Source organism: Castellaniella sp. S9 (assembly GCF_027257175.1).
Lineage (GTDB): Bacteria > Pseudomonadota > Gammaproteobacteria > Burkholderiales > Burkholderiaceae_B > Castellaniella.
In genome coordinates, this window is record NZ_JAPFGD010000010.1 from 1 (window position 1) to 57,671 (window position 57,671).

Annotated in this window: 45 protein-coding genes, 1 pseudogene and 1 riboswitch (1 of these 47 running past the window's edge); of the genes and pseudogenes, 19 read left to right on the top strand and 27 right to left on the bottom strand. The window is 60.1% G+C overall.

Annotated elements, in window-relative coordinates:
- Window positions 1–125: 125 nt before the first annotated feature.
- The 3 genes and pseudogenes from OOZ48_RS15555 to OOZ48_RS15565 all read right to left on the bottom strand — a co-directional run.
- Window positions 126–3,200, bottom strand: a pseudogene (locus tag OOZ48_RS15555) (efflux RND transporter permease subunit); the annotation flags it as partial.
- A complete protein-coding gene (locus tag OOZ48_RS15560; protein ID WP_269499736.1) occupies window positions 3,197–4,729 on the bottom strand; it encodes an efflux RND transporter periplasmic adaptor subunit in 1,533 nt (510 codons plus the stop codon). The pseudogene OOZ48_RS15555 and the gene OOZ48_RS15560, both read right to left, overlap by 4 nt.
- A gap of 2 nt (window positions 4,730–4,731) precedes the next feature.
- On the bottom strand, window positions 4,732–6,033 hold the full coding sequence (locus OOZ48_RS15565) for a TolC family protein (protein WP_269499737.1): 1,302 nt from the start codon (window positions 6,031–6,033) through the stop codon (window positions 4,732–4,734).
- Between the two features lie 1,328 nt (window positions 6,034–7,361).
- Here OOZ48_RS15565 and OOZ48_RS15570 point away from each other — a divergent pair.
- From OOZ48_RS15570 to OOZ48_RS15580, 3 genes are all read left to right on the top strand, one after another.
- The gene (locus tag OOZ48_RS15570) at window positions 7,362–7,574 is read left to right on the top strand and encodes a DUF2933 domain-containing protein (RefSeq protein WP_269499738.1); all 213 of its coding nucleotides are present in this window, start codon (window positions 7,362–7,364) and stop codon (window positions 7,572–7,574) included.
- A 74-nt stretch (window positions 7,575–7,648) separates the two neighbouring features.
- Entirely contained in the window at window positions 7,649–8,032 is a 384-nt protein-coding gene (locus OOZ48_RS15575; protein ID WP_269499739.1) for a DUF4148 domain-containing protein, read from the top strand.
- 93 nt (window positions 8,033–8,125) lie between these two features.
- Window positions 8,126–9,094 carry a F510_1955 family glycosylhydrolase gene (locus tag OOZ48_RS15580; protein ID WP_269499740.1) on the top strand — a complete coding sequence of 323 codons (969 nt, stop codon included), beginning with the start codon at window positions 8,126–8,128 and terminating at the stop codon, window positions 9,092–9,094.
- Between the two features lie 268 nt (window positions 9,095–9,362).
- On the opposite strand, the gene OOZ48_RS15585 is transcribed toward OOZ48_RS15580, so the two are convergent.
- The 3 genes from OOZ48_RS15585 to merT are packed head-to-tail and all read right to left on the bottom strand — an operon-like array spanning window position 9,363 to window position 10,255.
- Window positions 9,363–9,584 carry a GDCCVxC domain-containing (seleno)protein gene (locus tag OOZ48_RS15585; RefSeq protein WP_269499741.1) on the bottom strand — a complete coding sequence of 74 codons (222 nt, stop codon included), beginning with the start codon at window positions 9,582–9,584 and terminating at the stop codon, window positions 9,363–9,365.
- Window positions 9,581–9,865 carry a mercury resistance system periplasmic binding protein MerP gene (gene merP / locus OOZ48_RS15590; protein ID WP_269499742.1) on the bottom strand — a complete coding sequence of 95 codons (285 nt, stop codon included), beginning with the start codon at window positions 9,863–9,865 and terminating at the stop codon, window positions 9,581–9,583. The genes OOZ48_RS15585 and merP overlap by 4 nt, the downstream gene beginning before the upstream one ends.
- Window positions 9,866–9,877: 12 nt before the next feature.
- The gene (merT, locus tag OOZ48_RS15595) at window positions 9,878–10,255 is read right to left on the bottom strand and encodes a mercuric ion transporter MerT (RefSeq protein WP_269499743.1); all 378 of its coding nucleotides are present in this window, start codon (window positions 10,253–10,255) and stop codon (window positions 9,878–9,880) included.
- 40 nt (window positions 10,256–10,295) lie between these two features.
- Here merT and merR point away from each other — a divergent pair, with 40 nt between their 5' ends.
- Both merR and OOZ48_RS15605 read left to right on the top strand, forming a co-directional pair.
- The gene (gene merR, locus OOZ48_RS15600; RefSeq protein WP_269499744.1) at window positions 10,296–10,727 is read left to right on the top strand and encodes an Hg(II)-responsive transcriptional regulator; all 432 of its coding nucleotides are present in this window, start codon (window positions 10,296–10,298) and stop codon (window positions 10,725–10,727) included.
- Between the two features lie 7 nt (window positions 10,728–10,734).
- Window positions 10,735–11,793: a DMT family transporter gene (locus tag OOZ48_RS15605; RefSeq protein WP_269499745.1), complete on the top strand. Its 1,059-nt coding sequence runs from the start codon at window positions 10,735–10,737 to the stop codon at window positions 11,791–11,793.
- A gap of 169 nt (window positions 11,794–11,962) precedes the next feature.
- On the opposite strand, the gene OOZ48_RS15610 is transcribed toward OOZ48_RS15605, so the two are convergent.
- Window positions 11,963–12,379: a MerR family transcriptional regulator gene (locus tag OOZ48_RS15610; RefSeq protein WP_269499746.1), complete on the bottom strand. Its 417-nt coding sequence runs from the start codon at window positions 12,377–12,379 to the stop codon at window positions 11,963–11,965.
- Window positions 12,380–12,446: 67 nt separating this feature from the next.
- Here OOZ48_RS15610 and OOZ48_RS15615 point away from each other — a divergent pair, with 67 nt between their 5' ends.
- Window positions 12,447–14,573, top strand: coding sequence for a heavy metal translocating P-type ATPase (locus OOZ48_RS15615; protein WP_269499747.1), 2,127 nt, complete (start codon window positions 12,447–12,449; stop codon window positions 14,571–14,573).
- 83 nt (window positions 14,574–14,656) lie between these two features.
- Window positions 14,657–15,118 (top strand): copper chaperone PCu(A)C, encoded by a 462-nt coding sequence (locus OOZ48_RS15620; RefSeq protein ID WP_269499748.1) that lies wholly within the window; start codon window positions 14,657–14,659, stop codon window positions 15,116–15,118.
- Window positions 15,119–15,219: 101 nt separating this feature from the next.
- Here the strand turns inward: OOZ48_RS15620 and chrA are convergent, their stop codons facing one another.
- Window positions 15,220–16,440 (bottom strand): chromate efflux transporter, encoded by a 1,221-nt coding sequence (gene chrA, locus OOZ48_RS15625; protein ID WP_269499870.1) that lies wholly within the window; start codon window positions 16,438–16,440, stop codon window positions 15,220–15,222.
- 274 nt (window positions 16,441–16,714) lie between these two features.
- Between chrA and OOZ48_RS15630 the strand changes: the two genes are divergently transcribed.
- Complete coding sequence (locus OOZ48_RS15630; RefSeq protein ID WP_269499749.1) at window positions 16,715–17,329, top strand: class I SAM-dependent methyltransferase; 615 nt, start codon at window positions 16,715–16,717, stop codon at window positions 17,327–17,329.
- Window positions 17,330–17,331: 2 nt separating this feature from the next.
- Here the strand turns inward: OOZ48_RS15630 and mntP are convergent, their stop codons facing one another.
- The 7 genes from mntP to OOZ48_RS18590 form a co-directional block, all read right to left on the bottom strand.
- On the bottom strand, window positions 17,332–17,913 hold the full coding sequence (mntP, locus tag OOZ48_RS15635) for a manganese efflux pump MntP (protein ID WP_269499750.1): 582 nt from the start codon (window positions 17,911–17,913) through the stop codon (window positions 17,332–17,334).
- A gap of 5 nt (window positions 17,914–17,918) precedes the next feature.
- Window positions 17,919–18,084, bottom strand: a riboswitch (yybP-ykoY riboswitch).
- Window positions 18,085–18,455: 371 nt separating this feature from the next.
- Window positions 18,456–19,454: a TniQ family protein gene (locus tag OOZ48_RS18585; protein ID WP_442867599.1), complete on the bottom strand. Its 999-nt coding sequence runs from the start codon at window positions 19,452–19,454 to the stop codon at window positions 18,456–18,458.
- Window positions 19,455–19,456: 2 nt separating this feature from the next.
- Window positions 19,457–21,220: a TnsD family Tn7-like transposition protein gene (locus OOZ48_RS15640; protein WP_269499751.1), complete on the bottom strand. Its 1,764-nt coding sequence runs from the start codon at window positions 21,218–21,220 to the stop codon at window positions 19,457–19,459.
- An 18-nt stretch (window positions 21,221–21,238) separates the two neighbouring features.
- Window positions 21,239–22,555, bottom strand: a complete 1,317-nt coding sequence (locus tag OOZ48_RS15645; RefSeq protein WP_269499752.1) for an ATP-binding protein — start codon at window positions 22,553–22,555, stop codon at window positions 21,239–21,241.
- Window positions 22,545–24,587 (bottom strand): hypothetical protein, encoded by a 2,043-nt coding sequence (locus OOZ48_RS15650; protein WP_269499753.1) that lies wholly within the window; start codon window positions 24,585–24,587, stop codon window positions 22,545–22,547. Before OOZ48_RS15650 ends, OOZ48_RS15645 begins: the two co-directional genes overlap by 11 nt.
- A gap of 3 nt (window positions 24,588–24,590) precedes the next feature.
- Window positions 24,591–25,571, bottom strand: coding sequence for a hypothetical protein (locus tag OOZ48_RS15655; protein ID WP_269499754.1), 981 nt, complete (start codon window positions 25,569–25,571; stop codon window positions 24,591–24,593).
- A gap of 479 nt (window positions 25,572–26,050) precedes the next feature.
- Complete coding sequence (locus OOZ48_RS18590; RefSeq protein ID WP_442867600.1) at window positions 26,051–26,560, bottom strand: transposase; 510 nt, start codon at window positions 26,558–26,560, stop codon at window positions 26,051–26,053.
- Window positions 26,561–27,125: 565 nt separating this feature from the next.
- Between OOZ48_RS18590 and OOZ48_RS15660 the strand changes: the two genes are divergently transcribed.
- Complete coding sequence (locus OOZ48_RS15660; protein ID WP_269499755.1) at window positions 27,126–29,741, top strand: AAA family ATPase; 2,616 nt, start codon at window positions 27,126–27,128, stop codon at window positions 29,739–29,741.
- Between the two features lie 485 nt (window positions 29,742–30,226).
- On the opposite strand, the gene OOZ48_RS15665 is transcribed toward OOZ48_RS15660, so the two are convergent.
- The 6 genes from OOZ48_RS15665 to OOZ48_RS15690 all read right to left on the bottom strand — a co-directional run bounded on the left by OOZ48_RS15665 (window position 30,227) and on the right by OOZ48_RS15690 (window position 39,115).
- On the bottom strand, window positions 30,227–32,146 hold the full coding sequence (locus tag OOZ48_RS15665; RefSeq protein ID WP_269499756.1) for a CHASE2 and HATPase_c domain-containing protein: 1,920 nt from the start codon (window positions 32,144–32,146) through the stop codon (window positions 30,227–30,229).
- 10 nt (window positions 32,147–32,156) lie between these two features.
- Entirely contained in the window at window positions 32,157–33,281 is a 1,125-nt protein-coding gene (locus OOZ48_RS15670) for a FecR domain-containing protein (protein ID WP_269499757.1), read from the bottom strand.
- Window positions 33,278–34,054, bottom strand: a complete 777-nt coding sequence (locus OOZ48_RS15675) for a response regulator transcription factor (RefSeq protein ID WP_269499758.1) — start codon at window positions 34,052–34,054, stop codon at window positions 33,278–33,280. The genes OOZ48_RS15670 and OOZ48_RS15675 overlap by 4 nt, the downstream gene beginning before the upstream one ends.
- The gene (locus OOZ48_RS15680; RefSeq protein WP_269499759.1) at window positions 34,051–35,562 is read right to left on the bottom strand and encodes a GGDEF domain-containing protein; all 1,512 of its coding nucleotides are present in this window, start codon (window positions 35,560–35,562) and stop codon (window positions 34,051–34,053) included. Before OOZ48_RS15680 ends, OOZ48_RS15675 begins: the two co-directional genes overlap by 4 nt.
- 414 nt (window positions 35,563–35,976) lie before the next feature.
- Window positions 35,977–38,043, bottom strand: a complete 2,067-nt coding sequence (locus OOZ48_RS15685) for a TRAP transporter permease (protein WP_269499760.1) — start codon at window positions 38,041–38,043, stop codon at window positions 35,977–35,979.
- 115 nt (window positions 38,044–38,158) lie between these two features.
- The gene (locus OOZ48_RS15690; RefSeq protein WP_269499761.1) at window positions 38,159–39,115 is read right to left on the bottom strand and encodes a TAXI family TRAP transporter solute-binding subunit; all 957 of its coding nucleotides are present in this window, start codon (window positions 39,113–39,115) and stop codon (window positions 38,159–38,161) included.
- 199 nt (window positions 39,116–39,314) lie between these two features.
- Here OOZ48_RS15690 and OOZ48_RS15695 point away from each other — a divergent pair, with 199 nt between their 5' ends.
- Entirely contained in the window at window positions 39,315–40,535 is a 1,221-nt protein-coding gene (locus OOZ48_RS15695; protein WP_269499762.1) for a YbfB/YjiJ family MFS transporter, read from the top strand.
- On the opposite strand, the gene OOZ48_RS15700 is transcribed toward OOZ48_RS15695, so the two are convergent.
- A complete protein-coding gene (locus OOZ48_RS15700; RefSeq protein ID WP_269499763.1) occupies window positions 40,529–41,416 on the bottom strand; it encodes a pirin family protein in 888 nt (295 codons plus the stop codon). The two genes, OOZ48_RS15695 and OOZ48_RS15700, sit on opposite strands and share 7 nt — an antisense overlap.
- 190 nt (window positions 41,417–41,606) lie before the next feature.
- Between OOZ48_RS15700 and OOZ48_RS15705 the strand changes: the two genes are divergently transcribed.
- Genes OOZ48_RS15705 through OOZ48_RS15715 form a run of 3 tightly spaced genes read left to right on the top strand, consistent with a single transcriptional unit; the run spans window position 41,607 to window position 45,126 of the window.
- A complete protein-coding gene (locus OOZ48_RS15705; RefSeq protein ID WP_269499764.1) occupies window positions 41,607–42,713 on the top strand; it encodes an S-(hydroxymethyl)glutathione dehydrogenase/class III alcohol dehydrogenase in 1,107 nt (368 codons plus the stop codon).
- An 8-nt stretch (window positions 42,714–42,721) separates the two neighbouring features.
- The gene (fghA, locus tag OOZ48_RS15710) at window positions 42,722–43,579 is read left to right on the top strand and encodes an S-formylglutathione hydrolase (protein WP_269499765.1); all 858 of its coding nucleotides are present in this window, start codon (window positions 42,722–42,724) and stop codon (window positions 43,577–43,579) included.
- Between the two features lie 47 nt (window positions 43,580–43,626).
- Window positions 43,627–45,126 (top strand): sensor domain-containing diguanylate cyclase, encoded by a 1,500-nt coding sequence (locus tag OOZ48_RS15715; protein ID WP_269499766.1) that lies wholly within the window; start codon window positions 43,627–43,629, stop codon window positions 45,124–45,126.
- 26 nt (window positions 45,127–45,152) lie between these two features.
- On the opposite strand, the gene OOZ48_RS15720 is transcribed toward OOZ48_RS15715, so the two are convergent.
- Window positions 45,153–45,758 (bottom strand): hypothetical protein, encoded by a 606-nt coding sequence (locus OOZ48_RS15720; RefSeq protein ID WP_269499767.1) that lies wholly within the window; start codon window positions 45,756–45,758, stop codon window positions 45,153–45,155.
- A gap of 199 nt (window positions 45,759–45,957) precedes the next feature.
- Between OOZ48_RS15720 and acnA the strand changes: the two genes are divergently transcribed.
- Complete coding sequence (gene acnA, locus OOZ48_RS15725) at window positions 45,958–48,630, top strand: aconitate hydratase AcnA (protein ID WP_269499768.1); 2,673 nt, start codon at window positions 45,958–45,960, stop codon at window positions 48,628–48,630.
- 49 nt (window positions 48,631–48,679) lie between these two features.
- On the top strand, window positions 48,680–50,110 hold the full coding sequence (locus OOZ48_RS15730) for an MFS transporter (RefSeq protein ID WP_269499769.1): 1,431 nt from the start codon (window positions 48,680–48,682) through the stop codon (window positions 50,108–50,110).
- Here the strand turns inward: OOZ48_RS15730 and OOZ48_RS15735 are convergent.
- Window positions 50,097–50,939, bottom strand: coding sequence for an aldo/keto reductase (locus OOZ48_RS15735; protein WP_269499770.1), 843 nt, complete (start codon window positions 50,937–50,939; stop codon window positions 50,097–50,099). The two genes, OOZ48_RS15730 and OOZ48_RS15735, sit on opposite strands and share 14 nt — an antisense overlap.
- A gap of 76 nt (window positions 50,940–51,015) precedes the next feature.
- On the opposite strand from OOZ48_RS15735, the gene panB reads away from it, so the two are divergent.
- From panB to OOZ48_RS15755, 4 genes are all read left to right on the top strand, one after another.
- Window positions 51,016–51,840: a 3-methyl-2-oxobutanoate hydroxymethyltransferase gene (gene panB / locus OOZ48_RS15740; protein WP_269499771.1), complete on the top strand. Its 825-nt coding sequence runs from the start codon at window positions 51,016–51,018 to the stop codon at window positions 51,838–51,840.
- Between the two features lie 96 nt (window positions 51,841–51,936).
- A complete protein-coding gene (locus tag OOZ48_RS15745) occupies window positions 51,937–52,899 on the top strand; it encodes a LysR family transcriptional regulator (protein WP_269499772.1) in 963 nt (320 codons plus the stop codon).
- A 17-nt stretch (window positions 52,900–52,916) separates the two neighbouring features.
- The gene (rmuC, locus tag OOZ48_RS15750) at window positions 52,917–54,338 is read left to right on the top strand and encodes a DNA recombination protein RmuC (protein ID WP_269499773.1); all 1,422 of its coding nucleotides are present in this window, start codon (window positions 52,917–52,919) and stop codon (window positions 54,336–54,338) included.
- Between the two features lie 36 nt (window positions 54,339–54,374).
- Entirely contained in the window at window positions 54,375–55,301 is a 927-nt protein-coding gene (locus OOZ48_RS15755) for a 5'-methylthioadenosine/S-adenosylhomocysteine nucleosidase (protein ID WP_269499774.1), read from the top strand.
- On the opposite strand, the gene ttcA is transcribed toward OOZ48_RS15755, so the two are convergent.
- The 3 genes in view from ttcA to OOZ48_RS15770 are tightly spaced (at most 25 nt apart) and all read right to left on the bottom strand, a layout consistent with a single transcriptional unit that may run on beyond the window.
- Window positions 55,298–56,317, bottom strand: a complete 1,020-nt coding sequence (gene ttcA / locus OOZ48_RS15760; protein ID WP_269499775.1) for a tRNA 2-thiocytidine(32) synthetase TtcA — start codon at window positions 56,315–56,317, stop codon at window positions 55,298–55,300. The genes OOZ48_RS15755 and ttcA overlap by 4 nt on opposite strands.
- A gap of 25 nt (window positions 56,318–56,342) precedes the next feature.
- On the bottom strand, window positions 56,343–56,711 hold the full coding sequence (locus tag OOZ48_RS15765; RefSeq protein WP_269499776.1) for a dihydroneopterin aldolase: 369 nt from the start codon (window positions 56,709–56,711) through the stop codon (window positions 56,343–56,345).
- Between the two features lie 6 nt (window positions 56,712–56,717).
- Window positions 56,718–57,671: the 3' portion of a M61 family metallopeptidase gene (locus OOZ48_RS15770; RefSeq protein WP_442867602.1), read on the bottom strand. It continues 825 nt past the right edge of the window; 954 of the gene's 1,779 nt are visible here — the last part of the coding sequence; its start codon lies beyond the right edge, outside the window — the gene reads right to left on this strand; it ends in the stop codon at window positions 56,718–56,720.

A 57,671-nucleotide genomic window follows, 5' to 3' on the forward strand; every position in this document is an offset into this window, starting at 1 on the left:
TCAAATCCGCGCTTGATCCGGCCAACCGCCGCCGGCGTGGTCACGATCATCGGAATCAGTGGTCACGATACCGGACTGCCTGGTCACGATGCCGGAATCAGTGGTCACGATCAACCGGAATACCCAGACAAGAGGGGCGCCGTCACCATCCCGCCGATCATGGGTGCGGCGATCCGCTGCATGACTTCCGAGCCGGTTCCTTCACCCAGCATGATGGGAAATAGCCCGCCCAAGATGACGGCTACCGTCATGGATTTGGGCCGAACGCGCAGGACCGCTCCTTCTTGAATCGCCTCCAGCAGCAAGGACTCGGTCAGCGCCATGCCGACCTGCAGTCGACTGTTTAGTGCGGTTTTCAGATACAGCAGCATGACCACGCCGAACTCAGCCGCGACGCCGACGAGGGCGATGAATCCGACTGCCGTGGCGACCGAGATCGCGTGACCGAGCAACCAGATCAGCCAGAAGCCACCGACCAGAGCAAACGGCACGGTGAGCATTAGTAGCAGGGCATCGGCCGCCGAATTGAAGGTCATGAACAGGAGGACGAAGATCAGGGCAAGGGTCATGGGGATGACCATTTGTAGCGTCGCCTCAGCCCGTTCCAGGTACTCGAATTGACCAGACCACGCAATTGAATACCCCGCTGGCAGCGTGACATTCTTGGCCACGGCCTGCTGCATGGCTTTGACCGCAGAGGAGAGATCCGCGTTTTGAATATCCACATAGACGTATCCCGTCAATCGGGCGTTTTCACTGCGTATCATGGGTGGGCCATCGGAGATCTTCAGGTTTGCGACGTCGCTAAGGCGGATCTGGGCCCTCTTGTCGGTGACGATAGTGATCTGGCGCAGCTTTTCCAATGAGTCTCGTATTTCACGCGGATATCGAACGTTGATAGGGAAGCGCTGACGACCATCGATCACTTCGCCTACGTTTTCGCCACCCACCGCCGAGGACACGACCGATTGGATATCCGTAATCGCCAGGCCGTAGCGAGCCGCCGAGAGACGGTTGATATCCACGTCGATGTAGTGGCCGCCGTTCAAGCGTTCCGCCAACGCAGAGGTCACACCCGGTACATTTTTGACTGCTGCTTCGACCTGTGTCGCGATTTTGTCGATTTGCGCCAGATCGCCGCCCGAGATCTTGACCCCGACGGGTGTTTTAATCCCTGTCGAGAGCATGTCCAACCGATTTCGGATGGGTGGCACCCAGACGTTAGTCAGGCCGGGTACCTTAACGGTTTGATCCAGCTCAGCGATCAGCTTTTTGGGCGTCATGCCAGGGCGCCACTGATCGCGGGGTTTGAACTGGATAGTGGTCTCAAACATTTCGAGCGGAGCCGGGTCAGTAGCGGTGTCCGCTCGACCAGACTTGCCAAAGACCGTGGCCACCTCGGGAACTGTCTTAATCATGCGGTCGGTCTGCTGCAGCAGTTCAGCGGCCTTTTGGGCAGAAATTCCAGGCAGAGCCGTAGGCATGTATAAGAGATCCCCTTCGTCCAGTGCCGGCATGAATTCACTGCCCAGGCGTGATACAGGAACCAAGGTGACCGCCAATGCAATAACGGCGAGCCCAATGACGACCCAAGGTCGCCTGAGCGTGGCATTGAGCAGGGGGTGGTATAGCCAAATCAATAGGCGATTGATGGGGTTGGACATTTCATGGGGGATGCGGCCGCGAATGAAGTAGCCCATGAGCACGGGCACGAGCGTGACCGAGATCCCCGCTGCGGCCGCAATCGAGTAGGTCTTCGTGAAGGCCAGGGGCGCGAACATTTTCCCCTCTTGCCCTTCGAGCGAAAACACAGGGATAAACGACAGCGCAATAATAAGGAGAGAGAAGAAGAGCGCAGGCCCGACCTCCGCAGTGGAGGTTGCAATCAGCTCCCAGCGTTGGGTCGCTGTAATCGGCACACTGGGGTGCCGTTCCTCGTACGCCTCCAGGTGTTTATGTGCGTTTTCTATCATCACGATGGCCGCATCGATCATTGCGCCGATAGCAATCGCGATTCCGCTGAGCGACATGATGTTTGCGTTAATGCCTTGGTAGCGCATCACAATGAACGCGGCTAATATTCCCAGCGGCAACGATAAAATAGCCACCAAGGCGCTGCGTAGGTGAAATAGAAATAAGGCGCAGACCAGTCCGACGATGATGAATTCCTCGATGAGCTTATGCGTCAGATTGTTCACCGCTCGTTTGATCAGTTGCGATCGGTCATACGTCGTGACTACCTCGACACCAGCGGGCAAGGATTTTTTTAGATCGGCAAGCTTGGTTTTGACTGCATTGATGGTGGTGAGGGCATTTTTCCCAGAGCGCATCACAATGACGCCGCCAGCAACCTCGCCTTCGCCATTGAGTTCAGCGATGCCACGACGCATTTCCGGTCCAATCTGAATGCGCGCCACGTCGCCCAACAAGACTGGTGTCCCGGTATCGTTCGTGCGGAGTACTACATTCCTGAAGTCCTCCAGAGAGCGTAGATACCCGGAGGAGCGCACCATATATTCGGACTCTGCCAGCTCGACCACCGAGCCGCCCGATTCCTGGTTAGCCTTGCCCAGCGCCTCACCGACTGTCGCCAGAGTGATTCCGTAGGCACGCAGCTTATCGGGATCCACAACCACCTGATATTGACGCACCATGCCGCCGATCGAGGCGACTTCGGAGACGTCTGGCACTGCCTTGAGCTCGAACTTGAGGAACCAGTCGTTAAGTGCTCTGAGCTGCCCCAGATCGTGCGTCCCAGTGCGATCCACCAGTGCGTATTCGTAGATCCAACCTACACCTGTGGCATCAGGTCCGAGCGAAACGGTGGCTCCTTGAGGAAGCCGGCTTTGTACTTGATTCAGGTACTCCAGTACCCGGGATCGAGCCCAATACTGATCAGTGTTGTCATCGAACAGCACATACACGAAGGCATCGCCAAACGATGAATATGCTCGGATGGTTTTGGCGCCTGGCACGCCGAGCAAGGTGGTGGTGAGCGGATAGGTCACCTGGTCCTCGACCACCTGCGGGGCTCTGCCCGGGTAGGATGCCTTGATGATGACTTGGGTGTCGGAGAGATCCGGCAATGCATCGACCGGTGTGTTCAGGAGGGAAAAAGCACCCCACGCGGCGATCACGAGCGTTGCCAAGAGCACCAGAAAGCGGTTATGGATCGACCAATGAATGAGGCGCGCAATCATTGTGTGCCTCCCGCGATTGGTTCAACCTGGGTCAGTTGGTATCCATCGCTTGATTGCTTAAAGACGAAGCGAACCGTTTGGCCGGCCTCGATATCGGGGAATGCGGCCGCAGAAGGCTTACCGAACGTCATGGTCATTGCAGGCCAGCTCAGGGCAGGAACCGGCTGGTGTGAAAACGTGATGCCAGAGGCTGTGACGTGCTCGACTTTGCCGGTCGTCTCGTAGACTGGTGCAGGCGTAGCGGACGCCGAGGCGGCGGAACTGCCCGCGCTGCTCATGGTGGGGTTATCCGTCAGCTTGGGGAGGACGGACTTCAGGTTCGCTTCCGAATCGATCAGAAACTGGCCGGATGCCACGACCTGTTGACCTTCACTCAGTCCGCTTAGTATCTCGGTGTTGTTGCCCAGATCCTCGCCAATCTTGACTTCGACAGGTTGTAGACGACCGTCGGTGTTCTTAACGATCACGATGGACCGCTTCCCGGTTGTAATCACGGCTTCGGAGGGGACGATCAGGCGCGGAGTGGCGATCGCCGCACTGATGTGAGCGCGCATCAGCATGCCCGGCGTCATCCCGAAGTCGTCATTGTCGATTTCGAGGCGGGCCTGGAGCGTGCGACTGGTGCTGCTGATTCCTGGCAGGATCTCGCGGATGTGTCCTGTGAAATGCTGTGTAGAGTCTCCCGCGAATACGGCGTTCACGCTCATACCCTGGTGCACCTCAAGAGCCATTGACTCCGGTATTTCGACCACGAGCCAAAGTTTGCTCAAGCCAGCGACCTTGGCCAGCGTTTGTCCCGGTGACACCATCGCACCGTTACGCACGTTGAGCTCGGCGATGACGCCTGCCTGCGGCGCGCGTAAGGTCATGTGGCTTTGCGCTTTGCCGGTTCGATCAATCGCATTGAGGATGTCCTCCGGGATGGACATTGCCCGCATACGTGCACGCGAGGCTGAGAGCATGCCTCGATCAGCATGGCTTTGCTTTAACGCTAGGTATTCTTCCTGCGGTGCGAGCCAGTCTGGTACGAACAAGGAAGCAATCGGGGCGCCTTTGGCGACTTGCTGCATCGGTGCATTCGCGTACAGCTCATCGATATAGCCCGTCACACGGGACTGGATCACGACTGCGCGGGACTCATCGAACTGTGTTGTGCCCACCGCATCGAAACCGTTCTTGGTTTGGCGCTGCTGGGCGGTCGCATAACGAATGCCCAAGTTCTGCTGGAGCGTTGGATCGACCTTAATGCCGGTGGCACCGCCTTCGTCCGCATAGACGGGTTGCAGCGCCATATCCATGAAGGGCGATTTTCCCGGCCTATCGAAATGCTGGCTCGGGACCATCGGATCGTGCCAGTACAGGACTTTTCGATCCGACTTGCTGTCTGCCTGATCACTCGCAGTAAAGGCCATAGCAGAATCGGGTGGCGTGCTCAGGATATGGCGAGACCCGAAAACATAGCCGACGCCAAGCAGTGCAGCGATGACAACGAGCGCAAATAAGGAGCGTGCCAAGTTAGCTTGTCGCATGTTCATTCCTTTTGGCCGATCAGATTGTTGGTGGAGACAACCTGGTATTCAAGCTGGGCCCAGACCTGGGCCACGTCGCGTTCGAGATCCACAACCTGGAGTTGGGCATCCAATTGCGCGCGTTTGGCGTTGAATACGCTGGCTAGCGATCCCGAGCCCGCTTTGTAGGCGGCTGCCGCGAGTCGGACTTGCTGGGAGACTGCGGGCAATAGCGTGTTGTTCAGGCTGGCGATTCGTTCGCGCCCATTGGCGAGCGAGGTAGACAGGCTTTGAATGTTGGCGTGAACCTGACGCTGGGTTTCTCGCAGCATCAAACGTGCCTTGTTGCCAAGGGCCGCTTTTTCAGCGACATCCTGATCCTGTCTATTCGCCCGAGAAATGGGCAGTGGGATGCTAACTCCGACGGAGACCATGTTTGAGTATTGGCTTCCCCGCTGTTGGTAGGTCACGCCCCAAGTCCAGTTCGGCGTTCGATTGCTGCTGGCTACCGATGTGTCGGCGTCCGCTACGTAAATATCACGCTCAGCCGCAAGGAGCTCGGGTTGAACCTGGTTCAGTTCCTCCTGTGTAAGATCGGCCACGTGGGATTCCAATGGCGGTATGTCGCCTGCGATCGCAGTCACCGGGGCGGCCACCCATCGGCTCAACGCAATCAGCGCCGAGCGGGAAGTCTGCTGCGCCTTAAGCAACTGGTCTTTGACCTGAGAGCGCATGATTTGCGCTTGTGTCACATCGTCTGCGCTCGCGCTGAGCCCGCGATAGGAGGCGCGAATCGCTGCGAGCTCATGGGTCATGTGCTCAACCAAGGCATTGGAGAGCGCAAGGGCCCGCTGCGCATACGCCGCGTCAAGCCACGCGATTGCCGTCTGTTGGCGCGTGTTTGCGAGCTGCACCAGCGTGGCTGCCTGCTCTCTATCGACAATGCGATTTGCAAGGCTTGAACGGCGCTCACGTTTGCCAGAAGAGACCCATTCCTGCTCGATGCCGACGTAGCGCATGGTCATGAAATCTTGCGTGAGCGAGTAGCGATCTGGTCCGTTGATCGGCAGGTTATCGACCCCGGCCTTGAGCATAGGGTCGGGCAATTGATCAGCTTTGACGGCGGCGTGAGTGCTGGCGAGTACGGATGATTGGCTGGCCTGTATGGCCGCCGAGCGCTGAGAGGCTTGGTAGAGGGCGGTGTCGAGCGTCAGGCCGCCGTTCTGGCCGTAGGCGCTTGCGCTGGCGAGCGCCAGTAGCGCGCACAGAATACGAGTGCGCATCACGGCGCGCTGCGATACGAGCGCGCGTAGTGGTTCGAGCATAATTAACTCCGAATAGGCGAACGAAAACAAGGCACGGCGTTCACCGTGGCCTTGGCAACGAAAATCGGAGTCAGGTCAAATGCGCAGCCGGAGCGTCAGGAGGAAGAGTGGGTCATCACCACTGTCTGAAGCTGACGCAGGGTCATAAGCGGCTGGCTGCCAAACTTGTGGTGCAAGGGGTAGAGGGAGGGGGTAAGCGACGAAAAGAACAGGCTCGGACGCCAAGGGTTGCGCTATGGCATTCGTGGCCTGTTGTTCATCCGAGAAGTGCTGCGCGCACAGCAAAGGCTGTGCTTCGTCGATCATCTTGGAGTGATCAGCCGGCTGAGTGCAGTCGGCGCCATTCATCTGAGATGCTGAGGCCTCAGCCTGTAGCTGAGGCAGAGGGCAAGCGTAGCCTGCCAGCACCACACGCGAGAATAGGAGCGTTGTGATTAGCAACACTAGAATTAACGATCGATGGGTACTGGAGTGTGGGGAATGCATGACGAATGAGGAGCTGCAATTGGACGAATTATGAACCTTAGGAGCATCTACAGTCAACGCTTACCACGCAAGGTTAAATACTCTGGCTAGTGTTGCAGTATTTTTTCAAAATGTGCTTGACCTTCCTCCGGTGGTAAGGTTTAAGCTAAAAGCATATTAACGTTAGCTCTGATACGAGTTCCACAAAATATTAGTCACATTATGAGAAATATCTCGCGCAACTTACTGATCAGCATCGCGTATATCGTGGTGCTGATGTTTGGTTTGTTGACGCAGTCCGCGCAAGCCTACGCGGAATCCAACAATGTGAAGACCACTCAGATGGCAACAGGCCAGATGCCTTGTCACCAGAGTATTGATGGCTATTCCGTGAAGGGTTCAAAATGCCTGTTTGCCGGCCAGGCGAGCTCGGAGATATGCATTACCCAAGCATGGATGCTCCGGTCTGAAGCACCGTATCCGTCATCAAATCCAGAACTCGTAATTATGGTCTGGAGACCGGAGATTGTGTCGGTCTTTCAAGTCATCTCGACAGCCAGTCCTGCCTCCCCGGCAGTTCGTCATTCTCGACGTAACGGCTCCCTCGCTATTCTGTACTGTAGCTTCCAAATTTGATCCGCAAGTGCTAGCTCCCATACGTTGCCAATGCGGCACGTATTGGGGGGTACGTGTGTCTGCGTATTTGCCACAGACACGGTATTGACCTGATACCCCTTATTTAATAGCACAAAGCAGTGCTCATTAGACGCTGCTTGGGCGTAATCGCTGTGCCGACGCATTGTGCGTTCGATATTAGCCGCGTTACGTAGCAGGATCAAAGGAATTCAAATATGAAGTGCGATATGAAAACCATGGTTAAGGTAGGCCTCACTGTGGGCTCGCTGCTCGCCATTGCCTATTTCACGCTGCCCGCTGCGCGGGTGCTTATTTCAGCATCCGCCCCATTTTTTCTTTTTCTCATTTGCCCGTTGACGATGCTTTTCATGATGAAAAGCATGAACTCATGCCATAGGGAAAACGAGGTAAAGACAGAAAAAATTCAGCTTGATAAATGAAAACGCCTAGCGTTGATGCGAGGATGGCGCACTACGCCAAATCGATATTTTTCTAATAATAATTGGAGTATTTTATGAAAACCAAAATGAGTGTCTTGATGATTTCCTTGTTGTTAGTCGCAGGAATCGCGCAGGCCGCTAATTCTGATGCCGCTACGTCAGTCTCTAAAACTAGAGCTCAGGTAATCGCTGAGTTACAGGAGGCCAAGGCTCTCGGCCTCTTAACTCAGGGTGAGCGGGCGTACCCGCCTGAGCAACAAGCTGTCAGCTCCAAAACCCGCCAACAGGTGCTGGCTGAGTTGGCTACGGCTCGCGCCGCAGGCACGTTGAGCCATGGCGAACCACTCGTTTACCCACCTCGCGTTCCCGACCTTAATCCCAAGACGCGAGTCGAGGTACTGGCCGAGCTTGATGCGGCTAGGCAGTCAGGTGAATTGTTTAAAAATGCCGGACGCTAAAGGTCTATTGATTAAAAAGACTAATGGTTGATTGTCCAGGCCCCCAATCTATTGGATGAGTTGGAGGCCTGGGCATACCTTATCGGAACAAAAATGACTGATTTAAAGAAAATAGCCACTCCGGCGCTCGCCGCAGCAGGGATCGTGGCCTTATCCGCACTAGGCTGGCAACCGCTCGCCATCGCGGCGCCAACAGCGATAAATAACGCAGGCGCGTCAACCAAGCTAGAGGCTGGAGCGCAAATCGAACTCATGCACATCCATGGCCTTTCTTACAGCGCCGATGGCAAACAGATTCTCATCCCGAGTCATCACGGTATAGCCGTTTACGCGCAGGATCACTGGTCAGTAATGACAGGTCCAAAACATGACTATATGGGTTTCTCTGCAACACACGATACGCTCTACAGCAGTGGGCATCCGGCGCCTGGATCGGGTCTGATCAATCCCTTTGGTCTGATCAAGAGTACTGACGGTGGCCAGAGTTGGCAAAAGCTGGGACTGGAGGGTGAGTCAGATTTCCATACATTGGCCACGAGTTATGGAACTAACACCATCTATGTGCTTAATCATCAGGCAAATAGCGGAATGAAAGCGGCCGGAATTTACGTCACACGATCCGAAGGGGCAAAGTGGAGTCGGGCCACTGCCAATGGGCTAAAAGCTAAAATTAATAGTCTGGCTGTCCATCCTAATAACGATAAAATTCTCGCCGTTGGCGCTGGGGATGGACTGTATTTATCACGCGATGCAGGTGATCATTTTGAGCAAATAATCGGCGCAAAACAAGTGCTTGCACAATGGTTTGACCTGGATGGCAAACGTCTTTGGTTTAGTAACTATGCTGGTGGGCCAGCGCTTAGCTGGATTGCCCTAGCTGGTGATGCGAAGGTCAATACAGTTCAAATCCAGGTAGCTAGCGACGACGCTATCGCCTATATCGCGCAAAATCCCCTTAAACATGACGAATTCGCGATCGCAACCTTCAAGCGGAGCGTTTATGTGAGCCACAATCAAGGCATGACCTGGACTCAGATTGCCAAGGAAGGGGCGACATTATGAATGAGCAAACACGTGTCAATCTAGCTAATTTCAGCCGCTCTTAATGAGAAAAGCATGGAAAACAAACTGGTGAAAATACTTCTTATTGTGCTGGCAGCAATCGGCCTGTTTGCTGTCATTGGATTTGTCGGTATGGCAATTATGATGGGCGGGATGATGGGGCGATGAGTAGAAAGGACGGGGTGTGGCACTGGCGCATCTTAGTACACCTCGTCCTAGAAGCAATAACAGAATTAACGTTAGCGATGTTGAACTCTTATCGACTGGCTTAGTTGCAACAACTGCTCTGTTTCCCTTGACCCTGAACTGGTGGACACGGCACCGAGCCGTAGGAGCAGTAAACACAACAGTCTCCAGGCTTAGGCTTTAGTACGGTATGGCACTGTTCGCACTCGTAGAACCACTGGCAGGCGTCGGTCGGCATGGTTTCCGTTTTGGTATACCCACATTCCGGGCAAGTCAGCGTCGATTCCAGGATAACGGCACTCATTTTGCATGCTCCATCAATATCGAAGGATAGCCTGCGTTCGTCGTAGCTTGCACAAGGGCATCCACGGAGGTCTTAGTACTCTCGTACGTCACGGTAGCCAGCCGTTTTTCAAAGCTTATTTCTGCCTGACTGACACCCGGCACCTTGGTGAGTGCTTTCTTCACCGTAATAGGGCATACCGGACAGTCCATCGTCGGTATAGATAAAGTAACAGTCGTGGGAACGGCCCAAGCTGGAGCGGTCAGTATGCTCAATGCGGCGGCTACAAGCATTTTTTTCATGACTTCTTCCTTCTAGTAGAACCATGGGGCGACGTAGGGGAACGCAAGTGCGCTCAGCGTTAGCCCGGATACGGTGCCGAATAACAATTTATAGATACGCTTGACTTGCGGTGTGGCACAAACATTCCCAGATGAGCAGACCAGGACAGGTCGCCAGATGCCTCGCCAAGCAAAGAACAACGCTACTAAAGCCACGCTCACGAAGACAGGCCGATATGGTTCGAGCACTGTCAGATTGCCAATCCATGCCCCTGAAAAGCCCAGTGTGATCAGTACCAGTGGTCCCAGGCAGCAGGTCGACGCCAGGAGGGCAGCGATACCGCCCGCAAGCAATGCGGGATGCTTGGCCTGTGTCGTCGTCGTATTTTTGCTCGTGGAATTTATTTGCATGGTGTAAGCTTACTTCTGTACTTAAGTACAGAGTCAATCAATGAAAAAAACCTCAAAAACGCTGACGGTAGGTCTGATGGCGCAGGCGGCCGGAATTAATGTCGAGGCTATTCGCTTCTACCAGCGCAAGGGTCTGATGCCTCTACCAGAGCGCGCCTATGGCCGTATTCGCCGCTATACCGACGCTGATCTTGATCGGGTGCGTTTTATCAAAGCATCGCAGCGGCTGGGTTTTAGCCTGGCCGAAGTAGCCGAACTGCTGAAGCTTGACGATGGCATGCATTGCGAGGAAGCGCGTGAGATCGCCGAGCATAAACTTCTAGACGTACGCGAAAAACTCGCTGATCTGCAGCGCATCGAAAGGGCACTGGATCAACTCGTGGCCCAATGCGGTTCAGCGCACAATGCAGTCAAATGTCCGCTGATTTCAGCATTGCACGAGTCAAGCGAATATCTCACCAAATCTCTATAGAGTTCGCATGTCTACACCTCACTGGAAGCAGAATCTACGTCAACCGGGCGTGATATCCGCTTTACTGGCGGCGCTGCTTTTCGGAGCAGGGACACCTCTGGCTAAATTATTGCTTGAGAGTGTCAGCCCCTGGCTGCTGGCTGGCCTGCTGTATTTAGGCTCGGGCATTGGGCTTACGCTTTATCGCCGCTTGACGCGCGCGCCAGCAGTGCGGCTACCGCGCTGCGAAGTGCCTTGGTTGCTCGGAGCCATTGGCGCTGGAGGTGTGGTCGGTCCCGTTTTGCTCATGCTGGGTTTGACAGGGATGCCGGCCTCAGGTGCCTCCTTGCTGCTCAATGCAGAAGGCGTGTTCACGGCACTTTTGGCGTGGTTTGTCTTTAAAGAGAATTTTGATCGCCGTATCGCGTTCGGCATGGTAGCGATTGTGGCAGGGGCGCTGGTGTTGAGCTGGCCGGGCGAAGCGCACTTTGCCGGAGTTTGGCCCGCATTGGCGGTGCTCGGGGCCTGTCTGGGGTGGGGAATCGATAATAATCTGACGCGTAAGGTCGCGCTCACCGATGCCACGTGGATCGCCTCGATAAAGGGGCTAGTGGCTGGCATCGTGAATTTGATCCTGGCGTTTATTTTGGGCGCCTCGCTGCCTGCGTGGCCAAGCCTGGCTGGCGCCATGGTGGTGGGCCTTTTGGCGTATGGCGTAAGCCTCGCGTTGTTCGTGGTCAGCCTACGTCATCTGGGCACAGCGCGTACCGGAGCGTATTTTTCAGTCGCACCGTTCTTTGGTGCTGTATTGGCAATTGCTCTGGGCGAATCGGTCACCGTGCCCTTGCTGGTCGCAGGGGCCTTGATGGCCGTCGGGATTTGGCTGCACTTGACTGAGCGCCATAGCCATAGCCATACCCATGAAGCGTTGGAGCATGAGCACCGACATACCCATGACGAGCATCACCAGCATTCGCACGATGTGCCTGTCGCGCCGGGTACAGCGCATAACCATTGGCATCGTCATGAGCCGTTAACTCATGCCCACGAGCATTTTCCAGATGCCCATCATCGACATAAGCATTGACTGCGCTTCGCGCATATCTGCATGGTTGATGCTGATTGCCATCGTGGCCGCCGCAGCCTTATTTGTCTATAAAAACGTCAGTGCTGGAGCACTTATCGGAGTAGTCTTTGAATCGTTGTGGTTGCACTAAATTTGTTCAATGTAGGTAAGGATTGGACTCTTGGGTCAATCATGCCAAGCCGGCTGAAGGTGAAAGTGACTCGATGATGCGGCATTCCGCCACCGTGCCGCAACTACACTGATCGATCAAATTGTCGAGTTCGGCTTTCAGGGCGTGTAGATCCTGTATCTTTTGTTCGACGGCCTTTCGATGCTCCATGGCGATCTCGTCAATCGCAAAACAAGATCGCGATTTATCGTCGGAGAGCGATAGCAGCGTGCGTACCTGGGATAAAGAGAATCCTAGATCTCGTGCCTTCCTGATAAATCCCAGTCGCTGCAGGTGGTCAGCTTCATAAGCGCGATAGTTGCTCTTGGTGCGCTCAGGCTTTGGAAGCAATCCCTCGCGCTCGTAGTAGCGGATGGTTTCGATATTGGTACCAGTTGCCCGAGCCAGAACACCGATGGTCAGTGTGCGTGCGTTCATAGGTTTGACCCTGTAGTTACTACGGGGTTTATCATACTGTCGTTATCAATTTCTTGTCGAGTCCGCCATGTCCAGCGCCAAAGCCCTAAAGCTACGCATCGAGGGGATGGATTGCGGCGCCTGCGCAGTCAAGATTGAAAACGCCATGAAGCGGTTGCCTGGCGTTACCGATATCAATGTCAGCTATGGTCGGGAAAGTTTGGCCTTGTCATTTGATGAAGACCGCAGTAGCCAGCACAATATCGAAGCACAAATCCGTGCGCTTGGATTTACTCCGGTTGGCGAGGGGGCTGTTGGCACTCGAGCGTCAGCCGCTGAACGGGAGTCGCTGCCTTTCTGGGCCGGGAAAAAAGCCAAGTTGGTGTGGATGACGGGGCTGGCTTTCGCCGTAGCCGTTGGCGTAGCGCAATTTTTCCCGCAGTGGGAGCGTTGGGCGTACTCCGCAGCCGCATTTGTTGGCATTATTCCGGTCGCTCGACGAGCTTACGCCAGTGCCATCACGGGAACCCCGTTCAGTATCGAAACGCTCATGTCCGTGGCGGCCCTCGGGGCCCTTGCGATTGACGCCGCCGAAGAGGCGGCGGTAGTGATATTTCTATTTGCGGTGGGCGAGCTGCTCGAAACGGTGGCGGCCGGGCGGGCACGTTCCGCGATCAAAGCACTCATGGATCTGGCGCCAAGACAGGCAATCCGCGAACGAGAGGGAAAACTTGAAACGGTGCCCGTAGAGCAACTGGGGGTTGGCGATATCGCGATCGTCAGGCCGGGCGATCGTGTGCCATCCGACGGTGCTGTGCTTGAAGGCATATCCGAGGTGAACGAGGCTCCCATCACCGGTGAGTCAGTGCCCGTGGCGAAGGAGCCCGGTGCAAATCTCTACGCCGGTAGCATCAACGGTAATGCCGAGCTGCGCATGTCGATCTCGCGCACAGCAAGCGACAACACTATTGCGCGAATCATTCATATGGTCGAAGAGGCCCAGGAGTCCAAGGCCCCGCTGGCGCGCTTCATTGACCGGTTCAGCAGCGTTTACACGCCCGTTGCGATGCTGGTTTCCTGGCTGATCGCTATCGTGCCGCCCTTGTTGTTTGGCGCGGATTGGATGACATGGATCTATCGCGGCTTGGCTACTTTGCTTATTGCCTGCCCGTGCGCGTTGGTCATTTCTACTCCTGCGGCAATCGCCTCTGGCTTGGCTGTTGGGGCGAGGCGTGGATTGCTGGTCAAGGGCGGGGCGGCGCTTGAAATACTGGGCAAGGTCAAAACAGTTGCATTCGATAAGACCGGCACACTGACAGAAGGACACCCCCGCATTGTTGACATCGTAGTCCTCAACGGCACTGAGGATGAGGTACTAGCTCGAGCCGCAGCGGTGGAGCTCAAGACCAGCCATCCCTTAGGCGCGGCTATCGTGGCGGCGGCCGAAGCACGGAACTTGGAGTTGCCTCAGAGTTTTGGTGGGGCATTGGCAATTCCCGGCAAGGCGGTCACTGCTCGTTTGAAGACGGGGTTTGTCTCGGTTGGTTCGCCGCGCTATGCCGAAGAGCTCGCTCCCATCGAAGAGTCTGTTCGGCGTACTATTTCCGCGCTTGAACAAGAAGGCAAGACGGTGGTCGTAGTACTGGCGGGTAAACAGGTTGATGGTCTCATCGCTCTTCGTGATGAACCGCGCCAGGACGCTGCGCAGGCATTAAAGCGCTTAGCGGGCATGGGCGTCAAAACTGTCATGCTAACGGGCGACAACCGTCGCACTGGTGACGCGATTGGGCGACTGCTCGGGGTTGGCGTACAGGCCGAACTACTACCTGAAGCTAAGCTGGCTGCCATTGAAGCGCTCAAGCAGGATGGGCATGTGGCGATGGTGGGAGATGGGATTAACGACGCCCCCGCATTGGCTACTGCTTCAGTGGGTGTGGCGATGGGAGGCGGGACAGACGTGGCGCTCGAGACAGCTGATGCCGCACTACTTCAGAACCGGGTCGCGGGCATAGCAGATCTAATCGACTTATCGCGTGCTACGTTGGGCAACATCTGGCAAAACATTAGTCTGGCATTAGGCTTGAAGGCGATCTTCCTCGTGACGACGGTGCTGGGTGTGACTACGCTTTGGATGGCCATCCTGGCGGATACGGGCGCCACCGTCCTCGTTACAGCGAATGCACTACGCTTGCTGCGTTATCGAAGCCGAGACTGATCACGTGTGGCCAAACTACATTTCAATCCATATTTTTTTAACTTAAAGGTGCTCCATTGATCAGAACACGATTCAGACATTGCGTGATTGTCGCTCTGTTGGCAGCAATCATTCCGATGGTTCAAGCGGCGGAGCCCTCCACCATTACGGTGCACGATGCATGGGTTCGCGCGACACCCCCAGGCATCCAGGTAGGGGGTGGGTATGTGACGGTGACGAATACCGGCAAGCAGGCCGACCGTCTGGTAGGCGCGAGCTCCCCGCTGGCTGAAAAGGCTGAGATCCATGTTTCGGAAACCATTGACAGCATGGCACGAATGCGCTGGTTGAAGGACGGGGTAGAAATCCCCGCAGGCAAGGAAGTGATGCTGGCACCAGGAGGCATACACCTCATGTTCATGGGGTTGAAGCAAGCCATCATTAAGGGTGAGGAGGTTCCCGTCACACTGCAGTTCGAGCAGGCAGGAGAGATTGACGTGCTGCTGCGTGCGGCGAAGATCGGTTCGCTCAAAGCTCCAGCCGAGGATGTCACCCATGCGCATTGAGAGACAGAATATAGGCGGCTCATTGGCCTTCACTTGAAAGCGTGTCATGATTGACACCAAGGTATGCATACGCCAGTGGGAGTTTTTTAACTATACCTTTCTTACACGAGAATACTGAGTAACCAGCCGCCTAGTCCACATCCCAACACAGTGAGCCAGGGCGGAAGGCGCCAGAACATCAAGGCAACAAGAGCCATTAACGCCAGTCCAAAGTCGGTGGGTCTATGGATCGCACTGGTCCATACAGGATCATAAAGGGCAGCCAACAACAGCCCAACTACTGCGGCATTCACGCCAATCAGCGCAGCTCGCATACGCAGGTTGGTGCGTAACTGTTCCCAAAACGGCAGCGCGCCCAACACAATCAGAAACGAGGGCACAAAGATGGCGACCAGGCAAAGCAGGCCGCCCAGCCAGCCATTTGGTGATGCCGTCATTGACGCGCCCAAAAAGGCGGCAAACGTGAAGAGAGGGCCTGGCACGGCCTGGGCGGCACCATAGCCCGCCAGAAATGTATCGTTGGCCACCCAGCCGTTAGGCACAACCTCGGCTTGCAATAAAGGCAAGATGACATGCCCGCCACCAAAAACCAAGGATCCGGCCCGGTAAAACACATCGAACATGGATAAGGCCTGGCTCGGCCAGGTCTGAACAAGCAGAGGCAGGCCAATCAACAGAGCAATGCATAGCGCCAGGAAAATGGCACCAGTACGACGGCTCACTGTAATATCGAGCGGCTCATGCGCCAATCCTTCGGTTGCTTTGAACAAAAACAAACCGGCGAGTCCTGCTGCGACAATCACGCTCACTTGGCTCCAAACGCCTGGCCATGCCAGGACTACGCAAGCCACGATAGCCATCATGGTCACTCGCAGGGCGCCCGTGCAGAGGTTACGCGCCATCCCCCATACCGCTTGGGCCACGACGGCTACCGCCGCAATTTTTAAGCCCTGCAGTATGCCGCCTGGGATAGCTTCGCCCCACGTTGAAATACCGAGTGCGAAAAGTATGAGCATGACCGCCGACGGGAGGGTGAATCCCATCCAAGCTGCGAGCGCACCGCCATATCCTGCACGAGATAGCCCAAGCGCCAAACCTACCTGGCTACTGGCAGGGCCAGGCAAAAACTGGCAAAGCGCGACAAGATCCGTATAGCTGTCGTCGCTGAGCCAGCATCGGCGGTTAACGAACTCCTCTCGAAAGTAGCCAAGATGGGCAACGGGTCCGCCAAACGAGGTAAGCCCGAGCCGAAGGAAAATGAGAAACACCTCCCAGGCATTAACCGCTTTAACAGATGAGCCGTGAGTCGTTAATGATGTCATTTTCACGCTTATTTTTCGTTCGGTTCTAACAATAATCACCACACAATACTTGAAGTTCTATGTTGTGTGGTTGCCTAGGTTGGCCCCAAGGATGTGGTAATTCTATCTGAGTCGATTCCCATGCCACGAGTTGGTAAGTTTGTTGAGAGGCCGTGCGTCATTGGTGCCGCAGATATTGGCGAAATGAGGATAAACTAAGGAGGTGAACTGGAAGAAGCCTTGTGGAGGCATCAAGCGTATCGCGCAGAGTAGATGTGCGATGAGAGGATCAGCCATGCAGTCAAAGGAACATTGGGATACCGTTTACGCCTCCAAGTCGAGTGATCACGTGAGCTGGTTTCAACCACACGCCAAGTTGTCGCTGAGGCTAATCAAGGAAGCTGGAGTACCTGCCGACGCATCTATTATCGATGTGGGAGGTGGAGCTTCCACGTTGGTTGATGATCTTCTAGATAGCAGTTTTTCCAATATTACGGTTCTCGACCTGTCTGCGACAGCCATGGCAGCAGCTCAGCAGCGACTCGGTAGCCGCGCGCGTGCTGTCCAGTGGAAGGAAGCAAACATTACCGAAGTACAACTTCCCAAAAATGCCTACGACGTCTGGCATGATCGTGCAGTCTTCCACTTCCTTATCTCGGAGCAGGAGCGCCATGCCTATGTTGATCAGGTTCTGCGTTCAGTCCGGCCGGGCGGACACGTGATTGTCGCCACCTTTGCCGAGGATGGCCCGACGCGGTGCAGTGGGCTGCCAGTCGCGCGGTACAGTTTTGAGGAGCTTCACGGCGAGTTTGGCGCCTCGTTCACGCTCATGCAGCATGTAAAGGAAGATCACCATACGCCATCAGGAGCCTTGCAAAGGTTTGTTTACTGCTATTGCCGCAAGAGCTGATTTCAATTGACCAGCGCGGTCGATAAATGCTCGTAGAGAATCATAGTACCGACCCCAATTAGTACGAGTCCACCGAGCATTTCGGCTTTTTTCCCGATGACGTTCCCTAGGAATCGTCCAACCATGATGCCGATAGTCACCATGACCGTTGTCGCCAGCCCGATAAGAAGCGCTGCTTCAACAATGCTGACATCGATGAAGGCAAGACCCACGCCGACGGCCATCGCGTCGATGCTGGTTGCGACAGCTGTCAGGGTAAGCGTTACGAAGGATTGATCTTTGGGCTCCTCTATACAGGCAGCCTCATCCTCTGTTTTGGTTCCCTCCCAGGTCATTCGCCCGCCCAACGCCAGCAGCAGAACAAAAGCAATCCAGTGGTCCCATTCCTCTATCCACGCAGCAGCTACCGAGCCGATGGCCCAGCCAATGACGGGTGTGATCGCTTCAATGATGCCAAACAGCAGGCCGATGCGCAGTGCCTGGAAAAAGCGGGGTCTTTGCATGGCTGCGCCTTTGCCAATCGCTGCGGCAAACGCGTCAGTGGACATAGCAAGGGCCAAGAGAACGAGAGAGGTAAAGCTCATGATGGGATCCTGGTCAGGCGGCCATGGCATATCTGCGCGCCCGACCAGATACGCAGAAATGTCAATGGTCTTGCCTACCTTTCGGCTATTCGTGCCACGACGGAAGTCGAGGATGTTGACACGAACTCTTCTGAATCGCTCAGAAGTTGGCTACTCCCCAAAGAGTGGCAGCCATTGTACTGTATTAGATGCGGTGATCAAGCGCGGATGGTACAGTATTGCGTGCTTCTGGACCGCAATATGATTCGACCCTAATGTCTGGCTTAGGTTGCTAATTAGATCGCCAAGGTGGCAAAGCTCAAGCTTCGATCGGTGATCAGTCGATACACACGGGATGACAAAAATGTAATCAAGCTGATGGCAAATTGTCAGTTTTGAGCGTAGCAAAGTATGGCATGATCAATCAGCTTAATCATCTGCTTCAATCTCAGATCCTGCGCTGTTTCTAGATGGTGATATCAGTCGGCGTAGATGTCTAGCATCACCTTCGTGGTTGTGGTCTAACACAATAATTGCCATATCGGAATCGCGCTCAGTATGCTTTATGCGAGCTTAGTGGCATGGTCTCCGTTTGGTGGATTTGATGTAAACAGTAATTTGTAGATATCTTCCGTAGAATCAAATATAGCTGCTAGCATCAGAAGTAAAAGCGGTGGTTTTATATTGCCGAGAAATTCGATTTGATTTAGCTCCATATGGTAGTTAAATTTGTCTACCTGCGCAGTCGGTGTTGTCAGTTCTCTGTAATCGGGTGAGAAATGGCGGTCGAGCCATATGCTAGGGGTGTGAGTATAAATATACTTGGGAAGATCGTTTTTTAGGTAGGTATATATGCAATGGTGCGATGGGTTTTTTTTATACAATCCCAATTTTACTAGACGTTCCAGAAGGTGCTTGTGGGCATTACCATACTGTATATGTGTCGCCTCATTTGTGGCTCGCAGAACGAGGGCTCGATATCGGGACAAGATGGGATGCATATTAGCCTGCATAAGGGCTTCATCCAATTGCTCGCCTTCTAAAGTAGCTGGATTAGGAGTTGTATATGCCTGCCTCCAAGACACTTGGCAGAGCGCCACTTCGTGGATGGGACATATATCGACCCCAGGAAGGTGGTGCTCTCTGTGCCAATAGGACATTCCGTACGCGAGTAAGTCTTGCTCTCGACAGTATTGACAGAATTTAAATGGATATGAGGCCGACGTGCTTTCAGAGTAAAAATTCGCAAAGGAGTAGACGGGAACTTTTGTCTCTTTTACTGGTGTTTGATCTGATATGCTGCGCCAATGCTTTGTCAGCGCAAGTAAAGTATGTCGCGTACGATACTCTGTTTCACTGAGCCCAGAGAAATACGCTAAGATTGCATGAGTATGTTTGGCAGTCCATGGATGGGCACAGCCTGCAGGGCGTAGCATCTTGGTTGCCCTGGAAAAAACTAGCGACTGATTATAGTGATCAGAACCTCCATACTCGTTTAGTACCCAGATACGGTATAGATGTCCGACGGCAAGCTCGTTTGGCAGTGGTTTGGAAAAGAGCATGGCTATGCTTTATAACGGTGATTCGAGTGCATTATGTGATTTTGGCGAATTTGTTCGATCACATTTCTCGTTTGTGGCAAACGATCTAGCTTCCCTAGATAGGGCTTAAGCTTCGGGATAACTTGGTATAGTTGCTGTAGCCGGACTGGTTTGATAGGGCTTTGCTGGCTAATAATTTCTTGCCCAATTTTTTCAATTAAGCACGCTAATTGCTCATCGCGTTTGCCCCAGTCAACACGAGCTTGGCTTGTAGGCAGATATTTGGGTATAGATGTCAGACTTTGAATGAGCCACTGTTTGTCATGTCGATACAGCCAAGAATAGTACGCAGGCTGTAAGGTGCGCAACTCTGTAAGTATAGCGTCTGGGTGCCTGGCTATAGTTTCCATCCAGGTGCGCTTAGCTATCATGCGCTGGCCTTCGATCCGTGCATCTCTCCAATCTTGATGTAGGCCCGATTCAGTCCGAAGAAGCCTCGTGATAGTTTGGATGGAAACCTGATGCCTAGCTGCCAGGATCGCTTTGTCTGCACCTGTGCGCAGCTCACAGACGATACTTTGTATGGTTGGCTTTGGCAGTTTTGATCGTCTATCTACTTGTACCCCTTGGCTACTGGCCCATGCTTGTGCGGTCGATACCGACACCCCGACTTGAGCGGCTGCTTTTGAAATTGTTAGCCCCATTTTGTTAACCAAATTTAGGAGTTCCTCGACGCGTAGGCTTTTGGTCGATGATGGGATTGTGCTCGCTGCTTTTGATAAGCCATAGTTAACGCGTTTGTAGGGAGGATGTGTGTATGCAAACCAGAACGTATCCCACTGCCCATAGAGCCAAAGAATGATCAAAAGATGTCTGAGCGGATGAGTAGACCGTTGAGGATGGCTTAGTAATCGCGATAGTTGCAGTTTTGCTCTGTCGGGGCTTAACGGTAAAGGGAGGTCAAGGCTAGATTCTTGCAGCGGAAGCAAGAATCGGAAATAGCTATCTGCGGCTTCTTTCAGTGCGATCTGAGTGTTGCCTCGCAATAGGCCATGTGAGTACAGAGCATCTCTATAGATAGCGCACAGTTTGATCGAATCAATATATGTGTCCCAAGAGAGGCTGTTGGCGCCAACAACAATATTCGCCAGTCGTTGTAATAGCGATTTTGCACAGAACGCGAGCGGATTGCTTGGGGTTTCGTAGAATGATCCCTTATGCGGTAGGTACCATAAAAATTGCCCGATACCAGTGGATTTTTTAGTGCTTTCTAGGAGCATGCATCCGTGAGTTGGACAAACCCATACGCCAGGTAGCTGATGCGTTAGATGCCAGTATGACGTACCAAACAGTAGTTGATCGTTGCTCATGCACGATGGGCATGCTTTAAGCGGATGATGCGCTCGCAATCCGCTAGACGGCAGCCCGAGGCGACTTTTTATAGCACTGGCGTGACCCTGGCTCAAGGTGTGTACAAGATCTTGCGCTTCTTGTGCAGATTTCCAACGAAGGAAAAATGGAAGAATCGTGTGCTTGTATATGATTTCTTCTGAGGTCACACCAAAATGGCCTTGTGTTCGTTCGACGAAGACGTTGATTCTGGATGCAAAGTCGTGTTGGCTCCCATGGCGAGGATGACCGAATAATTGTGAATTGCTGATGCTTGCCAATGTGTTGCCCGTTACGTAGTGATAGCGGCAACAGAGGCTATATAGCGTCTCGTCCTCGAACCAACATGTGATTGGTAGTCGTAGATTTAATTCAAGCAATTTCTCAAAGCTATCCATGCTGTAGCCTCTTGCACGCTAATTGATTGGGCGGCGACTTTGACGTCTATAAGCAGCCTGACGTAGCTCGTCGGCAGTGACCTTTCTTTTCCTTGATGCCTTTGGAGCTTTGGGCTGCTTGACGACACCCAGAGCTTCACGTTCTGCCGAAGGGAGTGCATCTGTTTGAACTTTCTTGGCCAATAATTGCTGCTGCAATAATTTCTGATGATCGGCAAGAACGGCAGCGGTCACTTTGGGCAATGGAAATGGACATTCGTATTGTTTATTGGCTTGAGTGTAAGGAGACAGCATGTCGGAAGCTTGTTCGCGAGCTGTCGCGTATTCAGTATGATCAAAAGCATTGCGCAGATCGGCTTCTGTGACTTGTCGCAGTCCCTTTTCCCATACCAAGTGGTAGGCCAGCGTTATTAACTGCACAGTTAAGCGTTTTAGCCCGGCGGTAAATTGATAAATTACGTAACGCTCGCGCACCAAGTCAATATGAAGACTGTCACCTAAAACTGCTTGGATCGCAGAAAGATATTCAGACCAGTCGGGCGAATCAGGTGTTGCTGGGAGCAAGATTTGCGGCCTAGAGAGTAAGCGTTGTCTGTCTTGCTCTGGACGCCTTTGAAGTAATCGACAAAGGCTATAGTTCGCGGCAAAAATAAACGGTAGACCAATGTATGCCATTTGGTATAAACATTTTGTCACCGAGGTGTTGGCGGTGCTGCTTTGTGTTAGAAACTGGAGTTCATCTAAGACTAAAAGTGAAACTCCGGATTTGTAGGCGATTTTGGCGCATAGAGGTACTATTTGACGAGGCCTCCCGTTGTTATCCCCTAACTGGGTGTGAACGAAAGGACTCAGTAGAGCAGTAGAAGTCGAGAGACTTTGAACCTGTATGTGCCAGTACGATTGCGTTGGTATGTTGTCATGGCCTCGCCCGATTTCGATCTCCGAAGCCACCGGTAGTAAACGCTTTAACGCTCGCAGCATAGAGGTTTTTCCAACACCTGCTGGCCCGGTTAGGCAAATAGGTGCGTGCCAATTAACTAGGAAATCATCGAGTGGTGTATAGATGTGACTTAAAAACTGTTGCTCAGTTTGATATACGCTTTTGCAATGAGCCCTCATGTCTCCAATGAGCTGGTGCAGAATTTTTAGATCTGCTGTCGTAGGGATATACAGCTCATTGAGCAAGTGGGTGATTTGATTCCTGATCATGTCACTTTGTGTGTTCATGAGGGAATTTGGTGATGGCGGTATTTTGGTTACACGCTGTTTTATTACGCTTAAATCGTTCAGTTCGTCGAATCTGCTGTTCAACACCTTTGCAAAATTAGGATTCATAGGATTTACCTGTCAGAAGGGCTTTGGTACCTTTGACGCTGGTACGTCGCTGCTGAGCGTGAGCAGAAGGAAGGCGTCGCGTAGTTTGCCGCGAATGCCATTGCTTCCCATTGTCTGTTTCGAATTTTCCCAATTGTTCGATAATTGCCGCATGAGTATGGGTACGCTGCTCCGCTTTCCTTTTCTTCAGGATGCCATCTTCATTCTGTAACTCTGCGTAGCTACGGAATAGCATTTGTGGGTCATCGCGAAGGTTTAGCTGCGCGTCCACCTCAATTAGTCGAGAGTCCACGCTGATCCAGATATGGCGCACACAAAGAGGAAGGAGGAAGGCCTCAAGGCGTCGTATTCCTGATCTGCCTGTGCGTTGCAGAATGCCAGTCTTTAGCAAAGCGTCTGAGTTGTATCTCTGCGATAGTAGTGTGACACCGTCGCGCCCTACAGATACGGTGACTTTTGTTAAAAATCGACGAGCAGCTTCATCGAAGGTGATCGTCAGGCCATCGTTGCGTGCTCGATCGTTCAGAAAGTTATAAATACCGGTAGGGTTGGGCGCAACCCCATGTCGCTTCATTTCCGGAGTCATGTGACCAATAGCGTTGGCGCTTTGATTTTCCGCGAGGAGCCTTCTGATCTCACGAACAGCCATTGTGTAAGGTGTCAAATTGCTGGTTTTATATCGAGGCAAGCCTTCTTGCTTCGTGACGCGCCTTTGCGAAGACTCAACGATGCCTTTACTTTGCCCCTGCCCGGACGGTGTGAATTCGCGAATAATGAGCACCCCTGCCTCATTGAGGTTTTGTGTGCCTGGTTCGCGTTTGATGCCTGGCCCCCGGTCAGTGATTAAATACGGTGATAGCCCGCTTGATGGCCATTGATGTTCTTCGATATTGATATTGAATAGGGCACAGAATTTTTTCTTCGATATTGCTGCACAAAATTGTGCAGCGTTATACGCCTCATTTGTTTCAGATCCGAAAGAAAATCCGATGCCGAGGCGCAATGCAGAGGCGGTGTCTACTACGCGAGCAACACATAGTGGTGGTAGAGGCTGGTCATCGATATAACTCTTGGGCCGATCTTCGCAAAAGTACGCGTCAGCCTCTACGCGCTCTAGTAGATTGCTGACAGAGCTTGAGAATTTTCCCCGGTGTTGCGCGTTACGCCGTCGATGTTTAGTTTCGCCCCAGCGCGCACGTTGAACTTCGGTAAGTCCAAAAGCCTTTTTAATCTGATACCTGTATTGATCTATGGTCGGAATCACGATGGTGCCACTGGATACAATTCGCTTGATACCATACTCGTCAGTAACGCTATGCGCGTTGAAGTCCCTAGCCATGGCTTCTTGATAGATGGAGGTCAGTGTTCTCCCGTCTGCACGACGTTTTTTGTAAGAGGTTTTAATTCTTTCTATATCCTCGGCAGTTAAGCGAAGGCCTGCAAGAGCGCCGCGTGCGATCGATGGGCGCCCAAGTTTTGCACGGCCAGGATGCTTGAGGCGATCCCAATGACCACAGTTGAAATAGCGTGGAGTTAGTGTCCATAAGCTTTGGCCAAAACATAGATATGAAAAAAACCATAATCGTATACGTTGTGCATTTAGTTTATTTGCAGTGGCGTAGCTATTGATCTCTTTTTCCGGATTGGGAGAACTCATGATCTGTTGTCTGCGCTCAAGCAATGGAGCGATTAGGAATAGGCGTTCTTCTGCTCGCTCTAGATCACTTTTCTTTTTTTTCCTATTTTTACACTGTAGATCAATCATGCTTAGGTCTTGGCCTTGCCTTTTTTTGAGAAACGGTGGCACGCCAATGCGGGCTGAAGAGTTCGTGATGATGCCGTCCGTGAGGCCAGTTTCAAATAAGTCACGCGGTAATGAATATAGATATGCCAGCGGCCGCCCATCGGCGGCTGTAAACAGAACAAGATGAACAATTTTCGTTGCTCGGTCGCTGCACAGCAGATAGTATGTGAGGCCAGCTTCAAGGAGCTGAAAGCCTTTGGGAGCAGTAAGAGGAGTACCAACTTGCATCGTTCACCTCACAAATAAGTAGGAATAGTCCAGCAAGACGTCGGAGCGTTCTGGATTCAGCGGCTTATCCGGCAAAATCGGCCTGTGCAGATCAATCCGCAATTGTCGAAACCAGATCGCTTGGTAAAACGCCGTCAGACAACCTTCTCTACTGCATTGCAGTTCTTTGGTTAGGCTGGGTAGTAGTGAGAGGAGTGTCTCTGGTGTATCAATAATTTTTTGAACACGGCTAATGACTCGTTCTCTTACTATTGAAGATAAGGCGGTGGGACGTTGTGCCCGTAGGTATAACGTTTGTAGATTGGAGATCACTTGTGTGTCCAGACTCTCGGACGCTACAAAGTGAGTGGTAATCTCTGCATCAGAAAAATACAGTTTTTCGAGGTGATGTCGTAAGGCTAAGGGTTGCCCATTGGTATGGAATGCACCAGTCACGGCGGTTCGGGTTGGAGGCACTTTACGGTCAATAAAGCTTTCATGCGTGGGCTTTACGCTCCAATTCACACAGTATGGACCTCGGTCGTCGTTTAGGAACAACAATAGGTCGCCCAGATAGGGAAATGGCAATCGAACTGAGTCGCCCTCATCAGTTTTAAGCCAAATCACAGGGTGCTTAGATAAGATGTTCAGTCGCTCGGCGACGTCGATAGTGCCTTTAAAAGGCCGCAAGGCCATCAGTTTTGTATCACCGCGACCCGCCAGTGGATGTGGAGCTTCGAGCGTATGAAGCATATGCTGTTCATGGATATCGAAGACATTAGGGTTATAGAGTCCAAGTAAGCATACATGTCGTTCAGGCTGTGACATGAAGTGCAGATCCCGGCCAAGCTTCTTTGAGTACATCGTCGATGGACGGCTTTTGGTGGGCGCCTCGTCACGCGTAGCAAGCATTGCAGGCCGGTACTCAGAGCCCCAGCGCAATTCCAGCTGTCTTGATTCAATCGTTTGAAGCCGCTTTTCGCTAATTAACGCATTGCGCGCCATATCACTCTCCCTGCTCACATATGTTGTGTAGCTTTTCTTAAAAATGGAAACGGGGAATTATTAGGGATGAATTTTTGAAAAAAACCATCCCTCCGATGCTTGACAACACCGTCTGACTCTAGCATCATGTAAATAGGTTCCCGCCTACATACGTCTACTAGAGGTCAGCTCTCTTCGGAAGAAGAGGCTGGCTTTTGTGCAATTCCCGTGAGTTTATTAACTCTATTGCATGTGTGCTCTCCTCATATATCAATCAAAAATAAGCATGGTTACGCGCGTTGCTAGGCGAAGCTCCGCAGCAAATCGAGGCAGTGTCGTACAACAAGCTCAAAAATAGCGCGTTATGTGCAGTAGGCTGGTAGAGCTTGAGTTGGTGAAGCGAATGAATCCCCGACTGCTTACACTTTTTATATTAATCAGACAGGCAGATTAGAAAACAGAGATATGTCCAGTTGACTTGCAATAAGTTTACGCTGGATCTATAGCGTAGGGAAGATGTGCTGTCTAGTCATCTGGGCCATCATCCTCAACAGAAATTCGTTTTTATCTTCATCTAGGACGTGGCCGTATCGCAGTTGGTCAATCTGTTCAAGCAGAGATGACGCAGTTTTTCGATTTACATTGATGCGATTTGCCAGATCAGTCGCCGAAATAAGTGGCCCTCGTGCGCCGGAGGGCTGGGATAGAAGCTGGAAACAATAGAGCCATTTGTCCAGAGGCACGTGTGAGCGAGCTAAGATCGTACGAGTCCTTACCGTGAACACTAAGGGCTTACCTGGATCGGTTCCATTTTCAGGGCTATGCAAGTTTGGGCATCGGTAATAACCAACTGCGCCATCCCTTGTTTGTCGATATATTGGACGCCTGGAGTTACATTCTGGGCAGCAGGGCTGTCCATCCGGCCAACGATACGTTTCTAAAATCTGACGTGCCCGCTCTTCGGCATTGTCTTGGCGGCTATAGAACATAGGTAGAAGCACATCACTCATGGGGTTTCTTGAGGCCTGAACTCATTCCTGTGCGGCTGCATGGCATTGCCTGTACAGAAGTAGGTTAATGCGCGACCGAGTTCAGGTACATATTATTAATATGACATTGACATATCGATGTCAAAATTAATCTACCTTTTTATTCGCCTAGAAATTTCTTTATCGCAGGGTTAAGTTGATATATATATTGACAGTGTGCTGGGAGTTTAAGTGGATATAAAGATAGCACAAGTGGTGCTCTGAAGTGTCCAAAGCAGTAGGCTCATGGTATTCCGCACATAAATTTGTTGTGGGCTGAAGTGGAATTTCCTCATCACAAACCAGCGCCGCCTCATTGCCTAATCATGCGGCCCTAAAGCTCGCGGTGTTGTGGGCCACAGCGTCGCAGATGTCATCAGTACGCCGGAATCGGAACGCTGGTGGCTTGGTACAAAGACGCGGGAACTTTACCGATACAGAGGCCGGGCAGCCGCTTTTTTCGGTCCTCCAGTGGTCGACCGCGACAGTTCCCTAGGCGTGGCACTAGCCTGTATGCTTAGTTCATCTGGGAATTCGGGGGCGAGGCATGGCAATTTATGAGGAAGTGTTGGCCTGGGCAGATAGGCTCCCGCTGTGGCGTCAGGACGCACTGCGGCGCTTGTGTGTTCAAGGAGAATGGGACGAAGCAGATCTTGGTGAAATTCTCGACCTTGCCAAGCAACATCACGGAATTAGCAGCAAACTAGACCCTGCGCCGCAACCGATCCCGTTCGCCAGGGATCATTTTCCCGCTGAGGCGAACCAGGGCGCAACCGTGGTGCTTACGTCCCTGCATACGCTGGTCAACGTTGGGAAAATTCCGAGTGATCAGAACTTGCAGTTCCAATCGCATGGCCTCAACATAGCGTACGGAGGCAACGGCACCGGCAAGTCAGGCTATGCACGCGTGTTGAAGCAGGCCTGCCGCGCCAGGAGCCCTGGCACAGTCTATGCCAATGCCTATGACCCGAACTTTCCGCAGCTCACATCGAGCGCCACCATTGTTTTCGAACTGGATGGTGCCCCGGATCATGCGCTCTGGAGCGCTCAACGCGGCCAGGTCTCTCGGCCCGAACTCAGGGGTATTTCTGTCTTTGATGGCGACTGCGCCCGCCACTACCTGCAGGAGCGGGAAGCTGCCACCTTCCAGCCACTCGCCTTGACCTATCTTCAGCAGTTGGCCAACGGCCTCAGTCAGGCACTGCGTCCGCAGCTTCAGGCGGAGATCGATGGGCTCATGGTGGATGTGACGCCGTTCAACGTTATTTCCGCTGATACCGAAGTGGGCCGGGCCGTGCATCCGATCAGCGCCACAACGGATCTGGTGCGTGCGCACGCATTTGCTGTGCTCACAGTAGACGAGCAGGCAGAGCTTGAGCACCTGCCTCAGGAAATCAGCGAAGCTGATCCCACGGCCAAGGCGATGCTGCTGGACAACGTCGCGACAGAGGTCGACAAGTTGGTCAACGCCATCGGCTCCGCTGCTAGCGTTGTTTCCGATGAAGCGATCAATACCATGCAGTTGGCGCATCAAGGGTTACTGGACGCTGAGGCCGCCGAGCGAGCGGCGTCGGCCTTTCTGCAAACCGAAGATGCTACATCGCTGCTTCCTGGAACGGGCCAAGGCCCCTGGGCGCTCCTGTTTAACGCCGCACGCCAGTATTCAACTGGGGCAGCGTATCCGGGCCAAGCCTTTCCGGCTACTGGAGAAGGTGCACAATGCGTGCTTTGCCAGCAGGAGCTGGCACCGGAAGCGAAAGATCGTTTGCAGCGCTTTGATCACTATATCCGGGACACGGCGTCCGAAGTCGCTCAGACTGCGCGCAACGCTTGGCAACAGATCGTGCGCGACGTTAAACAAGCAACGGTCACGTTTACCGTTCCCCAGGTAGTGTTAGACAGCCTGCGCGGGCGCATAGAGACGCTGCCAGACGATATCCTGACCTTTCAGGAAGATCTGCTCTCTCGCCTTCAATGGCTCAGAACTGCGGTGGAGAGCGGGGAATGGAAAGATAGATCAGCGTACCGCAGCACGAATCCGGCCACTTCAATCGGTTTGGTCGCGGACAACTTGCGTGCTGAGGCGTCCTCCTTGCGCGCAAACCTCGACGCAGAGGTTCTGGCGGCGAAGCGACTTCGCCTGAAGGAACTGGATGCGCGGCGCCTGCTGTGCGAAAACATAGACAGCATTGCCCTGGTGGTCGGTAATCTCGGCCGCCGGGTGAAGCTTCAGAATTGCTTTGACGATATCAGTAACACGCGCCTGATCAGCCTATTTGCGGGACAGCTCGCGAAGACCTACATCAGTGAAACGCTGGCCGACAGGATGAACGGTGAACTCAGGAAGCTTAATCTTTACCATATTCGAGTCGGGGTCCGCTCGATCGGTGAGGCGGGATCAGTACGTCTCGGCATTCTCCTTCCGGACAGTCAGCTCGACCCACACCTTGTGCTCAGCGAGGCTGAGCAGCGTATGTGCTCGCTTGCATATTTTTTCGCGGAACTCCACCAATCGGAATCCTCTTCCGGTATTGTGTTCGACGATCCAGTTTCGAGCCTCGACCACAACCATCGAACAGCCGTGGCCCGAAGAATTGTCGAGGAGTCCGCCGTCAGGCAAGTCATCGTCTTCACCCACGATGCAGTGTTCTTCGGGGATCTGACTACGCTTTGCGATGATGCCGGGCAGGCCCCCAGTGTGAAATCGATCAGCTATCGCGCTGAAGGCCCCGGATACATCGACGCAGGATTGCCCTATGACATGCGACGACACCGTGATCGTATCGAGCAACATCGCGCCGATCACCAGCGGATTGCCGCCAACTTCAACAACCCACCGGGGGGCGAAGAACAGCTTGCGATCCGCAATGCCTACGATGACCTTCGGGTGACGATTGAGGTCGGAATCGAGGACACGATTCTCAATGAAACTGTAGTACGGTTCCGGGACAACATCTCTGTTGGTCGACTCGATGGCGTGATGATCGTGCAGGATATGGAGTACCGCGAGGTTCAACGCCTGCACGATAAGTGTTGCCGAAACGTCCGGGCGCATTCTCACGCTGCGGGTCAGCAGCGTGCGGTGACGCAACCAGACGAGTTGTTGCAGGACATCGATGCAGTGAATGCACTGTTCCGTGAAATCCGCAGACGCAGAGGCTGATAGCGTTCATCGCCCAGCAGCGCCCCCAGCGCGAAGGAACAAATGCTTTGGTGATCAGGAGACGGGGATAATTCGTGCCCGCCTCGTCGCGATGGGCCTAAAAGTGGCAAATCATGGCAGTCGGTGATTATCCTTAGTCCTACCCGCAGAGCACCATCAACCGCGATCATGGATTAGCGACTTTGGATTAGTACGAACTGGTGTGACTCTACTGTTCAGTGTTATGGGCGGTGTTCGACAGACTTTTGTTCAGTGTCGCTGGCAGAGTGAGGTGCAAAACGCTTCTTCGACAGACCTTACTTCGAAATTTCAGAAATGTGTGCCCTATGAGAAACTCGACAGTCTTTATTTCCTCCCTTCACGCAGGGTTGCCATGGCCCCGCCGGCGCCTCACTCCAGATCGGGGTGCCAATCAGCTTGAAGGCTGGAAAGCCTCACGACGGGTTGTCCCAATGGACGAACCAGAAAAGGGACGAGTCTCGAGGCTACGCCGGCAGGCTGATCGTGAATCGCGCGCCCGCGCCCGGACGGCTCTCGCAGCCGACGGACCCGCCGTGGCGCGCCGCCACGGTCTGGACGAAAGCCAGTCCCAGGCCGCTGCCCGCGGGCTTGTTTCCCGTGGCGGAGGCCCGCCAGAAGGGTGTGAACAGGTGCCGGATCTGTTCCGGGGCGATGCCGGGCCCCGTATCCTGGACGTGGATGTGCCAGGCCCGGTCGTCGGATGTCAGGGTGCATTGGATGGCGCCACCGGCGGGGCTGTACAGGATGGCGTTGTCAAGGAGGTTGCCGATGGCGCGGGCCATCAGGTCCCTGTCGATCGACAGGAAGGCCTCGCGCTCGCCGCCGTCGAACTGCAGATCGATGGCGCGTTGCGCCGCCCGGGGCCAGCGCCGGTCGCAGCAGTCCTGGATCAGATCCCGCAAGTCGCAGGCATGGATGTCCAGGGTGGCGGACTCGGCGCGGGCCAATTGGACGAACTGGTCCACCAACCGCAGCGTCGCGTGCGCCTGCCGTTCGATGTGCGCCATGGTGTCAGCCTCGGACCATTGCTGCGGCGCGTCGCGGCGCAATTCGATGGCCGCCAGAATGGTGCTCTGGGGGGAGCGCATGTCATGCGAGATGAAACCCAGGGTTTCCTCCTGGGTCTGGGCGGCCTGTTCCAGGCGCGAGATCGCCCGATGCAGGCGGACCGCTCGCTCGGGCAGCGTGTTGGGACCGGCGTGGCCGCCGGCTTGCGGCTCGTCGCGCAGAGGGATCCGCAGCCGTGCGAGTTCCGCGTCGATGTGCCTGAGCGAGGCTTCCTGGCATCGCCAGCTCCACAGCGGGTAGGCGAGCAGGAGCGCGATTAGGGGACCCGCCGGCGGCAGCCAGTATCGTGCCGATTGCATCAGCAGGGCGTCGAGGGCGAGGAAGACGGCCAATGCCCCCAAGGCGCAGGCCAGGCCCCACCGCGGCGACAGGACACGCAAGCCCAGGCAGACCGGCAGGACGGGCAGGAGCGAGGCCAGCGCCAGGATCAAGGGCGTAGGCAGGCGGATCCACGAGGAGGTCCGCAGGTTTTGCAGGCTGTTGGCGAGGATCTCGACGCCGGCCATCAGGCCGCCGCCGATGGCGGTGGGCAGTCGGTCGCCGAGTCCGGATGCCCAGGCGCCGACCAGCACAATACGGTCACGGAAGACTTCTTCGGGGACCTGGCCGCTCAGTACGGCAGTGTAGGGGTAGAGCACATAGCCACGGCCGGGATCCGCGAACCGGATATGCGAGGGGGTGTCCGGGGCGATGGCCTCGGCCCGCCGCATGGCGTCGGCGTCGCCGGCCACATGTGCCAGCGCCAAGGCGAAATGTGGCAGCGGGGGGCCTTGCGAGAGAGTCCGGCGCAGCTCGATCCAGCGCAGGGTGCCGTCCGGATCGGGCTCGGCGTCGATGCGGCCGATGGCCGCAGCGGCCTGTGCCAGGATGGGCAATGGCTTGATCAGATGCTGTCCGGAGGGGTCCAGGACCTCGGGCAGGACCACGCGGCCGTGCCGGGCAATGGCCTGCGCGAGGATGTCGTCGTCATCCGGACGGGCAGGATGCGGATCGGACAGGATGAGGTCCAGCCCGACGACCCGCGCAGGCCCCAGGCGCTCGAGCAGCGCCGCATGGATCGAACGTCGCCAGGGCCAATACCCCAAGGATTCGATGCTGGCATCGTCGATGGCAATGATGACGATGTCGCGGCTGGCGGCCGGTGGCGCCGTCGCCTGCATGCTGAGGTCGTAGCTGAGGCGGTTGATCTCGCGAATGACGGGCAGCTTGCTCCAGAGGGACAGCAGGATGGCCAGCAGGGCCAGGCTGATGGTAAAGCCCAGCCACTCAGCCCATAGGCGCCGATGCAGGCCAGGGTGGCTGAGGCGGCTGGGCACGGTCGCTGGTTCAGAAGGCCTGCAGGGCGACGGGTGTGCCGTCGGTACTCAACACCGCCAGACCATCGGCGCTGGTCAGGCCGGCCTGCAGGCGCAGGGCGATGGATGCGTCCCGGCCTTCGATCCCGAGATCGTCTATGGCGCGCACGAATACGTGGTACAGGCCGCCCAGGGCCGGCAGCCGTATCGGCGGTCCGGCGAAGCGCTGGCTGTGCGCCAGCAAGGCGCCGTCGGCATCCTTGGACGCCCGGATGTGGTAGCGGACCGCTCCGGGGATCTCGGGGAAGTCCAGCATCCTGTCGGGGCCCGCGTCCTGTGCCGCCGGCAAGCGAGGGGCGGGCAGCAGGGGGCGGGCGCCCCGAAAGGTGCCGTCTTCGTCGTAGGCCATGCCTTGGTTGGCCTCGATGCGTTGCTCGGCCTGCCCCGCGCCGCCGCTCACGGCGGCGCGGCCGTGCAGGGTCTCGTGGCGCGATCCGCCGGCATCCGCGTGGACCCGCAGGCGCGTGCCCCGCACCCCCGTGACGGTGGCCGGCGTGCGGACCTCGAACCGCCCGACCCCGGTGTCCTCGGGCGCGACGATGGTTTCGATGGAGCCCTGGCGGATATCGAGCCGGGTGTCCGTCAGACCGGTGTCCCGGAAGGCCCGGGCATGGCCGACCTTCAGCTCGGTGCCCGGTGCCAGCGTCAGCAGGCTGCCGTCCTCTAGTTGCAGGGTGGCCGTGCCCCTGCCGGTGCTGCGCAAGACCTGGCCGTCCGCCAGTGTTTGGCCCTCGTGTACGGGACGGCCGTCCAGCGTGACCGTGCCGGTGAGGTGGATCACGCGCATGTCCGCGGGCCGTTCAGGGATGAGGGCGAAGGGGATGCGCAGCACGGCGCCGATCGGCAAGGCGTACGGATCCTGGACCTGATTCAGGTTCTGCAAGGTCGTCCAGTGGGCGGATTGCGACGTGTAGCGGCGGGCGAGCTGCTCGAGCGTGTCGCCGGCCTGCACCTGGTAGAGGAAATCCTCGCCGCGGGCGCCCAGGGGCTGGGCCGGCGCCGCGAGGGGCAGGGCCAGGGCCGCGCACAGCAGGCCCAGCCGCAAGCCATGCAGGCACGGGAACCGGAGAGGCAGGGGATGCTCGGTGGGGATCATGATTCGGACTGGAGAGGGGACAGGAGTTCGAGTCGGTAGCCCAGCGCGTAGGACGCGCTCAATAGCGCGCCGCGGCTCGGGCCGAGCTGAAGCTTTTTGCGGATGTTGGACAGGTGCGTATCCAGTGTGCGCGAGGTGCTGGGTACTTCACGGTTCCACACCAGGGCGCTGAGGTCGTCGCGCGAGAACAGCCGCCACGGATGGCGCAGGAACAATGCGGCCAGATCGAATTCCTTGGGGGTCAGGGGGATGGGTTCGCCCCGCAGGCGGATCTGCCGGGACGCCACCTCGACGGTGAAGTCCCCCAGCGCGAAGTCCGACTCGAGCGGCGTCGCGTGCCGGTTTCGGCGCAGCAGGGCGCCGATGCGCGCCAGCAGCTCGGCCGGCCGCAGGGGCTTGCCGATATAGTCGTCGGCGCCGGCGTTCAAGCCCTGGACGATGTCGTTTTCATGCGTGCGGTTGGTGACGAACATGACCGGAAGGGATTGGCCGCGATTTGCGCGGATCCAGTGCAGCACCTCGATGCCGTCGATTCCCGGCAGCTCCCAATCCAGCAGGACCAGCCGGAAGGGCGCATGGCCGCGCAAGGCGGCGAGCAGTGCATTGCCTTCAGCGAAGTGTTGGCAGGCGAAGCCGGCGTTGGACAGAATCTGCCGTATCCGCTCGGCCATGATGATGTCGTCCTCGAGCACAGCGATGGCCTCAGCCGAGGATGCAGGGGCGTTTGCAAGCCCTGGCGGGCCGGCGCTGTGGTCATGGGTGGGGCCGTTCATGGTGCCTCTTGTGCCTTATTGTGCGGGTGCGGCGGTGCCGCCGAAGGACGTGGAAGGGCTTCGGACGGCGGTTCGGCCTCGGTCTCGTAATCGCGTACTCGATTGCCTCCTGCGTGCTTTGCCCGGTACATCGCCTGGTCAGCATACGCCAAAAGCGCATCCAGGGGCGCGGCCAGCGCCTGGGACACATGAATGCTGCCGATGCTGACGGTGATGCGCAAGGGGCCGCTGCGGGCGGGCAGGATCTCGGCCGCCGCCACGCGGGTGCGCAGCCGCTCGGCGATCTCCACGGTGTCCTGCCGCGTGGCCTCGGGCAACAGCAGGGCGAACTCCTCGCCTCCCATCCGGCCGCATAAGTCGTGTGGCCGGGCGGCCTCGCGGATGGTGCGTGCGAACTCGCGCAATACCCGGTCGCCCGCTGGATGCCCGTGGGTGTCGTTCACGCGTTTGAAGTCGTCGATGTCCAGCACCAGCAGGCCGCAGCCTTTCGAGCCCGGCTGGATGCCGTGCAGGTGTGTCTGCGCATCGCGCATGAAGGCCTGGCGCGACAGTGTCTTCGTCAATGCATCGTGGTCCAGCGCCCTGCGCTGGGCCTCGATGGTGTCGCTGCGGGCGGCCAGGACGCCGGAGACCAGCAGCGGCGCGCCCACCAGCAACAGGACGCCCAGCCTCAGCGAGGCGAAGTCCCACGGCCGGCCCTGGGCGAGCAGGGCTTCGGCGCCGACGGGTATCCAGCCGTGGGCAATGCCCAGGGTGACGATGACGGCCGTGGCCGATGCCAGCCACGCCGTGGCCCATGGGCGCAGGATGAGCGCGGCGTACAGGAGGGCGGGAACCGGAAAGATCACTGCGCCGGGGCCGCCAATCAGCACGCATAGCGCCAGGCTGCCGATCAGCGCGATGATCGGTGGCAGTTCGCTGGCGAGCCGTCCGGGTGAGGCCGCCGGGCCATTGGGCTTGGCCTTTGTGCCGGCGGCGCGCCGGGGGAGCAGCAGGATCGGGGGCAGGAAGGCGCTATAGCTCAGCAGTTGCCCAAAGAACCAGTTGGCGGCCGTTGGCGCCCACCCGGCGCCGTGAGGCAGGAGGGTCAGGGCAATGGCCGCGTTCGTGGCGGCCGCGACGATTCCGGCCGACAACAGACGCGCGATGGCCCGCGGGGTGCGCAGGTCCTCCGGCGCTCCGAAGGGTGCCAGGATGTGCCAGGCGACCAAGGTGCCGGACAGGTCGGCCAAGCCGTGCGACAGTGCCAGGGACAGGGGTTCGCCCCAGAGGATGTTGGCGAGCGTCAGGCCGGACAGAATGCCGGCCCAGGCCGACGGGATGGCCAAGGCCGGATAACGCAGCAGCAGAGCGGCCAGCAGTGCATTGGCGGGCCACAGGATGGCCAGGCTGTCGCCGGTACGCGAGGCAAGACCGAGGATGGCCAGCAAAAAAGCGACGGCCGTAACCACGACTGCCAGGGCTGTGTGCTGTCCGCGGCGAGGCCAGCGGCGGAATGCCGGATGCATGTCTCAGATCGGGTGGGGATGAATAGCTCGTAATCGAATTTATCAGAGTGCTCCCAAGTCATACTGTTCAATGACAATATTTAATAATTCTATGGTGCGGTCGCCCTGTCCATGAAGAGCGATGCAATGGTTTTTGCAATTCTTGAATAGTCCAGCCCGGATGCCGATGGAATAATGCTTACGATTGTGTAATGAAGTGGATCCATGCGCATGGTAGACGGTACGAACGACGATCAGGCTTTTAGGGCGGACCGGCCCAGGTGTCAGGAGGCTCCCGTTTCGCAGCGTGACCTGCAAGCGTGTGACGAATGGCTGATCCGCAATGTGCGGGTCTGCTCCCGACAGGAATATCTACGCTACCGGGAGTATCTGATACGCAGAGGTCATTCGTTTGAATGATGGGCGCATCCAGCGCTAGGAGGCGTTGCCCGAGCCGGACGTACCGCGCGCCGCGCGCCGAGACCCCGCCCAATGCAGGGCCAGGGCGGCGGCGGCCAGGCCGAAGCCGATGCCGTTGGCGATCGGCCCCGGATAGACCAGGATGAAGCCCGAGACAATGAATATCCAGCGCTCGAACCTCGAGGTGCGCGTCAGCAGCCAGCCCTGGAATCCCACCGCCAGGGCGAATATCCCGGTGGCGGCCGTGGCGGTGGTGCGCAGGATCTCCCAGACGTTGGCGTGCGCCAGGGCCTTGGTCGAGCCCATCAGCAGCAGGCTTTGGCCGCCCGGATCCAGCACGAAAATGAACGGCACCAGAAAGGCCGGGATGGTGTATTTCCAGCACTGCATGGTGGTCTTGTAGGGGTCGCCGCCGGTGATGGCCGAGGCCGCGAAGGGCGACAGCGCCGTCGGCGGCGAGACCTCCGAGAGCACCGCGTAATAAAAAATGAACATGTGCGCGGCGAAGTCCGGCACCCCGAGCTTGATCAGGGCCGGCGCGGTGATGACCGCGCAGATGATGTACGAGGCGGTCACGGGCACCGCCAGGCCGATGATCCAGACCACCAGGGCGGTGTAGACGGCGGTCAGCAGCAGCGAGCCGCCCGCGTAGTCGATGACGATCCCGCTGAATTTCAGGCCCAGGCCGGTCAGGGTCACCACCCCCACGATGATCCCCGCCCCGGCGCAGGTGGTGCCCACGCCCAGCATGCCTACCGAACCGGCCTTCAGCGCCTGGATCAGCGGCGAGCCCAGCAGGTGTTCCTTGATCGAACCCCGGCCGCGGAACAGGTCGTAGGGAATCATCGAGGTGTCGGGGCGCAGCAGACTGGTGAGGAAGGACACGACGGTGGCCCAGAACACCGACAGGACCGGCGAGAATCCCCACAGCATGAACGCCACGATCGAGATCAGCGACAGGAAGTGGAACCAGTAGTGGCGGGTGAGGTTCCAGACGGTGTCGACCTTTTTGAAGATCGTGCTGCTCATGCCGTACTTGCGCACATCGATTTCGACCATGAAGAACAGCGCCAGGTAGAACAGCGCCGTCGGCAGGATCGCCATCATGAGGACGTCGAGGTACGAGATCTGCAGGAACTCGGCGATGATGAAGGCCGCCGCACCCATGACGGGCGGCGAGATGATGGCGCCCAGGCCTCCGGCGGCCAGCAGGCCGCCGGCCGCGTTGCGGTCGTAGCCGACCTTGGCCAGCATGGGCCAGGCCACCGTGCCCAGGGTCACCGTGGTCGCCACGCCCGAGCCCGACGGGCCGCCCAGCAGGAAGGAGGCCAGCACCACGGTGCGTCCCGCCCCCGCGGGCTTGCCGCCCATGGCCGAGAACGAAAAGTCGATGTAGAACTTGCCCGCGCCCGAGTACTGCAGGAAGGCGCCGAATATGGTGAACAGGATGATCAGCGAGGACGAGACGTCGACGGCCACCCCGTAGATGCCTTCGAGCGTCATGTACATGAAACCCACGATGCGGCCGAGGTCGTAGCCCCGGTGCGTCCAGGGATGGGGCAGGTACGGACCCAGAAAGGCGTACAGCAGGAAGCAGATCGAGATGACGGGCAGTATCCAGCCGATGGTGCGGCGCATGCCCTCGAGCACCAGCAGGATCAGCGCCGTGCCGAAGAATATGTCCCAGCCGTTGGGCAGCGTGTTGCGGTCGGTGAAGTCGTCGCCGCCCTGGATCAGGTAGACGACGATGGCGACCGACAGCAGGGCGATGATCCAGTCCCACCACATGACGCGGTGCCGGAAACGGCGGGCGGCGGGAAACATCAGGAAGGTCAGGAACAGCACGAAGCCCACGTGTATCGGGCGCAGCGTCTGCGTGGGCACGATGGAGTAGGCGGCATACAGGTGAAACAGGGACATGACCACCGCGACGGTGCCCAGGGCGGCGCCGAGCCAGCCGGTCAGGCGGTTGGCGGCGCCTTCTTCCTCCTCGATGTAGTGTTCGGCCTTGCGCAGGGCCTCTTCGCTGACGGTGACGTCCTGATCGGTGGCGGGCTTGCTGTGTGCTGCTGGTTCGTTCATCCGATGTCTTCCGATGGGGCCGGGCCGCTGCGGGCCCTTGTCGCGTCGTGGATGCGAGCCGAAAAAGACGCCTCCCGGCCGCCGTCATGGGGCCGGGGGAGCGAGGGCGGCGGCGTCAATCAAAGGCCTTGATGCCGTGTTCCTTGTAGTATTTGATGGCGCCGGGATGGAAGGGGATGGGAGACGATTCGGGCGATTGCTTGTCCAGCTTGAACTCGGCCGTGGCCTTGTGCACGGCGATCAATTCGTCGCGGCTCTCGAAGAGCGTCTTGACGATGTCATAGGCGGTCTGGTCGCTCATGGAGGCGTTCGCCACCAGGATGTTCATCACGCTGGCCTGCTGGTTGTCCTTGTCCATGCCGTGATAGACGGATTTCGGGATGACGTCCTTGACGTACAGCTTGCCGTACTTTTCGTTCATCGCCGTGACCAGGTCGGCATTGTCGATCATCTTGATCGTGGTGCCCGGGGTGTTGGCCAGGTCGGTCACCGCGCCCGTGGGCAGGCCGCCCACCCAGAAGAACGCATCGATCTTGTTGTCCTTGAGGGCGTTAACCGACTCGGCGACGCTCAGGCGCTCGCGCGTGACGTCCTTGGACAGGCCGGCGGCCTCGAGCATGCGCAGCGCCATGACCTCGGTGGCGCTGCCCGGCGAGCCCGAGGAGATCCGGCGGCCCTTGAGATCGGCGATCGTATTGATGTCGCGGCCTTCGACGGTCACCAGGTGCAGGTGGTTGGGATACAGCGATGCCAGGGTGCGTACGGGTTCCTCCTTGCCCTTGAACTTGTTTTCCCCCTTGTAGGCATCCTGCGCCGCGTCGGCCATGGAAAAACCGATGTAGGTCGCGTCGTTGCTGAGGAGCTTCAGGTTGTCGACGGAGCCGCCCGTGACCTCGGCGGTGGCCTCCATGCCGGCGACTTTCTTGGACAGCAGGGAGGCGAGGCCGCCGCCGACCGGGTAATAGACGCCGCCGGTGCCGCCTGTGGCGATGGAAATGTTTTCCGCCACGGCAGGCTGCAGGGCGGCGAGCGACAGGCTCAGGCCTAGGGCAAACAGCTTCACAGGGTTCACGGTGGTCTCCTTGTGGTGATATCGCGCCGGTTGGCGCAATTCGTTCTTATGCACGCGCCGATGTGGGCGGCCCGGCCCTCAGGTTTAACCTTAGGGGCGCGGATGCGTCAATTGGCGTTTTACCAGAGCCAGGCAGTCTTGCGGGTCGATGAGGAGCGCCACTAGTATGGCGGTGTCGTCCATTCGAGCCCACTTTCCCATGTCCATGACGGATGCCGCCTTTGCGGACGGCGACGGCGCCTCGCCCCACCGGGTCCTGTGCGCCGGCATTTGTGCCCTGATCCTCACCGTCGGGCTGGCCCGCTTTGCCTATACGCCGCTGCTGCCGGTCATGCGTGCCGAGGCGGGCCTGTCCTACCTGGCGGGCGGCTGGCTGGCGACGTTCAATTATGTGGGCTATCTGGCGGGGGTGCTGATCGCCGCCGGCGTGACCGACATGCGCCGCAAGTACGTTCTGTATCGCCTGGGGCTGATCGTGGCGGCGCTCAGCACCGCCGCCATGGGCTGGACCAGTGACGTCGGCACCTGGGCCCTGCTGCGGCTGCTTGGGGGGATGTCCGGTGCCGCGGGCATGCTGCTCGCCTCGGGCCTGGTCCTGGACTGGTTGATGCGCAATGGCCATCGCGCCGAGCTCGGCCTGCATTTCACGGGCCTGGGGCTGGGCATCATGGTCTCGGGCATCGCCGTCAACCTGATGCTGGACCGGCTCGATTGGGCGCAGCAATGGGTGGCCTTGGGCGTGCTGGGGGCGGCGTTCCTCGTGCCGGCATGGCTGTGGGTGCCCGCGCCGACCGGCATGGACACGCAACCGGCGGCCGTGGACGCCAAGCCGGCATCGGCGTCGCCGCCGTCGAGGCGCTGGATGGCTTTGTTGCTGGGCGCGTACTTCTGCGCCGGCTTCGGCTACGTCGTCAGCGCGACCTTCATCGTCGCCATTGTCGAGAAAATGCCCTTGCTTGCCGGGCGGGGCGTCTGGCTGTGGGTGGCCGTCGGCCTGGCAGCGGTGCCCTCCAGTCTATTGTGGGACCGCATCGCCCAGCGGACCGGCACCCTGCGGGCGCTGATCCTGGGATTCGGCCTGCAGACGGTCTCGATCCTGTTGCCGGTGCTGACGCAGGATCCCTGGCTGAACCTGCTCAGCGCCTTGCTGTATGGGGGCACGTGCATCGGCCTGGTCAGCCTGACGCTGACCTTGATCGGCCGGCGCTTCCCGGGGAACTCCTCAAAGGCCATGGCCAAGCTCACCATCAGCTACGGGATCGCCCAGATCGTCGCCCCCGCCATCGCCGGAGGCATCGCCGCGGCCACCGGCAGCTATCGGGGCGCCCTGGTCATTGCCGTGCTGGTGATGGGGGTGGGCATGCTGTTGGTGATGGCCCTGCACGCGCTCGAGCGGCGCTTGGGGTCGGCGCCTCAGTAGCCCGGCGGCAGCGCCGGCGCCGTCAGCCGCGCGCCATCGAAGCCCGGGACGTCGCCGAACCGCGGGTCGCCGCTTTCCCAGTCGCGCTGGGCCTGGATGATGTGGGCGCGATCATGGGCCACGAAATTCCACCACATGTGCACGTTGTGCGGGAAAGGTTCGCCGCCCACCAGGATGGCGCGCGCGGCGGGCGCCAGTACCAGTGTGCAGCGCTCGCGGCCGCCGCCGAGGTATGCGAGCTCGTCGGCCGCGAAGGTCTGGCCGTCGATCGAGACCGCGCCTTCGAGCACCATGAGACCGTATTCGAAGTCCGGCTCCAGGGCGGGCTTCAAGGTTGCGCCCGACACGCTGTGCAGGTCCAGGCCCACCAGCGGCGAGTACAGCCGGGTCGGCGCCTGGTGCTTTCCCCACGACCCGGCGAGCAGGGTGCAGTCGCAGCCGGCCTCGGACCAGCGTGGCAGGTCCGGGTAGTGGTCGAAGGCGGGCGGACAGTCCCAGTGGTCCTCGGGCAGGGCGATCCACAATTGTGCCGCGTGCAGGACCGTTTCCCCGGCCGGCGACTCCTCGGTATGGGCGATACCGCGCCCGGCCGTCATCAGGTTGACCTGGCCGGGGCGTATCGTCTGGACGTTGCCGAGGCTGTCGCGGTGCAGGACCTCGCCCTCGATCATCCAGGTGAAGGTCTGCAGGCCGATGTGCGGGTGCGGGCCGACGCGCATGCCGCCGCCGGGCGCAAACGAGGCCGGGCCGGCGTGATCGAGGAAGCACCAGGCGCCTATCATGCGGCGATGGCGCGACGGCAGCAGGCGGTTGACCATGAGGGCGCCGCCGATCTCGGCGGTACGGGCGGCGATGCGCAGGAAGGGGGCGGGCTCGGCCATGGCGTCTCCTGGTGCGGTGCGGGCAGTGGCCTAGCATAGCACCGCCGGCAGGGGCGATCCGGGCCGTCCGGCGCCGCACGGCCCGGCTGGCGGGCGCGCTGGCGCATTCCGCGCGAACCTGCTACGGTAGGCCGCTTGAGCGGCCTCGCGCCAGGATTCGCGCGACCGCGCGTCGTCAGGAGCCCTATCCATGAAAACCAAAGCAGCCGTCGCCTGGAAGGCCGGCGAACCCCTCACCATCGAAGACGTCGACCTCCAGGGCCCCAAGGCCTTCGAGGTTCTCGTCGAGGTCAAGGCCACGGGGATCTGCCATACCGACTACTACACGCTGTCGGGCGCCGACCCCGAGGGCCTGTTTCCCGCCATCCTGGGACACGAGGGGGCGGGCGTCGTCCTCGAGGTGGGGCCGGGCGTGACCACCCTCAAGCCCGGCGACCATGTGATCCCGCTCTATACCCCCGAGTGCCGGCAGTGCAAGTCCTGCCTGTCGCGCAAGACCAATCTCTGCACGGCCATCCGGGCGACCCAGGGCAAGGGCCTGATGCCCGACGGCACCTCGCGCTTCAGCATCGACGGCCGCCCCTTGCACCATTACATGGGCACGTCGACCTTCGCCAATCACATCGTGGTCCCCGAGATCGCGCTGGCCAAGGTGCGCGAGGACGCGCCGTTCGACAAGATCTGCTACATCGGCTGCGGCGTGACCACCGGCCTGGGCGCCGTGCTGTTCACCGCCCAGGTCGAGGCCGGCGCCAATGTGGTGGTGTTCGGCCTGGGCGGGATCGGATTGAACGTCATCCAGGGCGCGCGGATGGTGGGCGCGGGCAAGATCATCGGTGTGGATCTCAATCCCGCGCGCGAGGCCATGGCGCGCCAGTTCGGCATGACGGACTTCGTCAATCCCGCCGAGGTGGACAACGTCGTCGAGGCGATCATCGCCCTGACCGACGGGGGCGCCGATTATTCCTTCGAGTGCATCGGCAACACGCAGGTCATGCGCCAGGCGCTGGAATGCTGCCATCGCGGCTGGGGCCAGTCCATCATCATCGGCGTGGCCGAGGCGGGCGCGGAAATCTCGACGCGGCCGTTCCAGCTCGTCACGGGCCGGGTCTGGAAGGGCACCGCTTTCGGCGGGGCGCGCGGGCGCACCGATGTGCCCCGCATCGTGGACTGGTACATGGAAGGCCGGGTCAACATCGACGACCTGATCACTCATACCTTGCCGCTGGATCGGATCAACGAGGGCTTCGATCTCATGAAGCGCGGCGAGTCCATCCGTTCCGTGGTCATGTATTAGGGGGCCGCATGCTTGAATTGACCGGTGCGCACCGCGCCTTCGGCGGCGAGCAGCGCTTCTATCGCCATGATTCGACCGCCATCGGCCTGCCAATGCGCTTTTCCGCATTCGTCCCGCCGCAGGCGGCTTGCGGCGGCCCGGTGCCGACGCTGTTCTACCTCGCCGGCCTGACCTGCACCGAGGAGACCTTTCCGATCAAGGCGGGCGCGCAGCGCCTGGCCGCCGATCTGGGCCTGATGCTGATCGCCCCCGACACCAGCCCGCGCGGCGCGGGCGTGCCGGGCGAGGACGCGGACTGGGACCTGGGCACCGGTGCCGGGTTCTACCTGGACGCGACCGAGGGCGAGTGGGCGCGCGCCTATCGCATGGAAAGCTATGTCGCGAGGGAACTCGCGGACCTGGCCGTCGGCCAGTTGGGCGCCGATGGCGCGCGCCTGGGGATTTTCGGCCACTCGATGGGCGGCCATGGCGCCCTGGTGCTGGCGCTGCGCCATCCGGGCCGTTTCCACAGCGTGTCGGCCTTCGCGCCGATCGCCGCCCCCAGCCGCTGTCCCTGGGGGCGCAAGGCATTCACGGCCTACCTGGGCGTCGACGAATCGCGCTGGGCGGGCTACGATGCCTCGTCGCTGATGCGGGACACGAGGTGCCCCTACCCCGAGGGCATCCTGATCGACCAGGGACTGGCCGACGGTTTCCTGCATGATGGACAATTGCTGCCCGAGGTGTTCGAGCAGGCTTGCCGGGATGCCGGCCAGCCCTTGACACTCAGGCGCCACGAAGGCTACGACCACGGTTATTATTTCATTGCTTCGTGGATCGATGATCATTTGCGATTTCATGCGCGGGCCCTGGGGATCGAGAGGTGAACCGGGCGCCTGCTGAATAGCGCAGGCGGGCTTTTTTTGGGGTATTCATGAAATCAGGCGTGTCAGCAGGTTCGTCCCCCGAGATGCAGGGATTCCGGTTGGACGATTTCTTCGACGTCATGCCGATGTCCTTGTGGCTCGAGGACTACAGTGCCCTGTACGAGCTCTTCGAGCGGTGGCGCGCCGAGGGGGTGGTGAACTTCCAGGCCTGGCTGGCCGAGGATCACGCGCGCCTGCTGCAGTGCGCCGGTGCCATCCGCCTCGTGCGCGTCAATCGCCAGACCCTCGAGCTGTATGGCGCCAGCTCCAGCGAGGCGCTCATGGCGCGGCTGGGCGAGGTGATGCGCGACGACATGCTCGAAGGCTTTGCCGCCGAAATGCTGGCGCTCTGGAGCGGCGCGCGCTCCTTCCAGAGCGCCAGCGTGAACTACACGCTGGATGGCCGCCGCCTCGATATCTCGCTCAAGGGTGTCGTGCTGCCCGACCGCGAGCGGCCGTGGGACCAGGTGCTGGTCGCCGTCGAGGACGTGACCGAACTGCACGAGTCCCGCCGCCTGGCGCTGAGCAACGAGCGCCTCGCGCGCGAGCTCTTCGGGCAGGCGCCGGTGTCGCTATGGGTCGAGGACTTCAGCCGCATCAAGGTCCTGATCGACGAGGTGCGCGAGCAGGGCATCGACGATTTCCGCACGTTCATCGACGTGCATCCGGAATTCGTCGAACGCTGCCTGTCCGAGATACGCGTGCTGGACGTCAACAGCCACACCTTGCGGATGTTCAAGGCCAACAGCCGCGCCGAGCTGCTGTCGCGGCTCGCGGACGTGTTCCAGGAGGAAATGCTGACGTCCTTCGCCGAGCAGCTCATCGACCTGTGGGACGGCCGCCTGTTCCAGCAGCGCGAGGTCCAGAACCGCACGCTGTCCGGGGACAATCTATACATCCACATGCAGTTCTCGGTGTTCGAGGGCCATGAGGACGATTGGAGCATGGTGCTGGTGGCCCTGACCGACATCACGGCCCGCAAAAAGGCCGAGGCCTACCTCGAATACCTCGGCAAGCACGACGTGCTCACCCAGTTGAAGAACCGCTCGTTCTATGTGGACGAACTCAGCCGCCTCGAGCGCAAGCGGGTCATGCCGGTGTCGTTCATTTCATTGGACTTGAACAATCTGAAGGCCACCAACGACCTGGAGGGCCATGCGGCGGGCGACGCCTTGCTGCGGCGCATGGGCGAGGTGCTCAACAAGGTCATCGACCGGCCGGCGTCGGCGGCGCGGATCGGCGGCGACGAATTCATGATCCTGCTGCCCCGGGTGGACGAGGACGGCGCGCGCACCGTCCTGACGAACCTCCATCGCCTCATCGAGCTGAACAACCAGTTCTACGGCGGCACGAACCTGAGCGTCTCGGTCGGCGTGGCGACGGCACGCCACTACGAAGGTTTGAGCCAGGCCCTGCACGTCGCCGATCTGGACATGTACCGCGACAAGCGCATGCATCACGCCTACCGGCGGGCCGACGACGTGCCGCCCTCGAAACCCGACGCCTGACCGCGCGCCGGCCCCGGGCGAACGCGCTAGCGCGCCTGCAGCGTGACCAGCCCCGGCATGTCGGCCGATTCCAGGATCCGCCGTACGCGGTCCTGCCAGGCCTGCGCGAACTCACGGCGCTGTTCGTCGCTGGCCTGTCCGGCGAGGATGCGCTGCAGCAGGGGCATGGTCATGGGTGCGGGTGGAATTTCGCGGGCGCTGTAGCTGGCGACCACGCAGGCGCCGGTGTCGCGGCGGGTGAAAGCGATTTCCCCGGGAATGTCGGCCTCGAAGCGCAGCAGGTCGCGGCGGTCGTACTGGCCCGCCAGGCCTTTGAAGCCGGTGTCGGCGGCGGCGCCGGTCAGCAGGGCAACCACATTGGCGATGACCCCCGTCACCCCGTTGCGGGCGTCGTCCGCGAACTCGACCAGGATGTCGCCGCGTTGCGGCAGGCTGTCGGGGTAGAGTGCGGCCAGGGCCTTGACGGCCATCAGGTAGGCGCCGGCCACTGTCGGACAGGAGTGGCCGGCCAGGCGGACCGCGTCGGCGTAGCCGTATTCGAGGGTGCCGTCGTCCGATGCGCCGAGCAGATCCGCCAAGGGATCGTACAGGGTGATTGTCGGGGCGTTGTCAAAGAATGCGGGATGGGCCATGAAAGCTCCGGTCGAATCGAATGCCCCAGTGTAGCGGCGCGCGCGGCGCGTACAGGGCTTAACCCTGCGGCATGGCAGGTTGTGGGGCGGCCCGCCCTGCGGCCGGCGCGGGGTTGATGGAGGGAAGGGATGCAATGCGTGTAAGATGGACCAAGGCCCGGTTTGGCTCGAGGCACGAATCTTTTCTGGAGGATATGCGATGGATCATCCCAATAGCTTCGGCGCGCAAGGCACGCTGGATGTGGCCGGCAAGGCCTACCGTATCTACCGGCTCGATGCGCTTGCGGAAAAGGGTCTGGATGTGGGGCGCCTGCCTTACGGGCTCAAGATCCTGCTCGAGAACCTGCTGCGTACCGAGGACGGCGGCGACGTCACCGCCGACGACATCCGCGCGCTGGCCTCGTGGGATCCGGATGCGCAGCCCAGCCGCGAGATCGCCTTCACGCCGGCCCGCGTCATCCTCCAGGATTTCACCGGGGTGCCGGCCGTGGTCGACCTGGCGGCGATGCGCGAGGCGATGCAGGCGCTGGGCGGCAATCCCGAGCGCATCAATCCGCTGGCCCCGGTCGAACTGGTGATCGACCATTCGGTCATCGTCGACGAGTTCGGCAGCAACGACGCATTCCGCCGCAACGCCGAGATCGAATTCCAGCGCAACGCCGAGCGCTACAAATTCCTGCGCTGGGGCCAGACCGCCTTCGACAATTTCAAGGTCGTGCCGCCCGATACCGGCATTGTCCACCAGGTCAACCTCGAGCATCTGGCGCGCGGCGTGTTCACGCGCGAAGTCGACGGGGTGGCCGAGGCCTATCCCGACACCTGTGTGGGCACCGACTCGCATACGCCCATGGTCAACGGCCTGGGGGTGGTGGCTTGGGGCGTGGGCGGCATCGAGGCCGAGGCCGCGATGCTGGGCCAGCCGATCTCCATGCTGATTCCACGGGTGGTCGGCTTCAAGCTCAGCGGCAGCCTGCCCGAGGGCTCGACCGCCACCGACCTGGTGCTGACCATCACCGAGATGCTGCGCAAGCACGGGGTGGTGGGCAAGTTCGTCGAATTCTATGGCCCCGGCGTGGCCGCGGTGCCGCTGGCCAACCGGGCCACGATCGGCAACATGAGCCCCGAATACGGTTCGACGATCTCGATTTTCCCGATCGACGAGGTCACCCTGGGCTATCTGCGCTTCACCGGGCGCTCGGCCGAGCAGGTCGCCCTGGTCGAGGCCTATGCCAAGGCCCAGGGCCTGTGGCACGATCCGGCCCACGAGCCGGCGTATTCCGAGACGCTGGAACTCGACCTGGGCACCGTGGTGCCCTCGATCGCCGGCCCCAAGCGCCCGCAGGACCGCGTGTCGCTGTCCGACGCCCAGCCCGCCTTCCGCAAGGCCCTTGCGGCCCTGCCTGGCGCGCCGGCCGCCAATCCGGCGGATGTCTCGCTGGACGGCGCGCAGCACCGGATCGACCACGGTTCGGTGGTGATCGCCGCCATCACCTCGTGCACCAACACTTCCAACCCCGCCGTCATGATGGCGGCCGGCCTGCTGGCGAAAAAGGCCGTCGAACGCGGCCTCACCCGCAAGCCCTGGGTCAAGACCAGCCTGGCGCCGGGCTCCCGCGTGGTCACTGACTATTACGAAAAGGCCGGGCTGACGCCCTACCTGGAGGCCCTGGGCTTCAACCTCGTCGGTTACGGCTGCACGACCTGTATCGGCAATTCCGGTCCCCTGATCCCCGAGGTCAGCGCCGCGGTGCGCGCCAACGACCTGGCGGTGGTCTCGGTGCTGTCGGGCAATCGCAACTTCGAAGGCCGCATCCACAGCGAAGTCAAGATGAACTACCTGATGTCGCCGCCGCTGGTGGTCGCCTATGCCTTGGCGGGCACCATGGACATCGATTTGTTCCATGCGCCGCTGGGCCGCGACCCGCAGGGCCGCGAGGTCACCCTGCGCGACATCTGGCCGACGGCCGCCGAGGTCCAGGAGGTGATCCAGGCCTCGATCGCCGCCGACATGTACACGCGCGGCTATGCCGACGTGTACGCGGGCGACGAGCGCTGGCGCTCGCTGACCACGCCCGAGGGCGGGATCTTCCACTGGGAACCCGACTCCACCTATGTGCGCCGTCCGCCGTACTTCGAGGGAATGCGGCGCGATCCCGACCCGGTCGCCGACATCCAGGGTGCCCGCGTGCTGGCCCTGCTGGGCGATTCGGTCACCACCGACCATATCAGCCCCGCCGGATCGATCGCCAAGGATTCCCCCGCCGCCCGCTACCTGCAATCGCAAGGGGTCGAGCCGCGCGACTTCAACTCCTACGGCTCGCGCCGCGGCAACCACGAGGTCATGATCCGGGGGACGTTTGCCAACGTGCGGCTGCGCAACCAGATCGCACCGGGCACCGAGGGCGGCTGGACGCGCGACTTTACCCAACCGGGCAGCCCCGTCGCGACGATCTTCGACGCCTCGCGCAACTACATCCAGGCGGGCATTCCCCTGGTGATCCTCGCGGGCAAGGAGTACGGTTCCGGCTCCTCGCGCGACTGGGCCGCCAAGGGCACGGCGCTGCTGGGAGTCAAGGCCGTGATCGCCGAATCCTACGAGCGCATCCACCGTTCCAACCTGATCGGCATGGGCGTGCTGCCCCTGCAGTTCCCCGACGGCCAGACGGCGGCCGGCCTGGGCCTGAACGGCGAGGAATCCTTCGAGATCACGGGCGTGACGGTGCTCAACGAGGGCAGGACGCCTCCGACGGTGCACGTGCGGGCCGGCGCGGTCGAGTTCGACGCCCTGCTGCGGATCGACACGCCCAGCGAGGCGGCCTACTTCCGCCATGGCGGCATCATGCAGTACGTCCTGCGCAATCTGCTGCGCTGACGGCTCCGGGCCTGTTTACAATGCGGGCTGCGGCCCGCTTTTTCGTTTGATGAAATCCGATCCTTCCTCCGCGTCCTGGCTCGACCTGCTGTGGGGCCGCAACGGCCTGCGCTCCCTCGCCCTGGCCGGCGGCGTGGCCGTGCATGCGATCAATGTCTTCATCGCCACCACCATCCTGCCGTCCGTGGTCCAGGACATCGGCGGTCTGGCGTACTACGCCTGGAACACCACGCTGTTCGTGGCCGCTTCCATCCTGGGCTCCTCGGGGGCGCCCCTGGGCATCCACCGCTATGGCTTGCGTCGGATCTTCCTGTATGCCCTGTGCATGTTCGTCCTGGGCACCATCGCGTGCGCGCTCGCGCCGTCGATGCCGTGGCTGCTGTTTGGCCGGACCTGGCAGGGCCTGGGCGGCGGCATGCTGCTGAGCCTCAGCTACGCGACGGTGCCGCTGGTGTTCCACGAAGGCCTGTGGTCGCGCGCCATGGCCCTGATCTCGGGCATGTGGGGCGTGGCGACCCTGGCGGGGCCGGCCATCGGCGGGATCTTTGCGCAGGCGGGCCTGTGGCGCTGGGCGTTCTGGGCTGTTTTGCCGGTATGCGCCGTCCTGGGCCTGCTGCTGGTGACCCAGCTGGGGCCGGTCGGCCGCAATCCGGGGACCCGGCATGGCGCCCCGCTGGGGCGCATGGGCCTGCTGGTGGGCTCGGTGCTGACGGTGTCCGCCGCCAGCCTCGCGGCCGGCTGGGGCTGGCAGTTGGCGGGCGTGGCGGGCGGCCTGGCGCTGGTGGCGCTGCTTGCGGGCGTGGACCGGCGTGCCGCCCAGCGCTTTCTGCCCGAGGGGGCCTGGTCCCTGTCCAGCCCCTTGGGGCGGCGCTACGCCATGATCGGCTTGATGAGCATCGGCGTCACGACCGAGGTCTTCGTGCCGTATTTCCTCCAGGTCATCCATGGCGCCTCGCCCTTGGCGGCAGGCTACTTGTCGGCCCTGATGTCGGCCGGCTGGACGCTGGGCACCTTGTTCAGCTCCAGCCGCGGGCCGGTCGCCATCGGCCGCCTGCTGGTGGTGGGACCGCTGCTGTCGGCGATCGCGCTGGGTGCGCTGTGCCTGTTGATGCCGGCGCAGGATGCCGGGCTCCGGGTGCTGAGCGTGCTGTTGCTGGGCGTCGGACTGGGGGTGGGTCTGTGCTGGCCGCACTTGCTGACCGGCGTGTTCCGGGCGGCGCCCGAGGGCCAGCGCAACATCGCCTCGGCGGCAATCACCACCTTGCAGCTGTATGCCATGGCGCTGGGCGCCAGCGTGGCGGGGATGGCGGCCAATGCGGCCGGTTTTACCGATCCGGGCGGCCTCGAGGGCGCCCGGCGCGCCGCCTGGGGCGTCTATGGGGTGTTCGTATGTGCGCCGGCCCTGGCTGCCTGGCTGGGCAACCGGGCGCGCCGTGACGATCGGCCGCCCGGTTCACCTGCGGCGGTCAGCCCTTCATGAGGTGGAACTGATCGGGGTCGGGGCCGATGCGCCCCTCGGCCCGGTCCAGCGCCCCGATCGCAGCCATGTCCTCGTCGTCCAGGCGCAGGTTGAACAAGTTGAAATTTTCCTGGATCCGGGCGGGCGTGACCGACTTGGGGATGGCCATGTGGCCCATCTGCAGGTGCCAGCGCAGGATCACCTGCGCGGTGCTGGCCTGATGCTTGTGCGCGATCGCCGCCAGCGCCGGGTCCTCGAGCACGCTGCCTTGGCCCAGGGGGCTCCAGGCCTCGGTCGCGATGTCGTGGTCGGCGTGGTAGGCGCGCAGTTCGGCCTGCTGGAAATAGGGGTGCAGTTCGATCTGGTTGACCACCGGCAGGACGCCGGTCTTGTCGAGCAGCTTTTGTAAATGGGGCACCTGGAAGTTGCAGACGCCGATGGACTTCGCCAGGCCCTCGTCGCGCAGCTGGATCAAGGCCTCCCAGGCGTCGATATAGCGCTTTTCCTGGGGAACCGGCCAATGGATCAGGTACAAGTCCACGTAGTCGAGCTGCAGGCGGTCGAGGCTTTCCCGCAGCGCGGCCTTGGTGCTATCGTGCCCGTGACGGTTGTTCCAGACCTTGGTGGCGATGAAAAGCTCGTCCCGGGCGATGCCGGACTGCGCAATGCCACGGCCTACGCCGGCCTCGTTATAGTAGATATAGGCGGTATCGATGGAACGGTAACCGGCCTCGAGGGCCGCATGGATGGCGGCGGGGACGTCCGCCTCGGGAATTTGCCAGGTCCCGAAACCCAATTGGGGCGCGCGGCGCCCGTCATGGAGCGAGACATGGGGTTGATTTTTGGACATGAGGGTCCTCCGTCATGGCGCAGCGCAGGCTGCGGCGGCATATGATGCCGGATGATGGTTCGGATTAGGAGAGGATATGAGTGTACATAGTCAGGGGCGGCGCGTCACGGTGCCGGAATTGATGGCCCACAAGGGCGCGTCCAAGATCGCCGCCCTGACGGCTTACACCGCGCCGATCGCCCGTTTGCTGGATGAGGCGCTGGACATGATATTGGTGGGCGATTCGACCGCGATGGTCGGCTACGGCTTGCCCGACACCCTGTCAATCACGCCGGCCACGCTGGCCGCGCACGCCGCGGCCGTCGTGCGCGCCACGCATCATGCCTGCATCATCGTCGACATGCCCTTCGGCAGCTACCAGCAGTCGCCGCAGCAGGCCTTCGCGTGCGCGGCCGAGATGCTGGCGGCCAGCGGCGTGTCGGGCGTGAAGCTCGAGGGCGGCCAGGCCATGGCCGACACGACGCGTTTCCTGGTGGATCGCGGCATCCCGGTCCTCGCGCACGTCGGCCTGATGCCCCAGTACGTCAACACCATGGGCGGATTCAAGGCGCAAGGCATGAACGAGGCGACGGCGCGGCGCATCATCGAGGACGCCGAGGCCCATGCCCATGCCGGCGCCTTCGGGGTCGTGCTCGAGGGGATCGGCGAGCCGCTGGCGCGCCAGATCACGGCGTCCATCGACATTCCGACCATCGGCATCGGGGCCTCGCCTCACTGCGATGGCCAGATCCTGGTCACCGAGGACATCCTCGGCCTCAGCGGCGATCGCATCCCGAAATTCGCGCGCCGTTTCGCCGACGCCGGGGCGCTCATCCGGCAGGCGGCCGAGGATTACGCCAAAGAGGTCAGGGAGGGCACGTTTCCTTCCTTAGATCACTGCTTTGGTGTTCGCAAAACGTAGTAACATTTTATAGATGAAGTCGCTTGGCATCGATAAAGGCAGGCGGCACTTGAACGCCGCGCATTCGATGCATGTGGCACAGAAGTCGCAGGTACCATGGAAATACGCCAGCTCGAAGCCTTGATGGCCATCGTCACCTCCGGCAGTGTGACGGCGGCCGGCCGCCTGCTCGGGCGCTCCCAGCCGGTGGTCAGCCGGCAGATCAGCGATCTCGAGCACGAGCTCGGCTTCATTCTCTTCGCGCGGACCCGGCCCACCATCACGCTGACGCCGCAGGGCGAGGCGTTCTACCAGGAAGTCCGCAGCGTCCTGGCCGACCTTCAGCAACTGGCGTCGCGGGCCCAGGACATCGCCGCCGGCCAAAGCCGTCCGCTGCGCATCATGGTCACCGCCGACCTGGCCCATGGCGTGCTGCCCGGCGCCCTGGCGCGGATCGATGCCGCCCGGCCGGTTTTCCAGCAGAAACTGGTCATCGAGGAGGTCCTCCACGAGGCGGTGGGGGCCGCGCTGGTCGAGGGGTATGCCGACATCGGCCTGATCAACCTGCCGATCAATTACGATCAATGCCGCACGCACTGGTGCGGGCAAGCGCCCTGCCAGCTGGCCCTGCCCATGGATCATCCCCTGGCCGGCCAGCAGTTGATCCGCCTCGAGGCCCTCGGCGATACGGACGTCATCACCCTCCTCAGCCGCTATCGCATGCGGTATCACCTGACCAATGCCCTGGTGCGCGCCACAGAGGGCCATGCCAGGCGCCACATCGAGGCCAGCAGCCCATTGGCGGCGATCTCGATGGTCCGCGCCGGCCTGGGCGTGGCCCTGATCGACCCGTTCACCGCCCATGACGCGCGCCTGGATCGGGTGGTGGTTCGGCCCATCGACGTCCATATCCCCTATATGATCGGCGTGGTGTCGCACCAAAGCCGCCACCTGCCCGACGAGGCCTTGCGGCTGATCGACGGCTTGCGCGCCTACGTGCAGGAATTCATCCCGCGTTTCATCGAGACCGGCACCGACGGCTTGCCCAGCAACCCGACGCGCAATCCGCACGTTGCTTGATTTTCGAGGATAGTCCCGTGGTACTTGAACCATCGATGATGGCCGTCGGCCTGTTGCTCGTCTTGCTGGGCGGGCTCGCGGGCTGGCTGCTGATGCGCAGGCCGCTGGCCGCGCGCGTGGCCGAGCGCGACGCGATCGCCGCGCGGCGTGATGCCCTGCAGGGCGAGCGCGATATGCTGGACCGTGACCGGGTCCGTCTCGAGGCGGAACACGGGGCGCTGGAGGCGCGTCTGGCGGATCTCTCCGCCCAGTTGGCCGGGCGCGACCGCGAACTGGCCGCGCAGCGCGACGCCTTGCGGGACCTGGATCGCGAGCTGACCCAGCTGCGCGCCGTGCATCAGGAAAAATTGGCGGCCTTCGATGAGCTGCGCCAGACCTTCGAGCAGTCCAAGGCCGCCATGCGCACCGAGTTCCAGAACCTCGCCAACCAGATCCTCGAGGAAAAGGGCAAGACCTTCACACAGACCAGCCAGGCGTCGCTCGACAGCCTGCTGCGGCCCTTTCGCGAGCAGATCGAGGGATTCCAGAAGCGCGTCAACGAAGTGCATGATGCCTCGCAGCGGGGCCATGTCGAACTGGGCGCCGAGATCCGCCGCGTCCTGGACATCGGCCTCAAGATGAGCGCAGAGGCCAACAGCCTGGCCAGCGCCCTCAAGGGCGAAAAGAAAACCACCGGCAACTGGGGCGAGATCCAGCTGGAGCGCACCCTGCAGCTTGCGGGGCTGGAAGCCGGCGCGCACTACGAGGCGCAGGCGAGTTTCCGCGATGAGGACGGCAACCGCCGCCAGCCCGACTTCGTCATCAAGCTGCCCGATCACAAGCACATGGTCATCGACAGCAAGGTCTCGCTGGTGGACTATGACCGCGCCATCGGCGCCGACACCGAGGCCGAGCGCATCGCGGCGCTCGACGACCATGTGCGCGCGGTGCGTCATCACATCGACGATCTCTGCCGCAAGGACTACAGCAACCTGATCGGCATGCGCAGCCCCAGCTTCGTGCTCATGTTCATGCCGATCGAGCCCGCCTACATCGAGGCCATGAAACACAATCGCGAACTCTTCGACTACGGTTACCAGCGCAACGTCGTCATGGTCTCGCATACGACCCTCATGCCGATCCTGCGCACGGTGGCCAACCTGTGGATGATCGCCCGCAGCAACGAGCAGGCGCGCGTGCTCAGCGACCAGGCCGGCGGCCTGTACAACCAGGTCGCGCTGGTGGCCGAACGGCTGCAGAAACTGGGCAATACGCTGGGCACCGTCAGCAACCAGTACAACCAGACGGTGGTGGCCGTCGCCGGCCAGCAAGGCCTCTACGGCAAGGTGGCGCGGTTCGGCGAATTGTCCGCCAAGGCCAACCGGAGCCTCCCCGCGATCGAGCCGGTGCACGCCGATCTGGAGGTCGAGCGCCTCGAGGGGATCAAGGGCGACGAGTAGCATTCCGCGGTATAACGTTGCGATAGGAGACCCGCGATGATCCTGCCCCTGCCGCGCCTCGCACATGCCGTGTTCGTCTTGCTGCTGCTGGTGGCTTCGGCCGCCCCCCAGGCCGCCGAGCGCCTGGACGACAGGCCGCGCATCGCGGTGATGTCGGCCTTCGCCCCTGAACTGGCCCTGCTGAAGGAACACCTGTCCGACCCGCACGAGCACGAGGCCAACGGCGTGCGCTTCACCACCGGCAGCCTGGAGGGCAAGCCCGTGGTGCTGCTGCTCAGCGGGATCAGCATGGTGAATGCGGCGATGAACACTCAGTTGGTCTTCGATCGCTTCAACGTGACCCACCTGGTGTTCAGCGGCATTGCGGGCGGGGTCGATCCGGCCCTGCATATCGGCGACGTGAGCGTGCCCGAGCGCTGGGGACAGTACCTCGAGGTGGTGATGATGCGCGAGGTCGCGCCCGACCGGTTCCAGGCGCCGCAGTCCAAGGGCGATTTCGAATTCGCGCCCTATGGCATGTTGCAGCCGCGGGCCGTGCGTGTGCGGCGGGCAGGGCAGCCGGACTTCCAGGAAAAATTCTGGTTCGAGGCGGACCCCCGCATGCTGGAGGTGGCGCGGCGCATCGACACGGTGTCGCTGCGCGCCTGCGATGTCCAGGATCGCTGCCTGGCGCACCAGCCGCGCCTGCAGGTCGGCGGCAACGGGGTCTCGGGCACCGCCTTCGTGGACAATGCGGATTTCCGCCGCTATGTGTTCCAGACTTTCGAGGCCCATGTGCTCGACATGGAAAGCGCCGCCTGTGCGATGGTGGCCTACGGCAACGGCGTGCCCTTCATTGCCTTTCGCTCCCTCAGCGACTTGGCGGGCGGCGGGCCCGGGGAAAACGAGATGCACACTTTCATGAGCCTGGCCGCGGACAACGCCGCGCGGGTGCTGCTGGCTTTCCTGCGCGCCTGGCCTTAATCCGTCGGACTCGGGTGCGCAGCAGGCCGCACGCGCGGGCGTGCGATGCGCGCTTCCAGCAGGCCGTCGGCGTGGCCCTCGACGCTCTCGTCCTCGTCCTCGCCGAAGGCGGGCAGCGGAAAATCCTCGGCATCGAAGGCCTTGTCGCCGTCGGGATCGGCCTGGCCGGTGGCGTGCAGGGCGGCGAAGCCGAACAGCGCCGGATCCATCAGGTGCGAAGGCACGACGTGCGACAGGGACCGGAACACATTCCACGTCCGGTTGGGAAACAGGCGGTCCCATTCCTCGAGCATGCGGTTGATCTGTTTGCGCTTGAGGTTTTCCTGCGAGCCGCACAGATTGCAGGGAATGATGGGGAATTCGCGCAAGCGCGCGTAGGCGATCAGGTCGCGCTCGCGCGCGTAGGCCAGGGGCCGGATGACCACGTGCTCGCCGTTGTCCGACACCAGCTTGGGCGGCATCGCCTTCATCCGGCCGCCGTAGAACAGGTTGAGGAAGAACGTCGCCAGGATGTCGTTGCGGTGGTGGCCCAGGGCGATTTTCGTGGCGCCCAGTTCGCGCGCCACGCGATAAAGAATGCCGCGCCGCAGGCGCGAGCACAGCGAGCAGGTGGTCTTGCCCTCGGGCACCAGGCGCTTGACCACCGAATAGGTGTCCTGCGTCTCGATGTGGAACGGCACGCCGATGCGCCCCAGGTAGTCCGGCAGCACGTGCTCGGGAAAGCCGGGCTGCTTCTGGTCCAGGTTGACCGCCACGATCTCGAAGTCGATGGGCGCGCGGCTGCGCAGCCGCATGAGGATGTCCAGCAGCCCGTAGGAATCCTTGCCGCCGGACAGGCACACCATCACCTTGTCGCCGTCCTCGATCATGCCGTAGTCGGCGATGGCCCGGCCGGTTTCGCGCAGCAGGCGTTTTTCCAGCTTGTTCTCGTTGACGCTCTGGCGGCGGGCCGGCCCGGGCGCGGCAGTGTCGGGGCGTGGGCGGGCGGCGTCGGTGGGCGGGGATGCGGTGGGCATGGCGGTATCGGAACGGGTGGTCGCCTCAGCGGCCGCGGGCGCGCTCGATGGCGACAGCGTCGCAGTCGGCAAAGGCCTCGGGCTTGCTGATGCGGATTTTAGCGCGCAGCACGCCTGGGAACTGGCGCAGGATGCGGTCCAGGCAGCGGTCGACCAGGGATTCGAGCAGGTCGACGTGGCCGCGGGTGGCCTCGTCGATCAGCGCCTCGCGCAGGCCGCGGTAGTCCAGCACCGTGCCGATGTCGCGGTCGTCCACCGGGCGGCCTGCGTCAGTGTCGAAGGCCGCGTGGAACACGATGGTCTGGGGGGCCAGGCGTTCGTGGTCCAGCATGCCGATGCGCGCCTGGACCCGCAGGCCCTCCAGCAGGATGCGTCGGGTTTCCGTGTCGTCCATCGTGGCTCAGGCCTTGCGGCTCAGCGTGCATTCGAGGGCCGGCGGCCGGCCCAGGCGGATGCGGTACTGGCGCAGTTCGTCGCGACGGAAGACGTGCGCCGTCACCGTGTCGCCGGGGCGATGCGCGTCCAGCAGGCGCTCGAGGCCGGCGGTGTCGGCGACCCGCAGCCCGTCGAGGGCCACCAGGACGTCGCCGGCGGACAGGCCGCCGCGATGCGCGGGCCCGCCCTCGAACACGGTGGTCAGCAGCAGCCCGCCGTCGGCCGCGCGCCAGCGCGCCTCGAGGGTGGGACGGGGGTGCGCGGCGCGCCAGCGCAGCGCGATGCCGTGGTCGGCCATCAGGCCGGCCAGGGGCACGTCCTCGAGGCCCTCGGCATGACGCGCGATGAACGCGGCCGTATCGGTCCCCGTGGCCTCGAGGATCAGCGCCGGCAGTGCGTCCTCTGCCACGCCCCGCGGGCGGCCGCGGTAGAAGTCGCGGCCGTAGCGGTCCCACAGCAGGCGCATGACATCGTCCAGCGAGCGGGCGCCGCCGCTCTGGCGGCGGATCTCGAGGTCCAGTCCGAGGGCCACCAGGGCGCCCTTGGTGTAGTAGCTGACCAGGGCATTGGGCGAGTTCTCGTCCTGCTTGTAGTAGCGCGTCCAGGCATCGAAGGAGCTCTCGGCCACGGATTGCTTCAGGCGGCCCCCGCCACGATGCACTGCGCTGATGGTCTTGCCCAGCAGGCGCAGGTAATCCGCCTCGGTGATGACGCCCGCGCGCAGCAGCATCAGGTCGTCGTAGTAGGACGTGAAGCCCTCGAAGACCCAGAGCAGCCGGGTATGGCTGGGGCGGGCGAGGTCGTAGGGCGCAAAGGCCGCGGGCTTGATGCGCTTGACGTTCCAGGTGTGGAAATACTCATGGCTGACCAGGCCCAGGAAGGACTGGTAGCCCTCGGTCGGCGCCTTGGGGCCACCCAG

Coding starts and splice junctions, on each gene's coding strand:
- OOZ48_RS15560 (WP_269499736.1), bottom strand. CDS start 4,729: ATGCGACAAGCTAACTTGGCACGCTCCTTATTTGCGCTCGTTGTCATC.
- OOZ48_RS15565 (WP_269499737.1), bottom strand. CDS start 6,033: ATGCTCGAACCACTACGCGCGCTCGTATCGCAGCGCGCCGTGATGCGC.
- OOZ48_RS15570 (WP_269499738.1), top strand. CDS start 7,362: ATGAAAACCATGGTTAAGGTAGGCCTCACTGTGGGCTCGCTGCTCGCC.
- OOZ48_RS15575 (WP_269499739.1), top strand. CDS start 7,649: ATGAAAACCAAAATGAGTGTCTTGATGATTTCCTTGTTGTTAGTCGCA.
- OOZ48_RS15580 (WP_269499740.1), top strand. CDS start 8,126: ATGACTGATTTAAAGAAAATAGCCACTCCGGCGCTCGCCGCAGCAGGG.
- OOZ48_RS15585 (WP_269499741.1), bottom strand. CDS start 9,584: ATGAGTGCCGTTATCCTGGAATCGACGCTGACTTGCCCGGAATGTGGG.
- merP (WP_269499742.1), bottom strand. CDS start 9,865: ATGAAAAAAATGCTTGTAGCCGCCGCATTGAGCATACTGACCGCTCCA.
- merT (WP_269499743.1), bottom strand. CDS start 10,255: ATGCAAATAAATTCCACGAGCAAAAATACGACGACGACACAGGCCAAG.
- merR (WP_269499744.1), top strand. CDS start 10,296: ATGAAAAAAACCTCAAAAACGCTGACGGTAGGTCTGATGGCGCAGGCG.
- OOZ48_RS15605 (WP_269499745.1), top strand. CDS start 10,735: ATGTCTACACCTCACTGGAAGCAGAATCTACGTCAACCGGGCGTGATA.
- OOZ48_RS15610 (WP_269499746.1), bottom strand. CDS start 12,379: ATGAACGCACGCACACTGACCATCGGTGTTCTGGCTCGGGCAACTGGT.
- OOZ48_RS15615 (WP_269499747.1), top strand. CDS start 12,447: ATGTCCAGCGCCAAAGCCCTAAAGCTACGCATCGAGGGGATGGATTGC.
- chrA (WP_269499870.1), bottom strand. CDS start 16,440: ATGACATCATTAACGACTCACGGCTCATCTGTTAAAGCGGTTAATGCC.
- OOZ48_RS15630 (WP_269499749.1), top strand. CDS start 16,715: ATGCAGTCAAAGGAACATTGGGATACCGTTTACGCCTCCAAGTCGAGT.
- mntP (WP_269499750.1), bottom strand. CDS start 17,913: ATGAGCTTTACCTCTCTCGTTCTCTTGGCCCTTGCTATGTCCACTGAC.
- OOZ48_RS18585 (WP_442867599.1), bottom strand. CDS start 19,454: ATGCTCTTTTCCAAACCACTGCCAAACGAGCTTGCCGTCGGACATCTA.
- OOZ48_RS15640 (WP_269499751.1), bottom strand. CDS start 21,220: ATGGATAGCTTTGAGAAATTGCTTGAATTAAATCTACGACTACCAATC.
- OOZ48_RS15645 (WP_269499752.1), bottom strand. CDS start 22,555: ATGAATCCTAATTTTGCAAAGGTGTTGAACAGCAGATTCGACGAACTG.
- OOZ48_RS15650 (WP_269499753.1), bottom strand. CDS start 24,587: ATGCAAGTTGGTACTCCTCTTACTGCTCCCAAAGGCTTTCAGCTCCTT.
- OOZ48_RS15655 (WP_269499754.1), bottom strand. CDS start 25,571: ATGGCGCGCAATGCGTTAATTAGCGAAAAGCGGCTTCAAACGATTGAA.
- OOZ48_RS18590 (WP_442867600.1), bottom strand. CDS start 26,560: ATGAGTGATGTGCTTCTACCTATGTTCTATAGCCGCCAAGACAATGCC.
- OOZ48_RS15660 (WP_269499755.1), top strand. CDS start 27,126: ATGGCAATTTATGAGGAAGTGTTGGCCTGGGCAGATAGGCTCCCGCTG.
- OOZ48_RS15670 (WP_269499757.1), bottom strand. CDS start 33,281: ATGATCCCCACCGAGCATCCCCTGCCTCTCCGGTTCCCGTGCCTGCAT.
- OOZ48_RS15675 (WP_269499758.1), bottom strand. CDS start 34,054: ATGAACGGCCCCACCCATGACCACAGCGCCGGCCCGCCAGGGCTTGCA.
- OOZ48_RS15680 (WP_269499759.1), bottom strand. CDS start 35,562: ATGCATCCGGCATTCCGCCGCTGGCCTCGCCGCGGACAGCACACAGCC.
- OOZ48_RS15685 (WP_269499760.1), bottom strand. CDS start 38,043: ATGAACGAACCAGCAGCACACAGCAAGCCCGCCACCGATCAGGACGTC.
- OOZ48_RS15695 (WP_269499762.1), top strand. CDS start 39,315: ATGTCCATGACGGATGCCGCCTTTGCGGACGGCGACGGCGCCTCGCCC.
- OOZ48_RS15700 (WP_269499763.1), bottom strand. CDS start 41,416: ATGGCCGAGCCCGCCCCCTTCCTGCGCATCGCCGCCCGTACCGCCGAG.
- OOZ48_RS15705 (WP_269499764.1), top strand. CDS start 41,607: ATGAAAACCAAAGCAGCCGTCGCCTGGAAGGCCGGCGAACCCCTCACC.
- fghA (WP_269499765.1), top strand. CDS start 42,722: ATGCTTGAATTGACCGGTGCGCACCGCGCCTTCGGCGGCGAGCAGCGC.
- OOZ48_RS15715 (WP_269499766.1), top strand. CDS start 43,627: ATGAAATCAGGCGTGTCAGCAGGTTCGTCCCCCGAGATGCAGGGATTC.
- OOZ48_RS15720 (WP_269499767.1), bottom strand. CDS start 45,758: ATGGCCCATCCCGCATTCTTTGACAACGCCCCGACAATCACCCTGTAC.
- acnA (WP_269499768.1), top strand. CDS start 45,958: ATGGATCATCCCAATAGCTTCGGCGCGCAAGGCACGCTGGATGTGGCC.
- OOZ48_RS15730 (WP_269499769.1), top strand. CDS start 48,680: ATGAAATCCGATCCTTCCTCCGCGTCCTGGCTCGACCTGCTGTGGGGC.
- OOZ48_RS15735 (WP_269499770.1), bottom strand. CDS start 50,939: ATGTCCAAAAATCAACCCCATGTCTCGCTCCATGACGGGCGCCGCGCG.
- panB (WP_269499771.1), top strand. CDS start 51,016: ATGAGTGTACATAGTCAGGGGCGGCGCGTCACGGTGCCGGAATTGATG.
- OOZ48_RS15745 (WP_269499772.1), top strand. CDS start 51,937: ATGGAAATACGCCAGCTCGAAGCCTTGATGGCCATCGTCACCTCCGGC.
- OOZ48_RS15755 (WP_269499774.1), top strand. CDS start 54,375: ATGATCCTGCCCCTGCCGCGCCTCGCACATGCCGTGTTCGTCTTGCTG.
- ttcA (WP_269499775.1), bottom strand. CDS start 56,317: ATGCCCACCGCATCCCCGCCCACCGACGCCGCCCGCCCACGCCCCGAC.
- OOZ48_RS15765 (WP_269499776.1), bottom strand. CDS start 56,711: ATGGACGACACGGAAACCCGACGCATCCTGCTGGAGGGCCTGCGGGTC.